The following is a 56384-nucleotide window of genomic DNA, read 5'->3' on the forward strand; positions in this document are numbered from 1 at the left end:
GATAATGTGGCAATAATAATCGCATTACGAATTGCTTCGCGTTGTTCGTTGTTAACCTGATCGAACTTGCTTGCAATTTTATCAGCTCTTTCTTTCACGATATTTTCAATTGTATGGATTGTATCTGTTGCATTTAGTTGTAAGCAATTCCCTTGATTGAGTTCTTCAAATAGAGAAGAGTATGCTCCATATAAATGAACAGGATTGATTAAGTCATCACTTCGATCGGCTGGGTCATTTACGATAAGGCGTAATAGCTTACGAATGGATTCAAAATCAAGTGCTGTTTTTAAATCTTCAACAATGAATAGTAAGGCTGCTTGTTCAATTGAATATTTTTTTCCTTTTTGAGGAGAGCCAATCATTTCTTTAATATCTCGTTTCACCCAGTTTTGCATGGCCGTTACTGAGAAACTTGTATTTTCAATCTGATTTCCAAGCGCAACTATTTCATTTAATGAAAAACCGACGTCTGTATCATCAATTTTAATCAGTTTTTCAAAAATAGGTGAAAGTGCGGTAGTAATAAAAGCAGTTACGCTTTGTCCGCTTTCAATATCTTTTTTATGTGACTTTGCCCACGCTTCTTGTAAAATACCGAGAGGCTTTTTCGTATTCCATCCTCTTAAAGATAGAAGAAGGGTAGCCATTTCGTTTCGTGTGAGATGAAATGTTTCCATCTTTTCACCTCCAAAAATAATAAAAAGTTCTTATGAACCTATAATATGTTTTGTTTCATTTAAAGTCAATTCTGTTTTGCTTAATTTTTCCTTTGTCACCAAACTGTCGTAAGTAAATAATGCTTGCATATTTCGACAAAAGTTCATATAATGAGTTCATAAGAACCTTTAAAATGTTTTTAAAAACAAATCTATCATTCTGAATTTACTAGAAAGGTAGATTTCACATATATCTATATAAAAGGAGAATGGATATAATATGTTGAAAAAACTTGTAGCAGTCATGACAGCATTCATGGTTATCTTTGGAGCTAGTAGCTTCATGTTTGTAGATCACGCAGCAGCGAAGGGTTACAAATCTGGTAAAAAATCATACACACCAAGTTCTGGTCAAAAGTCAAAAGTTGATTTGAACAAAAAAGATAATAACGTAAACTCACAAAAAACAACAACAGATTCAAAAACAAAGGCAACAAACACAGCACCAAAGAGTAATAAAGGAAGCTTTATGAAAGGTTTATTACTAGGTGGTCTTGGTGGTTTACTAATGGGTAGCCTATTTGCAAATATGGGAGCTCTTGGTTCTGTATTAGCGTTTATGGTAAATATGTTAGTAATGGCTGGTATCGTAATGTTAGCAGTTCGTGCATTTAAATACTTCAAAGATCAACGTAAGAAAAAGGAAGATGAAGTAGCATGGAAACAATAAAAATTTCTGAACAAGAACTTATCAATGCGCTTTGTGTATATATCGCTGAAAAAAGACAAGTTGGTCCAGAAGAAGTTTTAGTTGAGCTAATGTATGATGATGAATATGGTTTCTCTGCAGAAGTAGAGGTAAATGGCCGTCAACAAATATTAATTCAAGCAAACTTAATTGAAGCACTACGCTTGTTACTTGACAGAGAATATAATGTCAATTCATTCGCAGCAAGACTACAACTTGAATTAGATGATGAAGAAGGCATTTACGCATTAGCGAAATTTAATAACTCAGATGAGTAGCGAAAAGAGCTGTTGAGAGTAATCTCAGCAGCTCTTTTTAGTATGTGCATATGCTAGGGAATAATCACGCCAAATTTCATTCATTTTCCGTCTACCGACATCAATCATCGGGTTAAATTGAATGGCAGCTTGTTGTCGTACGGTATGTACATGTTGGATCGCCTGTTGCAAGTGTTGTTCAACCGACTGGGATTTTGTATTTGCTTGTTTTACGATTGAATATCCAGCAACAGTTCCTTGTGCCATCGCGATTTTTCCGCTTTCAATGCCAGTTATATTGCCGGCTACAAATAAACCGGGAAGAGGGGTTTCCATTGTTTCGGAATGGAGAGGAACATGGCCGCCTAATTCCGGAATGTAACGGAAAGGACAGCCAGCTACAGCAGCAAGCTCAGCAAGAGGGTATAAGCCACCGGCAATACAAACGAAGTCTGCCTCATATATTTGTTCCGATCCAGTTATGATGTTTCCTTTCGTATCAATAGTAGCAACCCGTACACCTTCAACTTGATCTGTACCGATAATTTCAAGAGCTGCTTTTCGAAGGTGAAGTGGTGTGCCATTTATTTTCATACCGTTATTTGGATAGAAGTTTAATCCAGCTTGTTTCACCCAATTATATTTCATCAATCGACTACCTATACGTAATAAAGGTGACGGGGCAAGGTGGGCAGCGTGTAAGAGAGAGTTTAAAACTTCTTCGGGTTCTCCAGCCTTTTGACTTAATTCACTTTTTTCAGGAAGTACGATATGTTCCACTTTAATGCCCGCTAATTGTAATTCATTTAAGATAGCGAATGACAAAATGTTAGCACCAATAATTACTCCTTTTCGCCCAACTTGAACGCGATGAACATTTGTCATAACTTGAGCTGCTCCGATTGACATCACCCCAGGAAGTGTCCAACCAGGAAGGGGAATGGAGTACTCAGCAGCGCCAGTAGCAAGTAAAACGAACGGTGCTTCTAACGTACCGATATTCGTATGTACGAACCAAGAACTTTCATCTTTATCTAAATTATAGACAGAAATGCCACATCGAATATTAACTGAAAGTGATTTTGCTTCTTCGTGAAGTCGTTTTGATTCTTCTATTCCGTTCCACCATTCTCCAGTAGGTTCTTGATGTAATTGTCCGAGCAACCTTCCGCCAGGCTTCATAAATTCATCAATAACAAGTACATTTAGTCCAAAACGAGCACAAGAGATGGAGGCTGATAAACCTGCTGGTCCAGCTCCGATAATAATGACATCGTTCATCGCTTTTTCACCATCTCTCTCACGATATTTGGATGCTGTTTACCACTATCAACTACCATATCTTTTTCTAGAACAGTTAAGCATGCTCGTACGTTCGTTTGATTGTTTACTGTCACGCGGCATTCAGAACAATGCCCGATATTACAGTAAATACCTCGCGGCGTTCCACTATCTTCATGTACTCTTAATGTTCGTATTCCGTTTGCAAGTAAAGCCGCCGCAATGGTTTCATGTTCATAGGCTTCATATTGTTGCCCGTTAAATTGGAAAGTGATGCGCTTACTACTATTTAAACTTCCTAAAATAGGGTGATGTGTAATTCTATTCATTGATTTTCACCTACCGCTCCAAAGGTAATTGCGCGAACTGGTGGTTGATATTTTAATGGCATTTCATTAGTGTTTACGTCGGGATTTGCACTTTCAATCATTCGATCTATCATCATTCTACATGTGCGGCCACCACAAAATCCCATGCCAGCACGTGTTCTTAGTTTTAATTCTCTTGCCGAGCATTTATATTCAGCAATTGTCGATTGAAGTTGTCCGTATGTAACTTCTTCACATCGACAAACAATTAAGTGATCTTTATTCGTCATATGTATTCCTCCTCTAGTTCGGTTTGCACAAATTATTATGCAAAAACTATGCCATAGTAGAGAAGGAATGTTTATTGTAACCCGAGTTTTTTTAGGCGGTTATATAAAGTGGCCCTCGTAACACCAAGCTGTTTCGCGCATTCTAATTTATTCCCATTTAAAATGCGTAAAGCCCTCTCGATGACTTTTTTCTCATGTTCATCCATCTCTTCTTGCAAAGAGAGGATTGTATTATTATTGCTGAGTAATAGGGAATGTGCCGTATGGTTGTCTAACGTTTCATTTGTATGAAATGGTAAATATTCTTGTTTTATAATACCGTCAGTCGCAAATACGACAAGTCTCTCAACAACGTTACGGAGTTCGCGAATATTACCTGGCCAATTGTAATGAAGTAGTTCATGCATAATGCTTGAAGGTAAGTCACGAATTGGTCTGTTATAGTTGATTGAAAAATCATTTAAGAAAGAGTATGTTAATTCGATAATATCTTCTCGTCTTTCGCGAAGCGGTGGAATATGCAAACTAACTACATTTAAACGATAGTATAAATCTTCTCGGAACGTGCCTTTTCTCATTTCTTCTTGTAAATCACGATTTGTAGCAGCGATAATGCGGAAATCAATATGAATCTCTTTTTCTCCACCAACACGGTAATACTTTCGTTCTTGTAGTACACGCAAAAGTTTTACCTGCATATCAAGCGGCATTTCTCCTATTTCATCAAGGAATAATGTACCGCCTTGCGCGAGCTCTATTTTACCTTTTTTTCCTTTACTATTTGCACCAGAAAAAGCCCCACGCTCATACCCGAATAATTCGCTTTCAAATAACGCCTCGGGAATTGCACCGCAGTTAATTGAAATGAAAGGTGCCTTAGTAGCTTCACTTGCTTCATGAATTGCTTTTGCAAATACTTCTTTTCCAACACCACTTTCGCCGAGTATTAAAACAGTTGATTTCACCGAACAAACCTTTCTAGCTAATTGTATTGTTCTTTGAATAACAGGGCTCTTTCCATTCATCGCAAGGAAAGGATCTGATTCATCTTTGTACTTTGCGACCTCTTGTTCTAAACGGTGCATTTCATGTGACATATTGAATAGTTTTTCGTTTAAAGCGACTTGATTTGTTACATCAGTTTCTGAAACGACAGCTCCGATAATTTCATCGTTACAATACACTGGATTTGAATTAATTAATACGAACAAATCTGGACGAGGCTGATGGAACTGAGCGATTATGCTTTTTCCGTCATGTAATGATTGCAAGATTTCCAAATCTTTATAGTCAAAAAAACGAGTGATAGGTTGTCCAATAATTTCAGTATGGTTGACCGAAAAAATCTTTTCGGCGCCATCTGTCCAAGTGCGAACACATTCTTTATCATCGATAACTGTAACAGAAGAATCCGTTGTTTGTATTACGGTGTTATAAAAAGATTGTAGTTCATTGTAAGTCTTAACAAGAAACGGAATGATTTGCTGAGCTGTTATACAGCATATAGGCACTTTATTTTCATTCATTATGATGACAACTATTTCATTGGAAAACATGTCAATTAAAGTGGTGAATGAGTCATCTTCATATATAACAGCGCAGTTATATTCTTCAGTAGTAGAAGGGCGGTAATAAAATTTTTCTCCAACTTGCTCAATAGGTTGCATGCTGTATGTATGATCAATGGATAAAGTTTTTAGAAATTCGTTTATTGTGGGAAATGAGAATGCCATATTGTCCTCCTGTTATGTATAAAAATTTTGACAGTGATAAAAAAATAATACACCTATTTACGATAAATTTAAAATATTTTTACAAATAAAAATATTTTTTATAAAAAGTGTATATATGTAGAGTTGGCACGTCAATTGCATAAAAGAAAGTGAGGGAGTAAAAAGAAAGGAGGGGTGCTAAGTGAGGCACTGTGACGTTTTAATAATAGGCGGTGGTATTATTGGCTGTTCTATCGCTTATTACACATCAAAATACGGTAGAGACGTAACAATCATTGAAAAAGGAGAATTTGTCAGTGGGACGTCTTCACGGTGTGACGGGAATATTTTGGCTATTGATAAAGACCCAGGGTTTGATAGTCAAATGTCGTTAGTAAGTCAAAAATTAGTAACAGAATTAAGTGAAGAGTTAGAGCATTCATTTGAATATAGAGCACCAGGAAGTATTCTCGTATGTGAGTCGGACGAAGAAATGGAAGCAGCGCAGCAATGGGTGAATCGTCAAAAGGAAGCTGGATTACCGTTTCGAATGCTTGATAGACACGATATAAGAGAAGAATCGTCATTTTTTGCAGATGATTTATTAGGCGGGTTAGAATGCGCAACGGATTCAACTGTAAATCCATATCTTCTTGCTTTCTCACTTCTTGCAGAATCGAAGAAATTTGGTACGAAAGCTTTTAATCATACGGAAGTAAAAGAAATGAAAAGAGATATAGACGGATCCTTTATTGTAGAAACGACAAATGAGACGTTTACTGCGAAGCAAGTGGTGAACGCAGCCGGTGTATGGGCTCCAAAAATCGGACAAATGTTGGATATAAATGTCCCAATTGAACCGAGAAAAGGGCATATTATTGTAGCTTCAAGGCAACAACACGTTGGCTGTCGTAAAGTAATGGAATTTGGTTATTTAATTTCTAAATTTGGCGGAAAACGAAAAGTGGATGCTTTAACTGAAAAATATGGGGTAGCTCTTGTATTTGAGCCGACAGAAAGTCAAAATTTTTTAATTGGTAGTAGTAGAGAGTTTGTAGGGATGCATACGAGGATAAATAACGAGGTTATTAAATGTATTGCGAATAGAGCAATTCGCTTTTATCCGAAAATGGCGGATATGATGGTGATTCGTTCATATGCTGGATTACGCCCGTGGACAGAAGACCATTTACCGATCATTTCACGTGTGGAACATATCCCGAATTACTTTATAGCGGCAGGGCATGAAGGAGATGGCATTAGCCTTGCAGCTGTTACTGGGAAAGTGATTGAAGAATTATTAAATGAAAAAGAAACAATTATTCCTATTGAACCACTTCGTTTGAGTCGTTTTACAGAAAGGGTGTTAAACGGATGAGGTCACAAAGAGTCTTTACGACGATTGATACACATACGGGCGGGAATCCAACGAGAACATTGATTAGTGGACTTCCTAAGTTAATTGGAGAGACGATGGCAGAGAAGATGTTACATATGAAAAAGGAGTATGACTGGATTCGCAAATTGTTAATGAATGAACCACGTGGTCATGATGTAATGTCAGGAGCACTATTAACAGATCCATGTCATCCTGAAGCAAATATTGGTGTTATTTACATAGAAACAGGTGGGTATTTACCGATGTGTGGTCACGATACAATTGGTGTATGTACAGCTTTAATTGAATCAGGTTTAATTCCGGTAGTTGAACCGATTACTTCGTTAAAGTTAGACACGCCAGCCGGCTTAGTTGAAGTGGATATCTTTGTTCAAGATGGAAAAGCGAAAGAAGTCTCTTTCTGTAACATACCAGCTTTTTTACTGAAACATATTACTGTACAAGTCGAAGGGATTGGAACTGTAGAAGCAGATATTGCGTATGGAGGGAATTTTTATGCCATTATCGATGCGAAGTCAGTAGGTTTAGAGTTAGTACCGGAAAATGCATCTACAATTATCGATAAGGCAATTCATATTAGAAATATCATTAATGAGGAATTTGAAATCATTCATCCGCAGTATTCGTTTATTAGAGGGTTAACCCATATTGAATTTTATACAGATCCTACTCATGAAAGTGCTCATATGAAAAATACAGTTGTCGTTCCGCCAGGAGGAATTGATCGTTCTCCATGTGGTACAGGAACATCAGCGAAGTTAGCTGTATTATACGCAAATCAAAAAATTGAAGTGGATGAAGAGTTTATTCATGAGAGTATCGTTGGCTCTTTATTTAAAGGGTGCGTCATAAATACAACATCTGTAGAAAATATTGAAGCTGTCGTAACGAAAATTACAGGTTCAGCTTGGCTTATGGGGATGCATAGATTTTTTTATAATGAAAAGGACCCACTTAAAGAAGGCTTTTTGCTAATTCCGCCGATGGAACATGAAACGGAGGATGTAAAATGAACATTCAAAAAATGTATACAGCAGTAGACGTACATGTAAATGGTGAAGCATTTCGTGTAATGAAAGATGTACCATGCAAATACTACTACAGTTTAGAGCAATTAAACGAACAATTTTCAGGTGAATTAGCAGAAGAAATGAAGCTTTTATTAAATGAACCACGTGGTTTTATCGGATTAAATGGATGTATTGTCGTTCCTTCTATTCATATGGAAGTCGATGCAGCTGTATTATTTTTTAATCATGAAGGATCCATTCCGCTTCATTATGGGGGGATTGTCGCAGTCATAACGATGTTACTAGAAAGCGGGTATTTAAAAAAGAGAGAGACGAACCAATACAAAATCGAAACGCTATCTGGTATATTTTCAATCCATGCGTATGTAGAGAATGATGAAGTTGTATCTGTTTCGTTTGAAAGTAAACTATGTTATATGATTGAGAAAAATTTACAAGTTGGTAATATAAGTTACTCTCTCATTCAGGCAGATAAAGTATATGCAGTTGTAGAAAAGGATGCATATTCACCAGAAATCAGTATTGAAAATATCTCTAAATTAAAAAAATGGAGTGAAGTTACACTTCAAGCTATACAAAAACAGTCATTAATAAAAAGACTTATTTTAGTAGAATCTATGCAAACAGAAAAGAACCAAATAAAGTCGATTACATTTCATGAAGATAACTTTATCGTACGTTCGCCTGGTTTTGTTTCTACTATTGTATCTTATGTTCATACATTATTTAAAAATGATTATATAGCGGATAAACCTTTTAAAAATGAAAGTATATTTAATAGCTTTATAACAGTGGAACAAGTGAAGAAAGAAGAACAAGGATACATTTTTCGCTTTGAAAGTAGAGGGTTTATTACAGGAATGCAGACGTTTCTATTAGACCCTACAGATCCGTTTCCGACAGGATTTTTATTAAAATAAAATAGTAAAGGGAGAGATAAATATGAAAAAAATTAAAGGGGCATTTCCAGTATTGATTACACCGATGGATGAGTTTCAAGAAATTAATTGGAACGGTGTAAAACAAAACGTTAACTATTTTATCGATCAAAAGGTAGCTGGCATTATTATTAATGGAAGTACAGGGGAGTTTGTTAGTTTATCAAAAGAAGAACGATTTAAAATGGTAGAAACAGTATTAAAAGAAGTTGATGGCCGTATTCCAGTTATTGTAGGAACTGCAGCAGAAACGACGAAAGAAACGATTGAATATACGAAACATGCAGAAGCACACGGAGCGGATTGCGCATTAATTATTAACTCGTACTATTGTAAGCCGAAAGAAGAGGAAATTTATTTTCATTTTAAAGAAATCTCAAACGCTGTAAATATACCAATTATGTTATACAATAATCCGTTTACATCTGGTGTTGATATGAGTACAGAGCTCATGCTACGTATTGGAAAAGAATGTGAAAATGTTACACATATTAAAGAATCTAGCGGAGATATTCGTAAAGCAAGAGATTTAGTACGACAAAGCGAAGGTGCTTTTCAAGTCTTCTGTGGATCTGAAGATTTAGTTATGGAGTCTTATTTAGTAGGTGCAACGGGATGGGTTTCAGTAGCAGGAAATATCGTACCGGGACTTGTTACGAAAATGTATGAGCATTTCCAGAATGGTGAATTAGAAAAAGCTTGGGAAATAAACGATGCTATTTTACCTCTTTGCGAGTTTCTTGAAGGATCAGGAAAATATGTACAAATCGTTAAACGCTCAATGGAATTATACGGGCAAGCTGGGGGACCTTCTCGTTATCCGAGACTCGGATTAACTGAAGAAGAAGATCAAAAACTTCAAACGATTATTTCAAAAATTGCAGCTCATGCAGCTGTTTAAATAAGGAGGAGAGCATATATGTTAACGAAAAACATTGAGCTGAGACCAAAAGTGAAAGCGTTTTTAAATGAAGAAATTAAAATGTTTATTAATGGTGAATTTGTACCTTCCATTAGCGGGAAGACATTTGAGACATACAATCCAGCAACAGAAGATGTTTTAGCTGTCGTATGCGAAGCGCGAGAAGAGGATATTGATGTAGCGGTAAAAGCTGCAAGATCTGCATTTGAATCAGGACCTTGGGTAGAAATGACTACCGCTGAAAGAGCGCACCTTATTTATAAATTAGCAGACTTAATTGAAGAGCATGGAGAAGAATTAGCGCAGTTAGAAGCTTTAGATAATGGAAAACCATATCAAGTAGCACTGGATGATGATATTGCAGCGACTGTAGAAAATTATCGTTATTATGCGGGATGGGCTACGAAAATTATTGGGCAAACGATTCCGATTTCAAAAGATTACTTAAATTACACACGCCATGAACCTGTTGGCGTTGTAGGTCAAATTATTCCTTGGAATTTTCCACTCGTTATGTCTTCTTGGAAAATGGGAGCTGCACTAGCAACAGGTTGTACAATCGTATTAAAACCAGCAGAGCAAACGCCTTTATCGTTATTATATACAGCGAAGCTCTTTAAAGAAGCAGGTTTTCCAAACGGTGTTGTAAACTTTGTTCCAGGTTTTGGCCCTGAAGCAGGAGCTGCAATCGTAAACCATCATGATATTGATAAAGTAGCCTTCACAGGTTCAACAGTTACAGGGAAATATATTATGCGTCAATCTGCAGAAACAATTAAACATGTAACGTTAGAACTTGGTGGTAAATCACCAAATATTATTTTAGAAGATGCTGATTTAGAAGAAGCGATTAACGGTGCATTCCAAGGCATTATGTATAATCACGGCCAAAATTGTAGTGCCGGTTCTCGCGTGTTCGTTCACCGAAAACATTACGAAACAGTCGTAAATGAACTAGTGGAAATGGCGAATAACGTGAAACTTGGAGCAGGTATGGAGAAGGAAACAGAAATGGGACCGCTCGTATCTAAAAAACAACAAGAGCGTGTGCTACATTACATTGAACAAGGAAAAGCTGAAGGCGCTACTGTTGCTGCTGGTGGTGAACGGGCATTTGAAAAAGGATATTTTGTACAGCCAACTGTATTCACAAATGTTACTGATGATATGACAATTGTGAAAGAAGAAATTTTTGGACCAGTTGTCGTTGTACTTCCATTTGATTCAACAGAAGAGGTCATCGAAAGAGCAAATCGCTCTTCATACGGACTCGCTGCGGGCGTATGGACACAAAATATTAAAACAGGACATCAAGTTGCCAATAAATTAAAGGCAGGAACAGTATGGATTAATGATTATAATTTAGAAAATGCAGCTGCACCATTTGGTGGGTTTAAACAATCTGGTATTGGTCGTGAGTTAGGTTCATATGCGCTTGATAATTACACAGAAGTGAAAAGTGTTTGGGTCAATATAAAGTAATAGAGAATCTAACTGTTAATAAATAGAGGGATGAAATAATGAGAGATACGGACAACTATAAGGTTTAATAATAGTTGTCCGTTTTCTTATATATAAAATAGTTTTCAAAAGAATGTTAAGGGGGATTTGGATGGAGCAATTAGTAGAGTGGTTAGTAGGGCAAGTATGGAGTATTGGCTTAGTTGTTTTTGCATTAGGAGCAGGTGTGTATTTTACAATTGCAACTCGTTTTCTACAAATTCGTTATTTTAAAGAGATGATTAAATTATTATTTGAAGGGAAGAGCTCGGAGACGGGAATTTCATCCTTTCAAGCATTTTGTTTAGCCTTATCAGGTAGGGTTGGAATAGGTAATATCGCAGGAGTCGCGACAGCAATCGCTTTTGGCGGACCGGGAGCTGTGTTTTGGATGTGGGTAATGGCTCTTTTAGGAGCAGCGAGTGCATTTGTTGAATCAACATTATCTCAAGTGTATAAAAGTAAAGTTGGGAATGAATACCGAGGTGGTACACCATATTTCATTGAAAAAGGCCTGAAAATGAAATGGTTTGCAGTCATTGTAGCGGTTGTTGTAACACTTTCATATGGCGTTTTATTACCAGGTATTCAGTCTAGTAGTATCGCAGTTGGATTTGAAAACTCTAATGGCATTAGCAAATATATAACTGGAATATTATTAGTTATATTATTAGCATCAATCATTTTTGGTGGCGTAAAGAGAATTGCGGGCGTTTCGCAAATGCTTGTTCCATTTATGGCAATAGGTTATGTAATTGTTACATGTATCGTATTAATTGCGAATGTAACAGAAATTCCAAGTATGTTCGCTTTAATTTTCTCTAGTGCTTTTGGTGTAAATGAAATGTTTGGCGGAATCGTCGGTGCAGCAATTGCATGGGGAGTAAAGCGTGCTGTATTTTCAAATGTTGCTGGTGTTGGAGAAGCGACGTATAGCTCCGCTGCTGCTGAAGTATCCCATCCTGCAAAACAAGGGCTAGTTCAAGCATTTTCTGTATATATCGATACAATTGTTGTATGTACAGCGACAGCTCTTATGATTTTAATAACAGGTATGTATAATGTTATACCTGAAGGAAAAAGCGCCATTGTAAAGAATATAGGGAATGTTGATGCAGGTCCAATCTATACACAACAAGCAGTTGAAACTGTTATGACAGGGTTTGGTCCAATATTTATTTCATTCGCAATCTTCTTCTTCGCGTTTACAACTTTACTTGCTTACTACTATATCGCTGAAACGACACTTACTTATTTAGATCGTGAGCTTAAACATAGCTGGTTAAAACCAGTTTTAAAAATTGGATTTTTAATTATGGTATACATCGGTAGCGTAGAATCGGCGTCACTTTTATGGAATCTTGGAGATTTAGGAATTGGTAGTATGGCATGGTTAAATCTAATCGCGATTCTACTATTAAGTAAAATTGCATTAAAAGTGTTAAAAGATTATGAATCACAGAAAAAAGAAGGGAAAGATCCAGTGTTTGATCCTAAAAATGTGGGAATTGAAGGTTTAACATTTTGGGAAGAGAGGAGTAAAGAGATTGAAAGGAAAAACTATAAAGAACAATCAGTAGTGGATGATAGTCTGAAATTGTAGTTATAATAAACTGAATATTCATTCTATTTAATGAGGTATATTACCTTCTTTTCATCACATACTACAATAGGTACACATAATTTGAATGGGGGTAATAATAAGATGGAACACGAACAACATAGTTCAGTAAATGACGTTCTACATCATTATAAAGAAGGTATCGGTAGTTTTACAAACCAAATTCCTGAAATTGCAGAAACATATAATGCATTCACGCAAGCTTGTTTTCAAGAGGGCGCTTTAACAAAAAGGGAAAAACAACTTATCGCATTCGGAATTAGTCTAGCAACGCAAGATGAATATTGTACCGTTTATCATACAAAAGGTTGTCTTGATCAAGGGTGTTCAGATAAAGAAATTCTGGAAGCGTGTGGTGTATCAGCAGCATTTGCTGGTGGAGCTGCAATGAGTCAAGCGGTAACTTTAGTACAGGAATGTTTAACAGAACTGAAAAATCAAAAGCATTGAATAAAAAAACGTTTTAAACATAAAGTTTAAAACGTTTTTTATGTGAGATTAAATTTTTATTCACTTTAATATTCTATATCTTCATAAATCGAATTCTCTACATCAGGAAGAACTGTGTATATGCTTTTACCGATTAAAGCTTCTAATTCTTTCTTAATTGCATAAAACCCTTTCCAATGTAATGATGTATGAGACGTTGTACCATGACGTAAACCAACGGAAATCAATCTTCTTTCCAGCGTAGTAAAACCATCCGCGTCAGCAAGAGCATCACAAAGAGTAATTACTTTATTGTATAAATCGTAGTTACAATGTTCATTCAATATTTCAACTAACTGGATTCTCATATGGTCAGGAACGAGACTCCACTCCGCTGCTATATCTAAATGCTCATTTTTACACGGGAATGAATGTGTCACGCAAATAATCGCGTTTCCTGTATACCCTAAATTATTCAAATACATATAACCATCATAGGAATGAATAACAGATTTAGTAAACCCTTTATATCTTCCTATATCATGCAGGAGGGCAGCATTATATGCTATGTCAGCATCTAGGTCGTACCCATTATTAATAAGTTCTACAACTATCTTTTCAGTTGCAAGGGCAACATTACATGAATGTTCGAACCACGGACCTGGGTTTTGTTCATATGCCCACTTGAGAAGTTCTCTTGCGTATGTCCTATCTAATATATACTTCATATAAGTATCCTTTCTCAAAAAAATGTACCTTAAATAATTTCATCTTAGTTATCCGTTATTCCTTCTTTAAAAATTGGTACAATGAAACAAAAGGGGGATTAGTAAATGCAAAATGTAGTAATTGAAGAGATTAAGCAAATAGAAGATGATGTGGAAGAGCTTTCTAAACTTTTGAAAATGGTTGTAGATGATGGGGCGTCAATTGGTTTTTTACCTCCACTGGAACAAAAAGAATCAGCGAAGTATTGGGAAACTGTATTAGCACCAGAAGTGATCTTGTATGTTGCTAAAATAAATAATGAAGTGGCAGGGAGTATTCAATTACATTTAGTTACAAAGCCTAATGGGATTCATAGAGCTGAAATTTGTAAGTTAATGACTCATCCAAACTTCAGACGTAATGGCATTGGACATTTGCTTATGCAAAAAGCAGAGGAAAGAGCAAAGCAAGAAAATAGGTCTCTTATAGTGCTAGATACGAGAGAAGGAGACCCTTCTAATAGATTGTATAAATCATTAGACTATAAAGAAGTTGGAAAAATACCAGAATACGCAATATCTCCAAATGGTAATTTAGATGCAACGGTTATTTATTATAAAATGATTTAGTATTTTTATTTAAAAAGAGGGATATTTTTAAACGAAAAATCTGTTATTAGGTCTGAGTATTGATTTGTAAAAAGATTGATCCCCCCTGTATAATAGGGGTTTTCTTTTCATTCATTAACTTCATATTGAATGTTCAATTTGAGGGCCAATTTGTATAAGGTTTTAACAGTTGTATAAGAGGTATTACTTAAATAGGAATTTTGAAGTCCTTTGGTGAATATTAAATGTCAATCTAAAAGATGGAGGTTGCTGTGATGTTGAAACTGTTTCAATATAACTGGCAAGTTCGTGATGATTGGTTTACATGGTGCGAAGACATATCGGCCGAAGAACTGGTAAAGAAACGGGTTGGTGGATTCGGCAGTATACTACATACCCTATTTCATATTGTAGATGTGGAATATATGTGGATCTTAGGGTTGTGTGGTGAATCAGTGCCTGAGGAGCCATTGTTTGAAGAGTATGCCAGCTTACAAAAAGTGAAAAATCTTTCAGCTCAATACCACGGGAAAGTGAAGCCATTTGTGACCTCTTGGACAAATGAAATGGATTCTCGGAAACTTTCAAAAGCTGACTTCAATGAAGAGCCGATTAGCTCAAGAGACGCACCAATTAGGCGCCGAGTCATTGAATGTACACACGGAGAGTTAATACGTCATGTCATTGTCCACGAAATCCACCATATCGGCCAGTTATCTATATGGGCACGTGAAATCGGAAAGGAGCCAGTTTCCGCAAATCTGAGAGGGAGAGGGCTATTTGATAACTAGACTAACTTTGCCAATTTCGTAATTTATTTATAAACGAATAGTTTAATTGAGTATATTTAACACCGTCTATATTTCTCTAGCGGTGTTATTTGAATGTATTAATAAAATTTATTTAATGTACTAATTGAATTTGAGAAAGTTTTTAGAGGGTTATGTTTGTATAGTTTCTCATCTTATAATGAATGTAGAGGAGATGACTAGGCAACTATAGTTGTTTTCGCTTTATTATGCGAAAGGGGATGTCGGGATGAAAACGAAAGGTTTACAGAAAGTGAAGAAAGTTATGTTAAGTGGTAGCATATTACTTACGGGATTGTTAACTTTCGGTTTTTCAGAAAAAGCTTCAGCTCATGGATATGTTGAATCACCAGCGAGCCGTTCTTATTTATGTAAGCAAGGGGTAAATGTGAATTGCGGACCGATTCAATATGAGCCACAAAGTGTAGAAGGAATAGGTGGATTCCCGCAATTAGGACCTTCTGATGGACAAATTGCCGGAGCTGGTCATTTTCCTGCTTTAGACGTTCAAACAGTTGATAGGTGGAAGAAAGTTACGTTAAACGGAGGGACGAATACATTCAAGTGGAAACTAACGGCACCTCATAGTACGAAAGAATGGAAATACTATATTACGAAAAAAGATTGGAATCCAAATAAACCATTATCACGATCTGATTTAGATTTAGTACCGTTTTATGTGAAAAATGACGGAGGAGCTAGACCAGGAACTTCCGTGACACATGAAGCAAATGTACCTACAGATAGAAATGGATATCACCTTATTTTAGCTGTTTGGGAAATTGCAGATACTGGGAATGCATTTTATCAAGTTATAGATGTTAACCTTGTAAATAACGGTTTAGCATCAAATTTCGCGTTAAATCATGTAGTGCAGGCTCCTACCTTATTTTAAATAAAATATACGTTTCGATCATCTAATTCATTTTAGATGATCTTTTTTACGAAAAACGATGAAAAATATAGAAGAAAGTGCAATTATTTATAAAAAAATGGGCTTTAAATATTGTCATATTTGCTTCTTTAAGATATCCTTTTCATGAAGAGGTGGAAAACATGGAAAAAGTACTAGTTTTCGGGCATAAAAACCCAGATACAGATGCAATTTGTTCTGCAATTGCTTATGCAGAATTGAAAAAAGAATTAGGAATGAATGCTGAGCCTGTACGTTTAGGCGAAATCAGCGGTGAAACTCAATTTGCGTTAGACTATTTTAAAGTAGAAGGACCGCGTTTTGTTGAGACAGTAGCAAGCGAAGTGAACAACGTTATTTTAGTTGATCATAACGAGCGTCAACAAAGTGCTAACGATATCGAATCTGTTCGTGTGTTAGAAGTTATTGACCATCACCGTATTGCTAACTTTGAAACAAGCGATCCTATTTACTACCGTTGTGAGCCAGTTGGATGTACAGCTACAATCTTAAACAAAATGTACAAAGAAAATGGCGTTACAATTCGTAAAGAAGTTGCAGGTTTAATGTTATCTGCAATCATTTCAGATTCTTTACTATTCAAATCTCCAACTTGCACAGAGCAAGACGTAGCAGCAGCTCGTGAATTAGCGGAAATCGCTGGTGTAGATGCTGATAGCTACGGCTTAGAAATGTTAAAAGCTGGTGCTGACTTAAGCGGAAAAACAATGGAGCAATTAATCTCTCTTGACGCTAAAGAATTCCAAATGGGTAATGCGAAAGTTGAAATCGCACAAGTAAACGCTGTTGATACAAACGACGTTCTTGTACACCAAGCGGAACTTGAAAAAGTTATCTCTGCAGTAGTAGAAGAAAAAGGTTTAGACCTATTCTTATTCGTTGTAACTGATATCTTAACTAACGATTCTGTCGGTCTTGCGATCGGTAAAGCAGCAAACGTTGTTGAGAAAGCATACAACGTATCTCTAGAAAACAACACTGCTACTTTAAAAGGTGTTGTATCTCGTAAAAAACAAATCGTACCAGTATTAACAGAAGCATTCCAAGCTTAATAGTATTGAGTATGGTTTAACAAAAAAGGACAAGTAGCCAATCTGACTACTTGTCCTTTTTTATCTCTAAAAAACAGAAAATTTAAAATGGGGGGATTGTGTATGCTTAATGATTTAGAAAGTAAATTACAGTCACTTTTAGTGCGAAATATTACTTCTGTTTCAGAATTAGAGCGTTGGCTTTTGGAGGAATTGCGTGTAAACGCTGAAGTAGAAGAGGAGATAACAAGTAGTTTAATCGCCATGTATAGAGATACAAATGACAGAAATATACGTGATTTACATATGTATAATCAAAGTACAATTCAGCCACTTTTAAAAAGATACAATGCAAAATTTGACCAGAAATTTAGAGAGTGTCCATTTTCAAATTTATTAGATGAGCAGAAATATGGATTTACGAAAAAAGCAAGAGTAGTAAAAAGTAAAATGTTTAATGAAAAGAACATTGCTCTTTCCATTAAAGAGCAAGAACTTATTACGAAATATAGAGAAATAATGTCTAACATATCTATTAATTGGGAAGGTGAGCAAAAGACGTATGCATACGTAAAAGCAAAGCTAGATAACCCCAATAGGGCTATTCGCAAAAAAGCTTGGTACGCTTTATGTGAAGCAAGAAGTGCAGTGAAAATAGAAATAGATTGTATTATGAATGAACTCGTACAATTGCGGAATGAGATAGCTTTACATGCAGGATTTAATAATTATAGTGAATATGCTTTTAAACAAAAAAATAGAGACTATAGTATCGAAGAGTGTTATAAACTTCATGAATCTATAGAAAAGTATGTTGTACCAATTTGGAAACAGTTAGGAAGTCTTTCTAAAAAGAATCTCGGTGTAAAAACGTATCGTCCTTGGGATTTAACGCCTTGTAATTTACCAAAAGCCCCATTTCAAAATACCGTTGATTTATTGGATGGGGTGGAAGAAATGTTTCGGAAGACTGATTTATATTTTTATGAGAAATTTATTCATATAAGGAAAGCTGGATTCATTGACGTAGAAGAACGTGAAAATAAAGCGCCAGGAGCCGCTTGTTTTACCTTGCCTCATAGTAAAGAGGTTTTTGTGTATTCTAATTTTAGTCCATCATTTTATGCAATTAATGCACTCATACATGAGGTAGGGCATGCCTTTCATTTTTATAAACAATTTAACAATGATAGTAGTATGCAAGAAAAATATCTTCGCGAAGAAGTGGCTGAGCTTTATTCTCTCAGTCTTGAGTTGCTAGTAATGGATAAGCTGGATATCTTTTATAAGCAAGAGGATGAATATAAAGAAGTACAGCGCGTACAATTATATCGTGCTTTCTCACTGTTAATGTCGTCAATTGCAGGAGATGTATTTCAGCACTGGCTGTATTCAAATCCAAACCATACTCCAAAAGAACGTGATAAGAAATATATGGAACTATGTGAAAGGTATCAATATTCATCAGTCGATATTGCTGGATTAGAAGATGAAATTAGTTCAAGTTGGTTAGACTCATTTCATTTTATTCAGTTTCCTTTTTATAAAATTGAATATGCAATTGCACAAATAGGAGCAATGCAATTGTTTCAAATTTATCGGGAAGATCCAGAAAAAGCGATTGCTTTCTTTAAAGAGGGAGCTAGTTCAGATTGGAACCTACCTATACAAGAAATATATGAAAAAACAGGTGTTACGTTTGATTTTTCGGAAGGAAGGATAGAAAGTACAACAAGGGTTATTTTGGATCTGATTAGCGAATTAAAATAAGGATAGCATTAGCTATCCTTATAACTGTTTATTCGTAGATTTCTTCTTGTTTATATAAAATGTAATAATAGCCGCAATGATGAAAATAGGTATGGCATACGCTTGCCCAACAAACAACTTCCAGCCAACGTGATTATAGCCTTCAGATGCTGGAGCAATCATAGCGATTATGCAAACAATAATATAGAGTACTAGTGCAGGGAGAAGATTCTTCATATGTTCACCTCCTTTTAATAACATCAATACACATATATTTATATAATACAGTATAGGTTGAGATAAGGGATATGTTTTTTACAGTTATTTAAATAAAAGGGTTATTTTTAAGTGGAGTAGAAGTGATGTATGTAGAATGATATAGGTGGGGATATAATGGACAATATATTAAATAAAATAAAGCAAGATATAAATATGGATCTATTGTATGAACTATGGCCTGGTTTTATGGGGGCTGCATTCGCATTATATAATGATGAACATGTGTATGTATTTCATCATCCTCTATTTTTGAAAGATGATGATAACTATGAGTATACCGTATTAAAGTGGGATGAACAATTTAAAGCTGATACATTTATACTATTCAAAGATTATCCGACTGCTATTGTGAATATGAATAGATATAAAGATTATGAAACTTTACTTGCGGTTGTGGTGCATGAACTTTTTCATTGTTATCAATATTTGAATAAAGAAAGGAGATTTCCAAATGAATCTATAGGATTTCAATATCCTATAACAGAAGAAAATATAGAATTGCGAAATAAAGAACGAATTTGTTTATATGATGCTGTTCATTGTAAGTCACAAGCTGAGAGAATTAATTATATTAAGCGATTTATTGAACTAAGAGAGCGTAGAGCTAGTTTTATGAAAGAAGAGTTTATAACATATGAATGTATGGTTGAAAGCATAGAGGGGCCTGCTTGGTATGTTGAAATGAATGCATACAATTCAGTATGCAAAAAGGATGAAAGCGAAACATTACGAAAATATAGCGGACTTATTTTAGATGCATATGAAGCTAATTGTAACATTAGAAAGAGCTGCTATAGCCCAGGAATGCTTTTATGTTTATTATTAGATGAAATCCTTCCTGAATGGAAAACGAGCTTCTTTAATAGTGATACATCGTTATATGCCTTTTTAAAACAAAATATAAATGTGGATTTGAGTTTAAATAATGAAATTGCAATAAGTAAAGAAACAAAGCAAATTCTTCATTTTGTTCAAAACGAAAGAGACAAGGATTTCATGCAATTTTATAAAGAAGAAGGGTATCATCTGTATATTGTAGGGAATATAAAATTAAATTCGTTTAATCCAATGAATGTAAAGTTAAACGGAAATAAAGCATTACATAAAACTTTTTTAAGTGTAAGTATACATAATAAAACATATATGATAAATCAACCTGTTTTAGCATCTTTTGAAGAAGATTTTAAAAATATGACACAAGTTCATATCATAATGAATGAAAAACCGATAGAAACAAATAATGGTTGGAACGTAGTGGGAATTGGAGATATAGAAGCTGCGTATGAAGAAGTAGAGAGTTCTATATTTTTATATTTAAAAAGTTAGAAGTGAGGTAAGAAATAAAGATGAAAAGGTTATGCATAATTCCATGCGGAAAGAAGAAAATTTGGGATAAGTATTCAGATTACGGGCCGATGGAGGCAAAAGATGTATATATTAGCCCATTCGGAAAAGCATGTCAGGCGTATGCAACTATGTTTTTCGAGAATTGGGTTATCTTATCTGCGAAGCATGGATTTTTAAGACCAAATGATATTGTATTAGAAAACTATGATCTTGCGTTTGATTCAAAGAGTGATGAGATTATTAGTATGGAACGATTAAAACAACAGATGATTGAAAAGGACTTGCTTCAGTTTGATGAAATCGTTTTACTTGCAGGAAAGAAACATAAGAAAGTAGTGACACAATTATATCCAGAAGAAATCATTACGTATCCGTTAGCTGGGTGTAAAGGGATTGGGTATATGTTGCAGAGGTTGAAGGAGGCTGTGGGGGAAGGGAGGGAGCTATAGGGAAATTATAGTCAGCTTTTCGGTTTACATAAGCTTGGTTGATATAACAAATGTTTTACAATGTATATAGGTAACCAATGTATAATTAAGGTATGAAGATGGAGGTGATTAAGAGTGAAAAAAGTTTTCAAAAGTAATGTATCTAGCTTTGTTTGTATAGGTCTTGTGTTATTATTAATTGATTTTAATAACTTATCAATATTAGAATACATATTCTTAACAACGAGCACCCTTGCTTTTGTTGCATCTTTAGTGAACTTAGCAGTTACATACTATTGTGAGAGAGAAGAAAGAAAATATACATGAATGTAAAGCCCAAATATTGGGCTTTTTTCTATGTTGTATTTCCGTTGAATATGTAAGGAAGAATTATTAAGGATGCTAAAATAACTTTTATAAAACGTAGAATATAGACTAGTAAACAAGCCGTTTTATACTTTCAAACATAGAATATGATGAATGCTATTGAAGGGAGAGTCATATTCATGGGAAACAATTGTCGTTGTAGACAATTCCAGGATTGTAATAGATTTTGGGATGATCTAATGTTTGGAAGATGTAGACGTAGAGATTGTGATGATTGTGGTTGTAAACGTAAACGTCATTGTGATTGTGATGATTGCCGTTGCAATCGTAAGCGTGATGATGATGACGATAAGTGCCGCAAGTGGTAAAATTTTTTGAAAGAGTACTTAAAAGTAAGTACTCTTTTTGTATATGAAGCTTTTACATTCCATCTTGAAGTAATTTTCTTTCAATTTCCCATGTATCTCGTTTTTTAATTTTTATAGCTACATTAGTTCCGGTAGATTCCTTATAAAAGATATATCCATTGTTTTCGTCCACATATGTCAATGGTTCACTTATGCAATCTCGCGAACAAGATGTATTAATTAGCTCTATTAATGATAGTTCGCTCGGATCGGTTTTACTTGCATCTATAATAGTATCAACGTCTATTTTACGGTAACCTTGTAAGTTTACATGGAAACTTTGTTCAATTTCACCTGTAATGCTAGTATTCATTACTTCAACAGAATTTTTCTTTTCTTGAAGAAATCCATTCTCATAAAGTAATTTTGTATATCCAAGCCATCCAATTAAAACTAGCATAATAAACATACTAAATATTTTAAGTGTTCGAAGCCGTTTACTAACAATCGTTTCTGAGTATTTCATTCAGTTAAATCCTCCATTGTTTTTAATTAAAAGTATGTCTAGATACATACTTTTAGAAGAAGGATAGAACTTAACGAGTTCTATTCTAGATTCAAAAAAGAAAGCATCCGAAGTTAGATGCTTTCTTTTTTAAGTATTTTTCGCTATCTGTTCGTTACTTGTTTCATAAGTGGTCTAATTTCTTTAACAGGTGGTTTCTTATCATAAGCATCAACGTATGAGAAATAGTAATTTAAATTTCTGAGAAGACCTTTTCCTATTTTAGCGCTCAAGAACGGAAATACTTGCCCAGTATAATCATCGAGAGATTTACAGTAATATTTTTCATCTAAATATATACTGTATTTACATGTTAGTTCAACTAGTAAGTTACCGTCATCATCAATTACTTCCTTAGAATCAATAATGTCTATTAATGCGAATTTTTCATTTAGATAAACTTTCTTTTTTTTCTCGTGTTTATTTGTGAGTATAAATACGAGACCAATGGCGTTAATCAAAAGATTTCCTCCTATAAAAAACGGATATTAATAAAATATATCGATATACGTTAAATGTAAAGGGGAGAGGTGAAATTTCATTGATACAAAGTTTAATAAGCCGATTTGTGTTTTCAAATCGGCTTATTATTATTGAAACACTTGCGGAAATTGCTTTACGATTGCGTTTGTTATCATGTCTGCCATTTCTAATGCTTCTTTTTCAATTTTATCGTATAGTTTTACGCTTGCTTCAAAATCTTTATTTAGGAAGGCAAGTGCTTCAGCTTTTGTTAATGCTAAATGTTCATAAAACATTTTTCGAAATTCTTCTTTTTCTATATATGGGTTGATGCTAGTAAGAAACGCCACAATTTCATCACCATTAGCGTACCATTTTTTCTCTATAGCGGCAGCTGTATTTTGATCACCAGCTTTTGCGGCTTTAACTAGATCCGCTGCAATGACTAAGTGGTCTTTAATTAGTGCACTATATTTTTTTACAGCATCCTCACCATAGAATGGTTCAAGAGATAGTCCCATATGTGTTGCATTTTGAAGAAGACGCCCAACTGTAACGTTAACGTCTGGTAAATTAAAGACAATACTTATAATAGCTAATCTCGTCCAAGCGACATGTTGTTCCCATAAAGAACGCATATAACCTTTTAAAAAGTTCTCGTTTTTACTAATTCGGTAATTACGTACAGATGTATCAAAGTGTACATAAGGGTTATGATAGGGGGAGTAATACGATTGCCAATAAGAATACATAAACGGTAACACTCCTTTGAACATGTATAACTCAAAGTATGATGGGAATTTATTTTTAGTTACGTGTCCTAGATTAATTTCAGAAATTGATATGGAAAAAGATGAAGAATTTTATTGTGGTATATATAAATAAAATGAATACGATAATAAACAAGGCTCTGCAAGGGAAGTTGCAGAGCCTCAAAAGGGTATTGCCGAGATGTCGGACTCGACTAAGTAATGTTATCATAAAATTCTATTAAAAAAACCTGGTAAATGTGTCCAAATGAAAATAGATCTTTAATAAAGTCAAAGGGATCCGCTTCCCGCAGCAGATCCCTTTGACTAGATAATGTTGATGAGCAAAAACTCATCTGGAGTACTTTTATAGTAACAAGTGAAATTCGTTTTGTGTATTGAGAAAAAAAGAATTACTTCATTAAATCTTAAGAACTTATATTTTACTTCTTGTTATTATCATCATTTGTTGTGAGTGGCGTATGGTTATAAAATGGAGAAAAGACATGTAAACATATATAATTGTACTGAATTAAATAATAATCAAAAAAGACCTGCTGAAATAGGCAGGTCAACTTAAGGGGTTTATCCAACAGAATATTTCATATGATAACAGTTGTATTATAGTAAGTCTATCAGGTATATATTGAGAAAATTATTATGGATAATATATCACACACACGTATTAACGTTTAAAAAGTTGAGAAAGAAAATGAAAAAGCTTTTTATAAGAAAATAATGGCTGGTATTTATAATACGATTCATATTTCCACGCATCATGATTCGAGAATTGGAGTTGGTTCGGTACTGTTTTCTGCTTGATGGAACTAATATTCTGCTGCTTCATATAGTAACCTCCTGAATTCATATGTATAAGATTAGTAGTATTCAAGGAAGAGTAATAAAATGTATATTTATTTTGTAATTCATTTTAAATGTGCTTTATTTATGTTTTAAAATTTATAAACATAAATAGCCATTAAAACACCGTTGCTAAACAACCTTTAAAACGTAGAGAAGCATAAAATAATGAAAAAGCAAGCTGTTAGTCATGTATTGATTACTTTCAAGTCACATAAGTGATGATATAATAGGGATAGATGAAAGATAAAGAAAAGCAGGTGACTCTTTTTTGTTTACAAAAGCACAAGAACTTTTAGCGTCTTATTTCGGTTATTCGTCATTCCGAAGAGGACAAGATGAAACAATTAAAAATGTATTAGATGGGAAAGATACAGTCTGTATTATGCCTACGGGTGGTGGTAAGTCAATTTGTTATCAAATTCCCGCATTAGTATTCGAAGGAACGACGTTAGTTATATCACCTTTAATATCACTTATGAAGGACCAAGTAGATACATTAGTGCAAAACGGTATTTCAGCTACTTATATTAATAGTTCTATTTCTATTACAGAAGCGAATCAACGAATTCAATTGGCAAAACAAGGACATTATAAGTTACTTTATGTGGCGCCGGAGCGTCTTGATTCAATGGAGTTTGTTGATCAACTTATGGATATGAAAATTCCGATGATTGCAATTGATGAGGCACACTGTATTTCGCAGTGGGGACATGATTTCCGTCCGAGTTATTTACATATACATCGCATATTAGATTATCTTCCAGAAAAGCCGCTCGTACTAGCATTAACTGCGACGGCGACACCACAAGTTCGTGAAGATATTTGCAACACGCTTGGAATTAATCAAGAAAATACGATTATGACAACGTTTGAGCGCGAAAACTTATCATTTTCTGTTATTAAAGGACAAGATCGTAATGCATATTTAGCGGATTATATTCGTCAAAATCAAAAAGAATCTGGGATTATATATGCAGCTACTAGAAAAGTAGTTGATCAATTGTATGAGGATTTAATGAAAGCGGGAGTATCTGTATCAAAATACCATGCTGGTATGAGTGATACCGATCGAAATGAGCAGCAAGAACTCTTTTTACGTGATGAAGTGAGTGTAATGGTAGCGACATCTGCATTCGGTATGGGGATTGATAAATCGAATATTCGTTACGTTATCCATTATCAACTGCCAAAAAATATGGAAAGTTATTACCAAGAAGCAGGACGTGCTGGCCGTGACGGATTAGATAGTGCATGTATATTGCTATATTCTTCTCAAGATGTGCAAGTACAGCGCTTTTTAATTGATCAATCGACAGGTGAATCTCGATTTTCAAATGAACTTGAAAAACTGCAAAATATGACTGATTACTGTCATACAGAACAATGTTTACAATCATTTATTTTGCAATACTTTGGAGAAGAACCGAAAGAAGATTGTGGCCGCTGCGAAAATTGTACGGACGACCGCGAAAGTATCGATGTGACGAGAGAATCACAAATGGTTCTATCTTGCATGATTAGAACGAACCAACGATTTGGAAAACAAATGATTGCACAAGTTTTAACTGGTTCGAAAAATAAGAAAGTGATTGAATTCAATTTTCATACTTTACCAACATACGGGTTACTATCAAATCGTAGCGTAAAAGAAGTTAGTGAATTTATTGAGTTTCTAATTTCAGATGAGTTAATTGCAGTTGAACATGGTACGTATCCAACATTAAAAGTAACAGAAAAAGGGAAAGAAGTATTATTAGGTAAAGAGACTGTTTTACGTAAAGAACGAGTAGAGACAAGACAAATTGTTCAAGATCATCCTTTATTTGAAGTGCTTCGCGAAGTACGTAAAGAAATTGCGCAAGGAGAAGGTGTACCTCCATTCGTTATTTTCTCTGATCAAACTTTGAAAGATATGTGTGCAAAAATGCCGCAAAGTGACTCTGAACTTTTAACAGTGAAAGGGATTGGTGAACATAAACTTGTGAAGTATGGTTCTCACTTCTTACAAGCAGTTCAGCACTTTATTGAGGAAAACCCAAACTATGCTGAAACTATTAAAACAGAAGTGGTGTCAGAGCGGAAGAAGTCAGGGAAAGCTTCAGCAAATTCTCATTTGGAAACGTATGAAATGTATAAACAAGGCATTGATCTAGATGAAATTGCGAAAGAACGTGGATTATCAAGACAAACGATTGAAAATCATTTAATTCGTTGTTTTGAAGATGGAATGGAAGTAGACTGGAACAGTTTTGTTCCTGCAGAATATGAACAACTGATTGAAACTGCTGTGCAAAATGCTGATGGTGGTTTGAAATCTATAAAGGAACAACTTCCGAATGAAGTGAGTTACTTTATGATTCGTGCTTATTTACAAATTAGAAAGTAGTGACATGTAAAGGGGATAGGGATTTATGCATCACGTTTTTGTGTATGGCACGTTAAGAAAAGAGCAAACGAATGCTCATTTTATGCAAGGTGCAATATGCATCGCAGACGGAGCGTGGACGTATGGCAAATTATTTGATACAAACGAAGGCTATCCGGCGATGATTTATTCAAATGAAGAAAAGGTCTATGGTGAAGTTTATGAAGTAAATGATGAGATATTGCGTAAGTTAGATGAACTAGAAGAATATACAGGTAATGCGGAGAATGATTTATATGATCGAATCAAGCAAACAGTATATGCTGCTGATAGGGAAATAGAGGCATATGTATATATCGCTCAAGATAAAAAGATGATATTGAAAGTGATTGATTCTGGAGATTGGGTGGAGTATCAAAAAGAAAAATAAGAGTAACTAAAGAGTAGATAGTGGAATAATCCATTATCTATTTTTTATATTTAGACTTTTAAATTTCTTATTATTTTGATAAATTGTAAATATAGGGGAATAAAAAGGAGGGTTTTTCATGGGTGTCAGAAATTTAGTTTCTCACCTGTAGTAGAAAAATAACGTACAGGAGGAGAATAATAATGAACGAATTAAATGTAAAAGAATTTTATAAAAAACAATTTGAATTACTAAGCCATGATATAAATAATGAAAATTGGTTACAGGAAGTTGCTGAAGAAATTAAAGAGCAAGTGGGATATCCATTTCAGACGATGTTAGAACTAGGTGCTGGAAATGGCGGGTTTGCAAGAGCGATGTCTAATTTGGATATAAAAATGACTACGGTTGAGCTTGTACCAGAGTTAGTTATGTTTGCTAAAGAACATTCTACTAACGACATTGTGATTCATTGTGCTGACTTTTATAAAATTAACTTTGAAGAAAAGTTTGATGTTGTTAGTTATTTAGACGGATTTGGTGTGGGAACAGATGAAGAACAATTGGTTTTATTAAAGCGAATCCATAATTGGTTGAAAGATGATGGGTGTGCACTTATTGATATTTATCAACCATTATATTGGGAAAAAGCAAATGGACAAGAAATGCCGATTTATTCTGCAATGCGAAAATATGAATATGATAGTGAAAATGCTAGGATGCTGGACCACTGGTGGGAAACAGATTCTTCAAATGATATCGTGACACAATCTTTACGTTGCTATACGATAGATGAGATTAGTAATTTATGTGCAGAGGCTCATTTCAGTATAGTTGGAATTTTCCCAGGAGGAGCGTATGACTTTGAAGAGGGAAAATATAAAGAGCAAGCGTCATTAAATGAATGTTTATCATATCGTATAAAAGTAAAAAAGAGTAAGGATTAATTCCTTACTCTTTTTTACTTTTATAGTGTGAATAATTGACTGTCTTTCGTATTTAATTGTCGTTCTTTTTTATCCTTATAGATCTTAGTACAATCCCGATGCCAAGAAATAAAGAAGTAGCAACGACACCATTAATAGGATTTAACCAAAAATCACTACTATTTGTAAGCGTAATAATACCGGTTATAGTTATTAAAACAGTAGGTACGGCGTCTTCAAGTGCATGCATGAACACACATGGCCACACAGATTTTGTAAGTCTATATATTTCGACATACATAATAGACCAACAAACCATAAGTATACAGCCTGATAAAAGCATATTTAATCTTGAAATGGATTCGAAATATTCATTTGGTAAAAAGACTATATAATAAGCAGCATGCCAAAGAGCCCAAATAAAACCAGAAACTAAATAAATTAGCCAATCGTTTAACTTTAATTCAATAAGCTTTGGGGTTAAATAACCGCGCCAAGAGAACTCTTCGAAAATATTTTTAATAAAATTACCTATAGTAGACATGAGTATGAGTGAACATAATGAGGATATCTCAAAGTTAGATATGTTAACGACTCCGAAAAATAGAGCTAAGCTTATAGTTATAAGTGTAACGAATGGATAAATAAGTATTGCTACGAAATACCATTTAAAGCTTCCTTTTAAATTTGGTTTAATACCAAAATCATGCCAATCTCGGCTAAGAACTCTAAGTAATATGCTGACGAAGAAAGGAAGTATAAGCCATAAGCCCATGCCTAAAGAATTTCCTTCAGGCTGATCTGTTAGAAGAGAATCAAGAAATACACCGATCCAACCACTTGCTAGCACAATTAACACAAAAATAATTAAGTGTAACTTTACATGCTTTCTATTGGTTGTAGTCATTTCGAATAAACTCCTTTTTTATTTTTGGTATTTACCTATTGACACTTCTCATTATTTTACAAGTGAAAGGGGGAAATCGATAGAAAGGTAGATGAGAGTTTAGTAAGTTAGTGTATAAATCGTTATTATTAATAGAAAGTAATAGTATTTATATGCATTATTTTATTATATGTAAAGTGTTGTAACTTAGATGTTTTATATTCTTATAATGTAAAAATAACGATAAGATTTCAAAATTAGAAAGATGAAAAGTGAGTTTTTTCGGAAAATTTAAATTGAAACTATTGACTTTATAAATGGATTTTTAATACAATTATATTTCGACTGAAAAATTAGAACGGACAGGAGGGAATCATCAAATGAACAACATTTTTGAAGAAGAGTTACAAAAAATGAAAGATACATTACGTACGATGGATGATCAATTAGAACAGCTTGAAAAAATTCCAGTTTATTATGGAGATGATTTTAAAGAACAAATTCTTGAAAGTATGAGAGAATCTAATAGGCAAAACTTACGTATCGGTGTACAAGAGCCGTACTTTGGAAGATTAGATTTTCAGGAGGATGGAAAGGAAGACGTTATGCCGATTTATATCGGTAAAGTAGGTGTTTCACATAAAGATACGATGAAACCAATTGTAATTGATTGGCGGGCACCTGTCGCAAGTATGTTTTATTCATTTACCGGCGGTGAAGAATTAGCGTTTTATCAATCACCGGATGGATTAGTAGAAGGTGATGTTTATTTAAAGCGAAATATCTCTATTCGAAAAAGAGAATTAGAACGTGTTGTTGATACATATGTAAAAGGAAATGAAGATGTATCGCATGCCGATGATTTTCTTCTATATCGATTAGGTGAGAATAAAGATAATAAACTAAAGGATATTGTTTCAACGATACAATCGGAGCAAAACGATATTATTCGTGCGGAAAGAAACTTACCATTATTAATTCAAGGGGTTGCAGGGAGCGGAAAAACAACAATCGCTTTACATCGCCTTGCTTTTTTAATTTATGAATATCGTGAGCAGCTGGAAGCTGAGAGAATGATTGTATTCGCTCCGAATAGTCTGTTTTTGGACTATATTTCGAGTGTACTTCCTGAATTAGGTGTCGGGAATATTAGTCAAACAACATTTCCGGATTGGGCATTACGCATGTTAGATGATTCGGTGAAACTGAAGCAGACAGAAGAAAAATTGAAAGAAGCATTTTCTATTAATCGTGATGAAGAAAAGGTTATGCTCGGTAAATTGAAAGGCACGCTGGAATTTAAGTCCTTTATTGAAGAGAGAATGGTTCAATTTGAAAAAGAATTAATACCAACAAGTGATTTTGAGGCATGGGACAAAGCTATTATTCCAGTAGAAGACATAAAAAAATGGATGCAAGTTGAATATAAACACTATCCATTAAAGAAAAGAAGAGAAAGATTAGTCGGCCGAATGAAGCGCTGGATTGAAATTGAACTGAAAAAGTATGGAGAAACAAACGAGAAGAAATTATTAAAAAAAGAAGCGACAAAGAGATTGAACACCTATATGAAGTTTTGGCCGAAAATGAGTGCACTTTCACTATATAGTTCAATATTGAAAAGTAAAGAAATACTCGAAATATTGCCTGAAGAACTTGTAAAAGAAACTGAAAAGAATTGTCGTAAAAAAGAAGTGTATGTAGAAGATTTACCAGCTTTAATTTACATACATCACCGCATAACAGGTATTGAAATCGGACAGAAATTCCATCACGTTGTTATTGATGAAGCACAAGATTTCTCACCATTCCAAGTGTATGTATTAAAAGAAATTACACTAGGTAATTCTTTCACTATATTAGGTGATTTATCTCAAGCAATTTATGATTATCAAGGGATTGAAGATTGGAGTGCTTTTAAGGAAGTATTTCAAGAAACAGGTTATTATGAATTAACGAGAAGTTATCGTTCTACAAAAGAAATTATAGAATTTGCGAACGAAATAATTAAAAATGCAGAGATTCCAGTTGGACTCGCAACACCAGTTTTTCGTAGTGGTGAAGAGGTTAAAGTAATCCATGCAGAAGATCAATTTAATGAGATTATGAAGACGTTAAAACATCTACAAAACGAAGATGTGAAAACAATTGCGGTAATAGGAAGAACAGATGATGAATGCCGCGATATATATGAGAAATTAACAAATGCCGGACTGGCTGTAAACGTCATTGAAGCAGATCAAAGTAAATATGAAGGTGGTATTTCAGTAGTGCCTGTATACTTGGCGAAAGGGCTAGAATTTGATGCCGTTCTACTAATCGATGTTGACGAAGAACATTATAAAAATACAAAACACGATGCGAAGTTATTGTATGTCGGATGTACAAGATCGCTCCATGATTTATGGATTTTCCATAGCGGAGAAGCATCGTCTTTAATAAAAGGATTAAAATAAATATGAAAAACAAGAGGGTTTTCTAGTAACAAAAAGAAAAACCTCTTGTTTTTCTATATAAAGACTTGGAGAGAAACTAACTATGATTACAAAGGTAATAACAAAAAGAAATTGGGAAATCGCAAAGGTAGATGGAGAAGTTAATGAAGCTTCACTTAAAGACGGGGGATTTATTCATTGTTCATTTTTACAGCAAGCTTTAAAAGTTGCTGAAAAATATTTTAATCATGAAGAAGATGTTTTATTACTGACAATCGATCCATCCTTAATAAAAGCAGAAATAAAATACGAACTTGCTTCTAACGGTCAAGAATATCCGCATGTATATGGAGTAATTAATATTGAGGCAATTGTAGGTGTTACCCCATTTACTAAAGAAAAAGGAGAGTTTATATTACACGAGGTACAAAATTAAGATTGTAATAGCCGTTTAAATTAACAAGAAAAGCACAAATTATATAGTTTGTGCTTTTCTTGTTATCTATTTTTTGTAAATACGTATTGTTTTTATCACACTAATACTGTACGATACATAGTATAAAACACATACTGTATGACATATAGTAATGAAAATGAGGTGAGTGAATGGATGCTTTATTAAATTCGTTAATTACTGAACTAAGAAGAGGTACATTAACATTAGCGGTTTTAAGCCAGTTAAGAACACCGCAGTATGGGTATTCACTTGTCCAATTATTGGAACAATCAGGGGTTATAATCGATCAAAGTACTTTATATCCACTACTTCGCCGATTAGAAAAGCAGGAGCTAGTAACAAGTAGTTGGGATAAAACGGAGAGTAGACCTCGTAAGTATTACGTTTTAAGTGAATACGGATTAGAGATATTTTTGCAGCTGAAGAAAGAATGGATAAAGGATTCGAAAGAGCTTTATAACTTATTAAAAGAGGAGGACAAAAATGAATTTGATTGATATTTATGTAGAAGAAGTAGCGAAGAGATTACCTGAAAAAAATCGTGAAGATATTATTCTTGAATTACGGTCAACAATCGAGGATATGTTACCTGATGATTATAGTGAAAACGACGAAAAAAGAGTTCTTGAAAAATTAGGAAGTCCCGTTTCATTGGCTAATGGATATTTGGATAGACCGATGCATTTAATTGGACCACGTTATTTTGATGTATATACGACGTTATTAAAAATGATTATACCAATTGCAACTGTTATCGCACTCATTGCAATGGTTGCAGAAAATTTTGTAGGATATAATGGTGAGCAAGCGGTATTAAACGTTATTTTAAATTTGATAGGTAAAGGAATTGGGGAAATTATCGAAGTAGTCCTCCATGTGTTTTTCTGGTTGACACTTGTATTTGCAATTTTAGAAAGAACAGATAAAGACAAAGGTACCCAACCGTTGACGACAAGTTTAAAAAAATGGACGCCTGATGATTTGAAAAATACTTCGTATGTTCCAAAGAAAAAGTCGATCTCAAAGTTCGAAGTATTTGGCGGGTTAATGTGGACGGCAATATGGGCAACACTTTATTTTTATGCGAATCATCTTGTAGGTGTATATCATGGTACAGAAAACGGACTGAAGTTTGTCGCGCCAACTTTTAATCAAGATGTGTTACTTCAGTATTGGCCAATCGTTGTAATTATGATTGTTTTTGAAATAGGTATATCTCTTTATAAGTTAGTACAGGGACAATGGACGAAAAAGTTGGCAATTGGGAATGCTTTTCTTCAAATAGCTGGAACAATAGTATTCATTGTAATTGTAGTAAATCCGCATTTATTTAACGAAGGATTTATTACGTTTGTGGCAAATGTGTTTACTACTTCTCCAGAGGAATTTAAAACGTGGTTAATAGGTGGAGGTATTATCATTTACATTATATCTGCTGCATTAAATATATTTGATGGTTTTCGAAAAGCTCGTATTCGTATGTAGTAGTGAAAAGAAAGAAGATAAACTTTAGGAAAGGAAGAAAACGATGATAAGGGAAGCAAGGAAACAAGATGTAACATACATGTTAGATATTTATAATGATGCCATACTGTATACAACAGCCGTATATACGTATAAACCTGTAACCCTTGAAAATAGAATAGACTGGTATGAAACAAAAAAGGCTGAAGGTTATCCAATTTTAGTATACGAATTAGATAATAAAGTAGTAGGGTTTGCGACATTCGGGCCGTTTAGAGCTTGGCCTGCCTATAAATATTCAATTGAGCATTCTGTGTATGTTCATAAGGAATATAGAAAAAATAGGATAGGAGCTTCTTTAATGAAAGCATTGATCACAGTTGCAAAAGAAAGGGAATATATGACCTTAATTGCTGGAATTGATGCAGAAAATGAGAAAAGCATTGCCTTACATGAAAACTATGGATTTGTTCATGCGGGGACAATTAAGAAGGCTGGTTATAAGTTTAACAGGTGGTTAGATTTAGCTTTTTATCAATTGGAGCTTAAAGGTCCTAAAAAACCTACGGAAGAATAGATTATTGAGTTTTGCTTAATATTTAATTTAGAAAGATAGCATGGGAAAGTTTCATGCTATCTTTTTTATTGTATGCATACATATCAAGTAACAAAAAAGGTTTTATACATTCTATATCGAAATTTAAGAATGTAATAAAACAATATAAAAAGAGGTGCGAATATGCAAACTGTCATTGAAAGAATGAAAGAAATACAATCTGGTCAAGTTGGAGTGATTGTGTCTTCTACAAAATCTGAAGATATAATTGCCTCCTATAATAATGAACTATATGTTCCTTTAGCATCAGCAGCAAAAGTGGCAATTGGATTTGCAGTAGCAAACATGGTAAAAAATAAACAAATTAGTTGGAATGATATGCTTCACCAAATTAAATTTAATCCAAAAGAAGATAGTGCACAATTATATCCACATTTGCAAGGAAGAGATACAATATCACTCAGTAAAGCTGTTGAAGTGATGATAGCGTGTCATGACAGTTATATTGCAAAGGCGATTGTATTGCACTGCGGAGGATGGGATACTGTTAGAAAGTATGTTTCAACGTACTTCCCTAACATACATGTTCAAGAAAACCCTAGAGATGAACAAAATGTTGGAGAGTTAAATGGAATACATTCACTTTTAGTGCAAATTTTTCGAGGGTATAAAACTGAGCCGGAATTATGGGAACCAATAATAAATGGAATGGTAAGGCAGCAAGGAGAATATGAGGGGATACCGCATAATCATTTAGCACATATGACAGGTGGATTGCCAAAAGCTATAATAAATATTGGTATACTAGGAGTGTTTAATGAATTTCCGCTTCTTTATGTTATTGGAGGAAAAGATTTGTCTAATCGATTTGAAAATAAAGAAGCCGATGAAACTATTGCATCAGCTTTGAAGTACATATACGACATATATATAGTGAAAGCATTCTAGGGGGCAAGTAATTGAATAGAAACTTAAAAACTTCAACAATTATCATATTAATTTTAACAATTATCGCTATTGAAGTTGGAATCGCGATTTATGATCATAATCTGTCATTGGATACGATTTACTTTGCAGCAATCCTCATTTGTATTGTATTGCTTTTTGGCACACGTGTTTCTGAAGAGAAAGCAAGTACATCGAAACAGAGACGAAGAAAAACAGCACTTATATTTTGGCCATCTATTTTATTGTCTATCGTTAGTTTTGCTGTTATAAGTTATATAACAATAGGCTATGTCTCTGTACCAGGGATAATTGGTTTTTCATGTTTTGTTACTTATGGTGGATTCGTATTTATTAGTATTATAAAAAGGAAAAGTAAAAATTAAAGGTAGCTTACTAAGTTGAAAGGAAGAAATATATGAAACATATAGAAAGTGGTACTCGAACTGAAGGAGAATACATAAAAAATAAAGTAATTCAATATAACATGTCGATTTTAAGAGATGAAGAAAAACAGCCGATGGAGCAAGTAAGTTTCGTAGTAAAAGATGAGGATGGAAAAATATTTGGTGGGGTAACAGGAACGATGTATTTTTATCATCTTCATATAGATTTTTTATGGGTTGATGAAACAGTTCGTCATGATGGTTATGGCAGTCAACTGTTACATAAAATCGAAGACATCGCGAAGAAAAAAGGGTGTAGATTAATATTATTAGATTCATTTAGTTTTCAAGCGCCAGATTTTTATAAAAAGCACGGCTACCGAGAATATGGTGTTGTTGAAGATCATCCTAAAGGATATAGTCAACACTTTTTAGAGAAGCGGTTATAGTGATTGGATTCGTGCTCTAGAAGAAAAATTGATTTTAAAAGCATCACCAAACAAGGTGATGCTATTTTAATTTTAAAGCAACTACTCAACCTGATGTAATTATGGGGACAAATAGTACGATTCGTATAGCTATGATTTTCTTTTTTAATGGAAATGAGTTACTGTCTTTGTTGAAGACACTTGTCGTATTTACTATATATACTAGCAAATACTATTGAATTTTTAGGAGTGGAAGAGCAATAAGACGAGCTCTGAATATAATACTAATAAAGGAGGTGTTAAGCAATCGGTTATATTGTAGATATTTCGAAATGGAACGGTAACATTAACTGGGATGTAGCAGCTCCACAACTAGATTTCGTAATCGCTAGGGTACAAGATGGATCAAATTATGTAGATCCTTTATATAAAAACTATGTCCAAGCAATGAAAACTAGAAATATTCCATTTGGTAACTATGCATTCTGTCGCTTTATTTCAATTGCTGATGCGAAGAAGGAAGCGCAAGATTTTTGGAATCGCGGTGATAAGAGTGCTACAGTTTGGGCTGCTGACGTAGAAGTGAAAACAATAGATGATATGAGAGCTGGTACACAAGCTTTTATCGACGAGTTACGCCGATTAGGTGCTAAGAAAGTTGGCTTATATGTTGGGCATCATGTATATGAGCCTTTCGGTATGGCGAACGTAAAAAGTGATTTTTTATGGATTCCTAGGTATGGCGGTAATAAACCAGCATATCCTTGTGATATTTGGCAATACACCGAGACAGGTAATGTACCAGGTATCGGCAAATGTGATTTAAATCAATTAATAGGAAATAAACCACTTTCCTGGTTTACTGAATCAGTACCAAAACAAGAGAATGTACAAGCACAAGTTTCTAAACAAAACATCATTCAATCAGGTGCTTTTTCACCATATGAGGCTCCTGAAGCTATGAAAGCATTAACATCAGTTAAAATGACCGCTACCTTCATTTTACAATCGGATGGCTTAACGTATTTTATTTCGGATCCAACTAGCGATGCGCAATTAAACGGTATGAAGGGTTGGCTTGATCGAAAAGGTTGGTGGTATGAAGTTAAATGAAGATAAAAGCCGTCCTATTGGGCGGTTTTTATCATTAGTCAACTTAATATATTATGTGCTATTTTTAATATAGAAGAAATAGGAAAGGATGAGAGAGGGACTGTTTATATTGCAATTGTAATATCTATATTATAAATTAATTTTATAAAGGGTTTAATAACAGGTTGGATTCTATAGCTTATATTGAAGGAAGTAAAGTAAGACAAAATAAATATAATGAGTAATTTGATGGGAGAAAGAAAATGTACACGTATAAATTACAACATGAACAACCAATCTGCGTAGGAAAAATAAAAAAACTTTATGACTCTGTCGGTTGGTGGCCAGAAAGAAAAGAAATCGATATTCAAAAAATGTTAAAGCATAGTATAGCAATTGGGGTATGGGAAGAAAATGAATTAATCGGATTTGCTAGAGTTGTTTCTGATGGTGTTTTTCGAGCGTACATAGAAGATGTTGTTGTGCATGAGATTGTAAGAAATAAAGGGATTGGGGAGAAGATGCTTACAATGTTACTTCAAGAGATTTCTCATGTTCATATTGTTAGTCTATTTTGTGGAGAGAAATTAATAAAGTTTTATGGTGAACACCAATTTCAAGCGACGAAACAAATTGTAATGCATCGAAATCAAATAGTGAAAGAATAAGAGGTGCCAATGAAAATGAATGCAACAAGAACATATTGTTTATCAAAAAGAAAAGCGACTGAAGATTCTCCTGATGGTTGGAATGCAACATGTATGAGGCTTAATAATAAAATATTTGCGATAATAAACCATGAAGAAGGAGAAAAAGCTGCGATTACTTTAAAATGTGATCCAGAACTTGCATTAAGATTAAGAGAAGAGTATCCAGAAGCAATCATTCCGGGGTATCATATGAATAAAAAGCATTGGAATACAGTGTATATACATAAAGATGTAGAGCAAGAGCAAACTAATAAGATGATTGATTGGTCATATGATTTAGTTCTACAATCATTTTCAAAGAAAAAGCAGCAAGAGTTATTAGATTAATATGTATAAGGGGTGGAAGTAATGAAAGACACGATCAAAGATACATATGATAAATTAGCGAGTACATATAAAGAAAATCTAGACTTGGCAAATCCATATAACAGTTATTATGAAAGACCAGCGATGATGGAGATGATTCCAAAGAATTTAGAAGGGAAGAGTATATTAGATGCTGGATGTGCAGCTGGGTGGTATACTACTCAATTTGTAGAAGGGGGAGCAAATGTTACTGCAATTGACGTAAGTTCTGAAATGGTAAAAGCTGCAAAGGAAAGTACGGGTAATAAAGCAACGTTTCTTTGTCATGATTTGCAAGAAGTATTACCATTTGAAGATAATACTTTTGATGTTATTGTAAGTTCGTTAACGCTTCATTACTTAGAAAATTGGAATAAAGTATTTCAGGAGTTTCATCGAGTATTGAAGCCAGGTGGCGAATTTATATACTCCATTCATCATCCTTTTATGGATTTTACAAAGTTTCCTTGTAAAAATTATTTTGAAAAACAATTATTAGTAGATACGTGGACTAAACCAAATATTACAATAGAAGTTAGCTTTTTTAGAAGATCACTCCAAGATATAATTAATGAAACAACAAATTATTTTGTGTTAGATAAAATGGAGGAACCGAGGCCGGTTGAAAAAATGAGAGAAGTAAACGAAAAATCATATCATTATCTAAATACAAACCCACATTTTCTTATTATGAAAGCCATTAAAAATAGCTAGTAAAATAATTATATTTTACTAGCTATTTACAGTTTTAAATTACATATTAGGGGATATTGAGATGAATATGAAAAGAAATAGATTATTATATGCATTGTTTACTATAGTTGTAATTATTTTAGGTCTATGTTCCAGAAAATTTGCATTTACGTTACCTCATCTATTAAATGACTACTTAGGAGATGCTTTATGGGCATGTATGATTTTTACTGGATTCGGATTTTTATTTCCTAAAATGGAAACGAAGAAATTGGCTTTTATAAGTTTGCTGTTTTGTTACGGGATTGAATTGAGCCAATTGTACCATGCCGAATGGATAGATAGCATTCGTGCAACAACCTTAGGTGGACTCGTATTAGGTTACGGATTTTTGTGGAGTGATTTAGTTGCTTATACAATTGGTGTTGGGATTGGAATGTTTTGTGAGTTTATGTTACGGAAGAAATAAAAGATGTAAGAAGGGGTATTTATGAAAAAAATAATATTAATAGGTTCTGGTGGTTCAGGAAAATCTACATTAGCAAAACAGTTAGGGAATAAATTAAATATTAAAGTACATCATCTTGATGCGTTATTTTGGAAACCGAATTGGGAAGGTGTACCGAAAGAGGAGCAAAGAACGGTTCAAAATGAATTAGTTAAAGGGGAAAATTGGATTATTGATGGGAATTATGGCGGGACAATGGACATAAGAATTAACGCAGCTGATACAATTATCTTTCTTGATATTCATAGAACAATATGTGTTTATCGTGCTTTTAAAAGGGTTGTACAATATCGGAATAAAACAAGACCGGATATGGGTGCTGGATGTGAAGAAAGGTTTGATTTGCAATTTTTCAAATGGATATGGCAATATCCTAAAACGAAACGACCTTCAATTTTAAAGAGGCTAAATCAATTGAGTAAAGATAAAGAAGTTATTATTTTAAAATCCTCAAATGAAGTAAGACTATTTTTAGAGAAGTACGATACCATAAATAGTTAGATTATAAAAAGAAGTAAAATGGGGGGATAGGATTGAATAGATTCATTGGCCCGGTTGATTCTAATATGGTGAAAATTCCAGAAGGAAAAGTAGTATTAAGAGATGATCGAATTAAAAAAGAATGGCAAGTCCAAGTTAAACCATTTCTTCTAGCAAAGTACGTTGTAACGATGGAATTATATGATGCGATTGCGAATAATAAACCAAATTTATTCAAAGATAAAAATAAACCAGTTGTAAATATTTCATGGAATGATGCCATTATATTTTGTAATTTACTTTCCAAAAAAGCGGGATTAAAAGAATATTATTCTATTAGTGAAGATGGTCTAATTGTTAGTTGTAATTTAGATTCAAATGGCTACCGATTACCTTTTGAAGCAGAGTGGCAATATGCGTGTAAGGCAGGAACTACGGGATACATATATGGAGAACTGAAAGAGATTGCTTGGTATAATGAAAATTCAGATGGACGTATTCATGAAATCGGTAAAAAAAAGCCGAATGCATGGGGTTTGTATGATATGTTAGGAAACGTTTGGGAATGGTGCTTTGATTTGTATGATGAAAAGGTATATGGATCGTACCGAATTTTCCGAGGTGGTAGCTGGGCTGAAGCAGCTAGAGGTTGCGGTGCGACTTGTCGTCGCCGTAGTCATCCTACATTTCATATAGATGACCTTGGGTTTAGGCTTGCTAGGTCCATTTAGAAGAATAAGACAAAATACCTATAATTCTAATAACAACTTAGAAAAAGATTTAAATTAAGGAGTGTTTAAAGTGGCACGTGTTTTATTCGTTAATACTGGATCAGAAGGACATATAAATCCAACATTGCAAGTTGTAGAAGAATTAGTTTCACGCGGGGAAGAGGTAGTTTATTTTTCAATTGAATCTTTTAGAGATCGTATTGAAAAGACAGGTGCTACTGTACGAACAATTGACGAGCAAAAGTTTTTAAAAGCTTTTCTTTCTGGTGGTCGAAATTATTTATCAGAGAGAATAAATGGTCTTTTACATACGGCAGATGTTATTATACCAAATGTTCTTGAACAAATTGAAGGGGAACATTTTGATTACATCATTCATGATTCAATGTTTGGTTGTGGACATATAATTGCTCAAATTCTAAAGCTTCCAGCAATAAATTCCTGTACATCGTTTGCACAGGATGAAAAATCATTTGAACAAATGTTAGACCACTTGTCTAAAAATATCCCCGTGGAAGTTCAGGATAAGATACATAATGATTTCGAAAGCTTAACGAAGGGAATTGCAGAAAAATATGGTGTTGAAATAAACTCACAGTATGAAGTTTTCTGTAATCCAGCGCCACTTACTATTGTGTATACAATAAAGGAATTCAAACCTTTTGGAGATATGTTTGATGAAACATTTAAATTTGTAGGTCCATCCATCTCTACACAAATAAAAAATAAGGAGTTTGATATTACTACACTTGAAGAAAAAAGCCCGATTTACATTTCATTAGGTACTGTTTTCAATGAAGCGCTTGATTTTTATAAACTTTGTATGAAGGCGTTCGAGAATAGTGATCATACAATTGTGATGTCTATTGGTAATAAAACGAAAATAAGTGATTTAGGTAATATTCCTAAAAACTTCATTGTGAAAAACTATGTACCACAAACGAAACTACTCGCATATGCAAAGCTATTTATTACACATGGCGGAATGAACAGTACACATGAAGGATTATATAACGGGATTCCACTCATTGTAATTCCGCAAAGTGCAGATCAACCAGTAATCGCAAAGCAAGTGGAGAATCTCGGAGCTGGGATTAAGTTGTCTATGAAGGAATTAACTGAGGAACAACTACGTGAAAGTGTAGAAATCGTATTAAATAATCCTTCATTTAAAGAAGCAGCTTTGAATTTGAAGGAGTCTTTCCGAAAAGCAGGTGGATATAAGCAAGCTGTTGATGAAATTACTACATTTGCAGGCCAGTAATAATTAGAAAATTATACATGAGAAGAGTGTCTATATGAAAGGATATAGGCACTCTTCTGTTATATGAAGCGAAGAATCGATTGTTTTGAAAGGTTAAATATCTGCATTATAAATTTAGGCGATAGTTTTACGTGTTAGTAATGCTTTCACAGTTTCTGCGCAACTTCTGCACATATTTTAGTGATTTCTATGTCATGATATATTCATTAAGTGAAATATTTCACAAGAAACGAAATATATTCTCACTATGGTGTATGAATAAATAACACATACATCGATACAAGATTGTCTCTTGTTATTCTTTTACATCGAAGCCCACATTACACTACAAAGTATAACAAGAAGGGGACAGGAACATGAATAATCGATTTTTAAAACAACTACAAAACATGAAAATGAACAAAAAAAGTCTAGGAGCTGTTGCATTAACAGCCGGAATTATTGGCACGACACTTATTCCTCAAAACGCATACGCACACGGTTTTGTTGAAAAGCCTGGTAGTCGATCTGCTTTATGTAGTCCAACTTATGGTGCACTAAATGTAAACTGCGGAAGTGTTATGTATGAACCACAAAGTTTGGAAGCTCCAAAAGGGTTCCCGCAAGCTGGCCCAGTTGATGGCCAAATCGCTTCTGCAGGTGGTAAATTTGGTGGTGTTTTAGATCAACAAATAGCTGATCGTTGGTTTAAAAATATAATCACAGGCGGGGAAAATACTTTTACTTGGAAATATACAGCGCCTCACTTAACGAGCAAATGGCATTACTATATTACAAAAAAAGGATGGAATCCAAATAAAGCGCTCACAAGAGCAGATTTTGAACCAATTGGAACTGTACTACATGATGGTTCTGCAGCCTCAAATCATTTAACTCACAAAATCAATGTACCTACTGATCGAAGTGGATATCATGTGATTTTAGCAGTATGGGATGTAGCTGATACAGCAAATGCATTCTATAATGTAATTGATATTAATCTTATCAATGATGTGAAACCAGATATAGAAGCTCCAAGTACTCCAAATGGAATTCAGACACAAAACGTAACAGCGAATAGTATAGAACTAACGTGGAACGCTTCTACGGATAATGTAGGGGTAAAAGGGTATCAAATCTTCCGTAACGGAGAGATGATTGATACAGTACCAGGAACTCATTTTATTGATAAAAAATTACAACCAAGTACAAAATACTCTTATACTGTAAAAGCTATTGACGCAGCTGGAAATGTCTCGAAAGAAAGTGCAATGCTTACAGTAAAAACAACAGTTGAGGCTCCTGATACAGAAGCACCAACACAACCAAAAGGATTACATAGTATGGGAACGACAGCGTCAAGCGTAGATTTAATGTGGAGTCCATCTGACGATAATATTGGTGTAGACCATTACGATATTTATAGAGAAACAGAAGGATTAATGAAAAAGATTGCAACATCTAATACGACTGCTTATATGGATAAAAATTTACTCTCTAATACGACTTATAAATATGTAGTGAAAGCTGTTGATGTAGCTGGAAATGAATCTGTACAGAGTGATATATTCACAATTACTACAAAAACTGAAAGCGCTTCATATGAAGGTTGGGATGCAAAGAAAGCATATGAAAAGGGAGATAGAGTTCTACACGAAGGAAAAGTATATGAAGCAGTCCAGAGCTATCAAGGAAATGGGGATCCAAACTGGATTTATGCCTTATCATTATGGAAAACAGTGTAAGCTTTACCTAGGTATGAACTAAGAGATAATGGGCTTTGATGCAAAAAGAAATCTTGAGAATTCACTTTTCTATTAATATAAAAGGGTAGTATATGAATACATAAAGTAGTTTCATATACTACCCTTTTTATTATGATAATACTTTCATCATAATAACGTGTGGAATACCATCTTCCATAAATACATCAGAAGAAGTTTGATAACCTAGTTTTTTATAAAATCCTTCAGCTTGTGTTTGACCGTGTAGTTTTACTTTCGTAGCTTCTTTGTCACGAGCAATCTCTTCTAACGATTGTATAATTACTTTTCCTAATCCATATTTACGATAGTCTTTTAAAATACAAATGCGTTCTAATTTTCCTGCGCCGTCAATAAATCGTATACGACCTGTACCTACAGGAAGCTCGTTATAATAAACTAAAATATGTTTACATTCCTCACCGATTTCATCGAATGTATCGAATTCATCTTCAAGAGGGACATTTTGTTCTTTTACAAATACTTCTTTTCGAATATGAAAGACAGTTTCTAAATCTGTAAGTTCTGTTATGACTTTGGAGTGCAAATTGTTCAGCCCTTTCTATTGTGGTGTGCTTTTGTTTTCATAGTATATCATAATGATACGCCATTAAGAGAAAATATAAAAAGCTGACTGTAAGAGTCAGCTTTCATTATAGTTCCTTTATCCCGTTTTTTGTTCCAATAATCGCCTTACTAGTCATATTAACAAACAACCCTGTTTCAACTACACCTGTAATCATTTTTAATTGAGTGTGTAAATTGGTAGGATTAGTTATGTTATAAGAGAATATACAATCGATAATCATGTTATTGTTATCGGTAATAAATGTTTCATTATTTTTTAAACGTAACGTTGTTTGACAACCTAAAGATTGAATTTTCCTTTCGGTTTGTTTCCATGAAAACGGTATAATTTCAACAGGTAATGGGAAAGTACCTAAATGTGTTACAAGTTTCGATTCATCAGCAATAATAATTAGTTCTTTAGAGGAAGTGGCAACAATTTTCTCGCGAAGTAATGCGCCACCACCACCTTTTATAAGCTGTAAATTAGCATCAATTTCATCCGCTCCATCAATTGTAAGATCAAGACTTTGTACGTCGTCGTTTAACGAAATTAGAGAGATATTTAGTTGTTTAGCTAATACTTCCGTTTCTTTTGACGTTGGTACAGCTTGAAATGATAAGCCTTCTTTTACACGCTCACCTAATTTTTGTATCGTCCAATATACAGTAGAACCTGTACCAAGTCCAACTTTCATCCCATCTTTGACAAGGTTAGCAGCATATTCACCAGCGAGCTGTTTGAAATTTAGCATATCATTCTGCTGGACGTGGGCCTGCATCTAGACCTGAATTTTCCACTGTAAGTATAGGACGAACGACTATATCTTTATGTACGTGCATTTGGCATGATAAACGTAAGTGATCTTCAATTCCTTTTTCCGTAATTGCATTTTTTTCATTAGAACTTGCTTCACAAAACTCACCTGCTATAATTTCTACTCTACAAGTTGTGCAGCGTGCTTTCCCACCGCAGCGATGGAGAATGTGTACACCGTTATCTTCGATCGCTAATACTAACTTTGTGCCTTCTTTTACATCAAAAGTTCCCGCACCTTCAATTGTTAATTTTGGCAAATTTGTTCCTCCTCACGTAAAATTGTACATAACATATTTATGACCGCAAATTATTGAACATAAACATAATTTTTTTATATGCCCCGTAACTTTTTTATTTGTTTAATCGTTAATTAAGTAAGCGCTGAAAAGGAGTGGTTATTTTGTGCACAAAAGTAACTCAGATTTTAAAGAATCATATCGATATGAATCATTCAAATATAAACTTTTTAATTGAGCAATATGGAGAATTGAAAAGGTACTGTACATTTTTAACGAAAAACAAATGGGACGGCGAAGATCTTGCCCAAGAAACAGTTTGTAAAGTTCTTCAAAAATATAGTAATAAAGATATTTGTATGACGCTTGTATATAAAATAGCTAGAAATCGTTGGTTAGACCAGATAAAATCAAAATCAGTTTATGAAAAAATAAAGGAACAAATTACTTTTGAAGACCCACAAGAGAACATTGCAGATTTGCATGAAATGGTAGGGAAAGTATTATCGTCATTAAATGTACAACAATCCACAATTTTTTTATTAAAGGATGTTTTTCAATATAGTATCGCTGATATTGCTAAAGTATGTTCCGTATCAGAAGGTGCAGTGAAAGCTTCTTTATTTCGGAGTAGAAATAGACTGAAAACTGTAAGTGAAGAAGGGATTGAGATAGTCGAATTCACAGATGACATTGAAGTTGTAGTAACTTCTATTCGGGAGGAAAAGCCGGAATTATTAACAAAACTTCTTCCTATAATAGATTTTACTAAGTTACCATCTAAACAGCCAGTCTTACAATTTAATGCGAAAAAACCTTCTTCCTACAGTTGTATGCTTTATGCGGCATAACAATTATTGGAGGGATTTAAAATGAATGCAATTCCATATGTAGTAGAACAAACGAAATTAGGAGAACGTTCCTATGATATATATTCAAGGTTATTAAAAGATCGCATTATTATTATCGGTTCAGAAATAAATGATCAAGTAGCGAGTAGTGTTGTAGCTCAATTATTATTTTTAGAAGCGGAAGATGCAGAGAAAGATATTTATTTATACATCAATAGCCCAGGTGGTTCAACAACAGCGGGTTTTGCCATATTAGATACGATGAATCTCATTAAACCAGATGTACAAACGCTATGCATGGGATTTGCAGCATCATTTGGTGCATTGTTATTATTATCAGGTGCAAAAGGAAAACGGTTTGCGCTCCCTAACAGTGAAATTATGATTCATCAGCCACTTGGTGGTGCGCAAGGCCAGGCAACAGAAATTGAAATAACAGCGAAAAGAATACTAAAGTTAAAGCGTGATATTAATAAAATGATTGCAGAAAAAACAGGGCAATCGATTGAAAGAGTAGCACATGATACAGAAAGAGATTATTTTATGACTGCTGAAGAAGCGAAAGAATATGGGATTGTAGATGATGTTGTTACGAAAAAATAAGATAAAAACAGGCTAGAGGATATGCGAACCCTCTAGCCTGTTTTTATTAATCTTTTACCCATTCATCAACTAGCGCTTGATTCTTCTTAATCCATTTTCGCGCCGCTTCTTCGGGATCTTTCGTTTTATTTAACTCGACCATTAATGTACCAAGCTGTTCATCGTTCATTTTCCATTTGTCAAAGTATTTTACAATATCCGGATGATCTTTTTCGAAACCTTTACGAACAGAGTAATAAATGTCATCTTTTTCACCATATACTTTCTTAGGGTCTTTTAAATATTTTAAGTCAAATTCTGAAAACCCCCAATGCGGATTCCAAAGCGTAACAGCGATTGGTTTCTTTTTCTTATATGCTTTCTTTAATTCACTCATCATCGCAGCTTCAGAAGATTGGACAAGTTTTAATTTAATATCATATTCCTTCATCGCTTTATTTGTTAAATTCATAAGACTACTACCGGGTTCGATACCGACAATTTTGTTATCTAGTTCATCTTTATGAGCATTTAAATCCTCAATACTGTTAATGTTTTTCACATAAGAAGGGACGACAAGGCCAAGGCCAGTACCTTCATACCATTTTGATTTTAAGACAATATCATCTTTATAACGAGCATTTAGCGGTTTATCCGTAACGGGTAGCCATACTTCTAAATTAGCATCAACATCACCACGAGCAACGCCAGTCCAAATTGCAGCTTTTTCTAAGTACATGAGCTCAACTTTGTAACCTTTTTGTTCTAATAAAACTTTCCACATGTTTGCCGTTGCAATGTTTTCTTTCCAACTTGTTACACCAAGTTTAATTTTTCCTTTCGAATTTGCATTTGTTGCATTACATGAAGAGAAAATCATAGTAATAAATAATGCAAGGCATATAAGCCATATTTTCTTTTTCATCGAAACCCTCCTAAGAAACGTTTGCCTTTTTAAATAAATGTATAAGTAAGCATTCTTATTATGAACGGAAACGCGAATTTTAAAGAAATCTTATGAATGTCATTTTTATGTAATATTTCTTTGTAAAATCGCAACACTATATGAATAGATGGGTAGAAAAGGAGTAGTGACATGGATAATACAAAGGTGCGTGTTGAAAACGTAACAAAAGTATTTGGGAAACACCCGCAAAGAGCGCTGTCTTTATTAAAAGAAGGAAAAAGCAAATCGGAAATTTTGAAAGAGACAGGAATGAACGTTGGTGTAAAAAAGGCAACCTTTGAAGTATATACTGGAGAGATTTTTGTTATTATGGGTTTGTCTGGTAGCGGGAAATCTACGTTAGTTCGGATGTTAAACCAATTAATTAAACCAACAGCGGGGCATATATACATAGATGGTGAAGATATCGCAACGATGGGAAAAGAAGAGTTGCGAAGAGTGAGAAGAACGAAGATGAGTATGGTGTTTCAAAAGTTCGCTTTATTTCCACATCGTACAGTGATACAAAATGTTGCGTACGGGTTAGAAATTCAAGGAGTTCCAGTAGAGGAACGGGAGAATAAAGCATTAGAATCGCTACAGTTAGTAGGACTTGATCATCATAAAGATAATTATCCTAGTCAACTTAGTGGCGGTATGCAGCAGCGTGTTGGAATCGCAAGGGCATTAACAAATAATCCAGATGTATTGTTAATGGATGAGTCATTTAGTGCTTTAGATCCACTGATTCGCAAAGAAATGCAAGATGAATTGTTAGAGCTACAAGATAAAATGGAGAAAACAATTATATTTATTACGCATGATTTAGATGAAGCGCTTCGAATTGGTGATCGGATTGCGTTAATGAAAGATGGAGAGATTGTTCAAATTGGAACGCCGGAAGAAATTATGATGAGCCCTGCCAATGAATTTGTTGAGAAGTTTGTTGCGGACGTAAATTTAGGAAAAGTAATTATGGCGGAATCTATATTAAAACGACCAGAGACTTTATTAATTGATCGTGGACCGCGTGTAGCACTTCAAATTATGAGGAATGCAGGTGTTTCAACTGTATATGTTGTAAATAAAAAATATGAATTTTTAGGTATATTAACCGCGGATGATGCGAGTAAAGCCGTTCAAAAACAATGGCCAATTGCTGATTTATTACTTAACGATATTCCGCACGTGTATTTAGATACTTTACTGGAAGAAACATATGCAAAAATGGCGGAGATGAAATATCCGTTACCCGTAATTGATGAGAAGAAAAGGCTAAGAGGAATTATTAAACGCGAAAGTGTCATTCAAGCTCTTGCAGGTAACATTGAGGAAGAGGTGAAAGACGATGAATAGTATACCCCGTATTCCATTAGGGGAATGGGTCGACTCATTTGTTGCAAGTTTATATGAGCACCTTGAAGGCTTATTCCGAGGATTCTCTTATATTATCGGTGGATTCGTTGATTTACTCACTAATTTTTTAACAATAATACCAGCCATATTGATGATTATTATCCTTTGTTTCCTCATTTGGTACACAACGAGAAAAGTATCTTTAATTATTTTTACACTGATCGGTTTATTATTTATTTTAAATATTAACTACTGGGCACAGACGATGCAAACATTAGCACTTGTACTTACGTCTGTTATTATTTCAATTATTGTAGGAATCCCAATCGGAATTTTAGCATCTCAAAATGAACGCTTCTCAAAATTTTTAAAACCGACATTAGATTTTATGCAAACAATGCCGGCATTCGTATATCTCATTCCTGCGATTACATTTTTTGGAGTAGGTGTTGTACCTGGGATTATCGCATCAGTAATCTTTGCAATGCCACCGACAATTCGTTTTACTGACTTAGGAATTAGACAAGTTCCAGAAGATTTAATTGAAGCAGCGAATGCGTTTGGCTCTACCGCATCACAAAAATTATTTAAAGTACAATTGCCACTTGCAACTGGAACGATCATGGCTGGTGTGAACCAAAGCATTATGCTTTCTTTATCGATGGTAGTAACAGCATCTCTTGTAGGAGCACCAGGTCTTGGAGTTGATGTATACCGCTCTGTAACACAAGTTAATATCGGAATGGGATTTGAAGCCGGACTAGCTATTGTTGTCATTGCGATTATATTAGACCGCATTACACAAGGATTTCATCAAAAAAGAAGATAAAAGGAAAAACACACTTTATTATACAAAGTGTGTTTTTTTGTTCAAAAAATTACATACGAACGATAACAGAACCGCCAGCTGGCGCACAAACTTGGTTTTGTTGTTGTTCCATTGATTTAATTAATTGATTATTTTCTTCGATTAATGAGATTAGTTTCGCTAATTGACTTTCAAGACTTGCGATACGCTGCATCATATATTGTGAATCATGATGCAGTTTATTTCTTACGGGATGGGGGGAATACACATATTGTTGATTTATATTTGGATTCCAGTGAGGATGCATTTAAATCTTTCCTCCTTCAATAAATTACGAAGCTTTCTTATAGTAAATGCCTATGTATAATTAATGGTCACTTGAAATTTTATTGTGATAAAAGGATTATGTACAGAAAATGAAAAATATTATATATGAAGTTAAAGTATATTTTGGGGAAATATTCAAGTGAGATAGTGAATATATTAATACATTCAAGTAAGTGTATGTTATTTAGGGAGAAACGATGGGAGGCGATGCAATTTTGACTAAAAATAAAAATAGAAATGATGCAATGGCGATAGGTGTCGGTATAGGGGTTGTAATCGGTGTGTTTCAAGGGTTTTTTACTAATAATTTAGTAATCGGAATTGTGATTGGAATCGTAATTGGGATTGCGTTTTTGAAGAAATAATGAGTTGTAAATTTATTTAAAAAATCGCATCATTAAAAGAATGAATTTTCGGAATATAAATCCTGTTTTTCCTTTTTTTATGATATTATATATGGAAAGGTTGGTGATGGAAATGTATACAACAAATAATAGACAATGTTCATGGGTTGGAAATAAGAAGATGTGTTTAGACGAAGTTTTAGTAAAACAATATGGTGACATTGTGCTCGGTACATATGGTGGAAATATAAGCGCCGGAGCAAAAAAGAATGAAGATGGTGCGTTAGTTTGGTCAAATGGTGATTGGGAATTTGCAGCTATTTTAGATGGACATAATAGTGCGGAAAGTGTTGATTTAGTAGTAAATACAATCCAAAAGGAATATGAAAATATAAAAGTAATGATGAATGAATCGATTGATACAGTATTTCGATCTGTTGAAAATCATCTACTTACAATCTTTCAATCCTCTTCATTTAAGGAAAAGTGCCAAAGTATTAAAGGTGAAACAGCTTGCTTAATATGTGTAAGAAAAGAAAATTATATATGGTGGTTGTCTATTGGCGATTGCCTCATTTATGTATTTCATGAAGAGTTACATAAGTTAGGACAATATGCATTAAATCAACGTCATTTTTACGAATGGATTGGAAATGTAAACACTTTTGATTTAACCGTTCCTTGCTATTCAACAGGAATTCGTGAATTACGTGCTGGAAAGAATCGAATTGTCATGGTCACAGATGGGGTATTAGAATGTGGGGAACGTCATTATGAAACACCATTGAATCTGTATAATGATATGAATAGAAATAATATAGAACTTGAAGAAAGTGTTCATCATGTATTAGAGCACGTTCATCATCAATTCGGACGAGATAGTGCGACAATTATTAGTTGGGACGTTGAAAACAAAGAGAATGCTACATATCCGAGTGATCAACCAGATAAAAGGTAAAGGAGGAGACATCACTGCTTTTAGTTAAAGGGATTTTATTAGTATTATGGATCATATTATTAGTTATTTTGGAAAAAGTAGTGAGAAAAAAATTAAATATACCGAAACAAACTGACTGGAATAGTAAATATGTAAACAACGCTCATAAATGGGGCACTAGGGCTCTTATCATTTCTTATATAATTGTAACGATGATATGTGCCACTTTAAATCCTATTTATATTAGTAATTTACCCATTTTATTTTTAATAATTTTATACTGCTTTCAATCATATATGGAGTGGAAATATGATAAAGAATCGAGGGAATATGTCATTTCTTTAGGAACAGTTCCATTATTAATAATAACAGGAATTATGATTAATCTTTTCTTTTATAACTATTGGATTTAATCATATGTGGAATGAATGGGGAGACAAATGAAAAATCCTAAATTACGTGCTGAAGTAATGATTTTAAATGAAGATCATTCTAAAGTGCTTGTTCAATGTGATGAGAATGAATCATTTTACCGTTTTCCAGGCGGTTCTATTGAATTTGGTGAAACAGCAAAAGAAGCAATAATGCGGGAGTTGATGGAAGAATATGATTTGAAAGTTGATGTTCAAAAGTTAGCAATTATAAGTGAGCATATTTTTGAGTGGAAGAATGAAAAAGGACATCACTGTACATTGCTACATTGGGGAACTGTTGAAGAGATAATTACCAATGAAATAAGACATAAAGAACATGCGGATATTATATTAATATGGAAAAGCATAGAAGAATTAAAAACGAAGCCAACATATCCTGAAGCGATTGTAAGTTATTTAGAAAAGGATAACCATAAAATAGTCCACTTTATTTCTAAAAATAAATAAAGTAATAGGAGGTGGAGTAATGGGAACTTCTACTTTTTGGATTATAAGTATTATTTTTTGTATAATTGTTTATTTTTTGGATAAGTATTTAAGAAAAAAATTGAATATGCCAAAGAGTGGTTTTGGGGGATATAAAAAACATGTAAATAGTTTACACAAAAAATTAGAAATAGGACTAATGTTTATTTATTTAATAACTAGTTTTATTTTTATCGTTAAATTCGAAAGCGTTAATATTGCTTATGTCATTTTTACTTATTTAGGGGGAACGTTGATATTAAGAGCATTGATGGAATGGAAATTTGATAGAGAATCGAAAGAATATATATTCTCGATGATCGGAGTATTTACATTTGCTGTTATGACTTCAATGCTTTTTTACTTCTCTCCATCTGCCGCATAAAAAAATGATTGTTGGTGGTATAAATAATGAGATAACTTGAAGGGAAGGTAAGTTATTCACCAAAGGATGACTGTCATGTAATCCACTTTATTTTAAATAATGCAACGTAGTAATAGGAGGGGATTGAACATGTGGAATTCTTCTGTTTGGATAATAATTATAGGAATTGCTATAGGCGGATATTTTTTAGAACAATTTTTAAGAAGAAAGTTGAATATGGAGAAGAGGGGTTTCTTTGGATATAAGTATGTAAATAGCTTGCATGTAAAATTGGAAATTGTATTGTTTATTATTTATTTTGTAAGTAGTATGATTTATGTTAATAGAGATGAAAATGCAAACATAGGGTATGCCTTTTTCATTTTTTTTGCAACGTTATGGACGTTACGTGCATGGATGGAGTGGAAATTTGATAGAGAATCGAAAGAATACATCCTTTCAACAATCGGTTTACTTGCATTTGTAGTTATGATTTCATTGCTACTTTACTTCGATCCGATTTCAGCGTAAAAGTAAGTCTATAGATATAAAACGAGGGGATGAAATAGTTTGGGGTTAAATAAAATATTAGAACAAATTCGAGTGAAGTCTGTAGAGCAATCACTACTAATAATAGGTATTGATGGTTGTGGCGGCGCAGGAAAAAGTACGTTAGCTAATAAAATAAAAAGTAAGTTTTCAACTGTAACAATTGTTCATATGGATGATTTTTATTTACCATCTGCACAAATCGTAAATGAACATCCTACGAATAAGTCAGTTGGTGCAGATTTTGATTGGAAACGCCTTTTACAAGAAGTTTTAGATTCGATTAGTAAAGGCGTTGAAGGATGTTATAAACGTTACGATTGGGAAACGGATTCTTTAGCAGAAACTCATAATGTCCCTGCAATCGGAATTGTTATTATAGAAGGTGTATATGCAACACGTCAGGAACTGGCGGAAATGTATGATTTGAAAATATGGGTGAATTGTCCTCGTGAAACACGTATAAAAAGAGGGATTGCTAGAGATGGCGAAATAGCACGTGATATGTGGGAAAACAATTGGATGGTTGCTGAAGATATGTATGTAGAAAGTCATAAACCACATGAATTTGCAGATTATATAATTGATGGTACAAATCAAGAGTTAACTAATAGATAAGAAACCATTGAGTAGTAAATGGTTTCTTATTTAAATTTATCATTTATTTTAGCTATAATAGATGTAACGAAATTTGTTTTATCCTCTGCATATTGATGTTTATCATTAGGGTTAGCTTGTGAAAGTTGAATCTTTAACTGTTCATACTGTATACGAGAAGTTTTGTTGTCAATTAAGTAATCTCTGAATTGTAATTGTTCTATTAAATATGTATTGCCTTGTTCATACATATGAATTTGATGAGTTCGTGGTTCTCCTTTATTAAAATAATATCGTTCAGGCAGTACATCTTTTTTGTATTTATAGTTTAGTAGTTCTAACTTTTTTATACATTTTAAACCGTCCGTATAATTTTCTAGTTCGATTGCAATATCAATAATTGGCTTTGCACTTAAATGTGGAATAGAGGTACTACCAATATGGTGTATCGCTAAAATATGTTTGCCCATTTGTTCCTCAATGATTTGTTTTTCTTTCATAAACTCAATTTGCCATTCTTCAGTCCATGGAACTAAAAACACTTTTCCAAACGGTAAACCTAACATTTGATTAGCACCTCTTTCAAAATGTTTATCAAAAAAGTAAACTACATTTTCTTAAAGCTTCTCAAAACAAGGTATTCCCACAATCTCCAAGGAAGAATCTTCTTCGCAAAGATCATAAATTTTACACCTTTTCCAATCGGATATCGTAATTTCGTACGCTTAGATTCAGCAACCTCTACAATTTTATTAGCAACATCTATCGGATTACCCAATGTATCACTGCCGCTATTAATATGTTTTTGTATTTTATCCATATATTCTTTGTAAGGAGAAGGTGTATCAGATTGGTTTGTAGCTAGTTGTTTACCCACTTCCCAAATATTTGTGTTATAAGAACCAGGTTCAATTAAAGCAACATCTATTCCGAACGGTTTTACTTCTAAACGAAGTGATTCACTCCAGCCTTCTAACGCATATTTTGAAGAAACGTAAGGGGATAGGCCAGGGAATCCAACTTGACCACTAATGCTGCTTATATTTATGATTTTTCCACTTTTTTGTTCTCTCATATAAGGTAAAACAAGCTGAGTGATTGATATTGCCCCAAAAAGATTCGTTTCAAATTGTTTACGGTATTCCTCTACTGGAATTTCTTCTACAAAGCCCCCATGTGCATATCCTGCATTATTAATGAGAAGGTCTACTCTGTTTATTTCTTTTAAGTATAATTGAAAGTTATGTATTGAGTTTTGATCGGTTACATCTAATTCTTGAACAGTTATGTTTTTCTGCAAGTTGAGTTGAGTAGCTTGAGATATTAAGTTCACTTGTTTTTCAAGGTTTCGCATTGTAGCTATGACTAAATAGTCTTTTTTCGCAAGCTCAAGTGTTGTTAAAAGACCGAAACCACTTGAAGCCCCGGTTATAACTGCGATTTTTTTATCCATTTTTCGCCAGCTTTCTTTTTCTTTTATCATAACGAGTTATGAAAAGAAAATCTATTATTCTTACATTCGTTTTGAGAGCAATACCTGTTAATTCTATATTCTATGGGATTTTTAAAAAAGGGAATTATAAAGACTCAGCGTATATAGAGAAGTGAGTATGAATATGTTAATGAAATGAGGGAAAAAAATGGCCCATGTGAAAGATGTTTTAGCAGATCAATTATTAGCAAATGCAAACGACCCTAGTTGGTATATTCCATTTTCAGATGCAGTGAAAGATCTACCTGAGAGAGAAGCTTTCTGGAAACCGAATGAAGAGAGTAATAGTATAGCTGAAATTGTACAACATTTACTGTATTGGAATTCAACGTGGCAAACTAGGTACAAAGAATCGAATGTGAATGCCGTGCCGGCTATTGGTGATAATAACAAAAGTTTTATGCTTTCAAATAATCAAACCTTCGATGAGTTGAGAGAAAAACTACTAGAGAAACTGTTACAATGGCAAAAGCTTATAAATGAAGAGAAGGTTGAAAGTGATGTAGTTGGATTTCCTGTTTCTGCAAAATGGTGGGAAATATTAGCGAATGTAACAACTCATAACGCTTATCATATTGGTCAAATTATTTACATCCGGAAGTTACAGAAGAGTTTTGAGAATGAATAAGATAATAATTCTCAAATTAGGTGAACAAAAGTGGACAAAACGAGACATATGTCTCATTTTGTCCACTTTTTTATTATGAAAGAAAAGAGAAAACCTATGAAATCAGGGATTAGAATTTGGCACAGTACTTGCAATATAAAAGATGAACAAGAAAATAGGAGGGCTGAACATGTTAAAAACAACTGAAAGTAAAGGGAATGAAATTACGAAAGAACAAGCTCGTTGGATGTATGAAAAAATGTTAGAAATTCGTAAGTTTGAAGATAAGGTGCATGAATTATTCGCGCAAGGCGTTCTGCCAGGTTTCGTTCATTTATACGCAGGTGAAGAAGCAGTAGCAGTTGGTGTATGTGCCCACTTAACGGATTGTGACAGTATTACAAGTACGCATAGAGGACATGGACATTGTATCGCAAAAGGCTGTGATTTAAACGGGATGATGGCCGAACTTTTCGGGAAAGTGACAGGGTTATGTAAAGGTAAAGGCGGTTCCATGCATATTGCCGACTTAAATAAAGGAATGCTTGGTGCAAATGGGATTGTAGGCGGAGGTTTTCCACTTGCTTGCGGCTCAGCATTAACTGCTAAATATAAAGGAACGAAAGATGTGAGTGTTTGCTTCTTCGGTGACGGAGCAAATAATGAAGGGACATTTCACGAAGGGGTTAACTTAGCAGCGATTTGGAAGTTACCAGTTATTTTTATCGCCGAAAATAACGGTTACGGTGAAGCAACGACATTTGAATATGCGTCAAGTTGTGATTCCATTGCAGATCGAGCAAAAGCTTACAATATTCCAGGTGTTCAAGTGGATGGAAAAGATTTACTTGCAGTATATAAAGCCGCGGAAGAAGCAGTAGAACGTGCGCGTAATGGTGGTGGTCCAACAATAATTGAATGTATGACATATCGCAATTACGGTCATTTCGAAGGTGAAACACAAACGTATAAAACTTC

70 protein-coding genes (2 of these 70 only partly in view) are annotated in these 56384 nt (G+C 34.0%); 51 read left to right on the top strand and 19 right to left on the bottom strand.

Annotation, left to right across the window (positions count from 1 at the left end):
- Nucleotides 1-680, bottom strand: the 5' portion of a protein-coding gene (locus QEP67_RS13680; protein ID WP_000447225.1) for a DUF1836 domain-containing protein. Its footprint begins 85 nt before the window's first position; the window shows 680 of its 765 coding nt (coding positions 1-680); it begins with the start codon at nt 678-680; its stop codon lies beyond the left edge, outside the window.
- 259 nt (nt 681-939) lie between these two features.
- On the opposite strand from QEP67_RS13680, the gene QEP67_RS13685 reads away from it, so the two are divergent.
- Both QEP67_RS13685 and QEP67_RS13690 read left to right on the top strand, forming a co-directional pair.
- Complete coding sequence (locus tag QEP67_RS13685) at nt 940-1389, top strand: hypothetical protein (protein ID WP_000914471.1); 450 nt, start codon at nt 940-942, stop codon at nt 1387-1389.
- Entirely contained in the window at nt 1377-1685 is a 309-nt protein-coding gene (locus tag QEP67_RS13690; protein WP_000447764.1) for a YxcD family protein, read from the top strand. Before QEP67_RS13685 ends, QEP67_RS13690 begins: the two co-directional genes overlap by 13 nt.
- A 24-nt stretch (nt 1686-1709) precedes the next feature.
- Here QEP67_RS13690 and QEP67_RS13695 read toward each other — a convergent pair whose 3' ends face one another.
- The 4 genes from QEP67_RS13695 to QEP67_RS13710 form a co-directional block, all read right to left on the bottom strand.
- Nucleotides 1710-2945 (bottom strand): NAD(P)/FAD-dependent oxidoreductase, encoded by a 1236-nt coding sequence (locus tag QEP67_RS13695; RefSeq protein ID WP_001000594.1) that lies wholly within the window; start codon nt 2943-2945, stop codon nt 1710-1712.
- Nucleotides 2942-3274 (bottom strand): (2Fe-2S)-binding protein, encoded by a 333-nt coding sequence (locus QEP67_RS13700; RefSeq protein WP_001080016.1) that lies wholly within the window; start codon nt 3272-3274, stop codon nt 2942-2944. The genes QEP67_RS13695 and QEP67_RS13700 overlap by 4 nt, the downstream gene beginning before the upstream one ends.
- Complete coding sequence (locus QEP67_RS13705; protein WP_000182239.1) at nt 3271-3543, bottom strand: (2Fe-2S)-binding protein; 273 nt, start codon at nt 3541-3543, stop codon at nt 3271-3273. Before QEP67_RS13705 ends, QEP67_RS13700 begins: the two co-directional genes overlap by 4 nt.
- Nucleotides 3544-3614: 71 nt before the next feature.
- The gene (locus QEP67_RS13710; RefSeq protein WP_000885728.1) at nt 3615-5276 is read right to left on the bottom strand and encodes a sigma 54-interacting transcriptional regulator; all 1662 of its coding nucleotides are present in this window, start codon (nt 5274-5276) and stop codon (nt 3615-3617) included.
- 181 nt (nt 5277-5457) lie between these two features.
- On the opposite strand from QEP67_RS13710, the gene QEP67_RS13715 reads away from it, so the two are divergent.
- The 7 genes from QEP67_RS13715 to QEP67_RS13745 all read left to right on the top strand — a co-directional run bounded on the left by QEP67_RS13715 (nt 5458) and on the right by QEP67_RS13745 (nt 13116).
- On the top strand, nt 5458-6633 hold the full coding sequence (locus QEP67_RS13715; protein WP_001215277.1) for an FAD-dependent oxidoreductase: 1176 nt from the start codon (nt 5458-5460) through the stop codon (nt 6631-6633).
- Complete coding sequence (locus QEP67_RS13720; RefSeq protein WP_001257546.1) at nt 6630-7667, top strand: proline racemase family protein; 1038 nt, start codon at nt 6630-6632, stop codon at nt 7665-7667. Before QEP67_RS13715 ends, QEP67_RS13720 begins: the two co-directional genes overlap by 4 nt.
- Nucleotides 7664-8605 carry a proline racemase family protein gene (locus QEP67_RS13725; RefSeq protein WP_001025554.1) on the top strand — a complete coding sequence of 314 codons (942 nt, stop codon included), beginning with the start codon at nt 7664-7666 and terminating at the stop codon, nt 8603-8605. Before QEP67_RS13720 ends, QEP67_RS13725 begins: the two co-directional genes overlap by 4 nt.
- A 22-nt stretch (nt 8606-8627) precedes the next feature.
- Complete coding sequence (dapA, locus tag QEP67_RS13730) at nt 8628-9524, top strand: 4-hydroxy-tetrahydrodipicolinate synthase (protein ID WP_000721279.1); 897 nt, start codon at nt 8628-8630, stop codon at nt 9522-9524.
- Between the two features lie 18 nt (nt 9525-9542).
- Complete coding sequence (locus tag QEP67_RS13735) at nt 9543-11027, top strand: aldehyde dehydrogenase family protein (protein ID WP_000956385.1); 1485 nt, start codon at nt 9543-9545, stop codon at nt 11025-11027.
- A gap of 130 nt (nt 11028-11157) precedes the next feature.
- The gene (locus QEP67_RS13740) at nt 11158-12648 is read left to right on the top strand and encodes an alanine/glycine:cation symporter family protein (protein WP_000437007.1); all 1491 of its coding nucleotides are present in this window, start codon (nt 11158-11160) and stop codon (nt 12646-12648) included.
- Between the two features lie 30 nt (nt 12649-12678).
- Nucleotides 12679-13116, top strand: a complete 438-nt coding sequence (locus QEP67_RS13745) for a carboxymuconolactone decarboxylase family protein (RefSeq protein ID WP_151035442.1) — start codon at nt 12679-12681, stop codon at nt 13114-13116.
- A gap of 65 nt (nt 13117-13181) precedes the next feature.
- Here QEP67_RS13745 and QEP67_RS13750 read toward each other — a convergent pair whose 3' ends face one another.
- Nucleotides 13182-13823: an HD domain-containing protein gene (locus tag QEP67_RS13750; RefSeq protein WP_000875121.1), complete on the bottom strand. Its 642-nt coding sequence runs from the start codon at nt 13821-13823 to the stop codon at nt 13182-13184.
- 105 nt (nt 13824-13928) lie between these two features.
- On the opposite strand from QEP67_RS13750, the gene QEP67_RS13755 reads away from it, so the two are divergent.
- The 5 genes from QEP67_RS13755 (at nt 13929) to QEP67_RS13775 (ending at nt 18955) form a co-directional block, all read left to right on the top strand.
- On the top strand, nt 13929-14432 hold the full coding sequence (locus tag QEP67_RS13755) for a GNAT family N-acetyltransferase (protein ID WP_001181844.1): 504 nt from the start codon (nt 13929-13931) through the stop codon (nt 14430-14432).
- Nucleotides 14433-14686: 254 nt separating this feature from the next.
- Nucleotides 14687-15202 carry a DinB family protein gene (locus tag QEP67_RS13760; RefSeq protein ID WP_000915555.1) on the top strand — a complete coding sequence of 172 codons (516 nt, stop codon included), beginning with the start codon at nt 14687-14689 and terminating at the stop codon, nt 15200-15202.
- A 247-nt stretch (nt 15203-15449) separates the two neighbouring features.
- The gene (locus QEP67_RS13765; RefSeq protein ID WP_000850069.1) at nt 15450-16115 is read left to right on the top strand and encodes a lytic polysaccharide monooxygenase; all 666 of its coding nucleotides are present in this window, start codon (nt 15450-15452) and stop codon (nt 16113-16115) included.
- A gap of 161 nt (nt 16116-16276) precedes the next feature.
- A complete protein-coding gene (gene ppaC, locus QEP67_RS13770; protein WP_000416875.1) occupies nt 16277-17206 on the top strand; it encodes a manganese-dependent inorganic pyrophosphatase in 930 nt (309 codons plus the stop codon).
- A gap of 102 nt (nt 17207-17308) precedes the next feature.
- Nucleotides 17309-18955, top strand: a complete 1647-nt coding sequence (locus QEP67_RS13775) for a M3 family oligoendopeptidase (RefSeq protein ID WP_000930876.1) — start codon at nt 17309-17311, stop codon at nt 18953-18955.
- An 18-nt stretch (nt 18956-18973) separates the two neighbouring features.
- Here the strand turns inward: QEP67_RS13775 and QEP67_RS13780 are convergent, their stop codons facing one another.
- The gene (locus QEP67_RS13780; protein WP_000793387.1) at nt 18974-19171 is read right to left on the bottom strand and encodes a DUF4017 family protein; all 198 of its coding nucleotides are present in this window, start codon (nt 19169-19171) and stop codon (nt 18974-18976) included.
- 156 nt (nt 19172-19327) lie between these two features.
- On the opposite strand from QEP67_RS13780, the gene QEP67_RS13785 reads away from it, so the two are divergent.
- From QEP67_RS13785 to QEP67_RS13800, 4 genes are all read left to right on the top strand, one after another.
- The gene (locus QEP67_RS13785; RefSeq protein ID WP_000368802.1) at nt 19328-20539 is read left to right on the top strand and encodes a hypothetical protein; all 1212 of its coding nucleotides are present in this window, start codon (nt 19328-19330) and stop codon (nt 20537-20539) included.
- Nucleotides 20540-20559: 20 nt separating this feature from the next.
- Entirely contained in the window at nt 20560-21009 is a 450-nt protein-coding gene (locus tag QEP67_RS13790) for a DUF6884 domain-containing protein (RefSeq protein WP_000824891.1), read from the top strand.
- A 114-nt stretch (nt 21010-21123) separates the two neighbouring features.
- Nucleotides 21124-21315 (top strand): hypothetical protein, encoded by a 192-nt coding sequence (locus QEP67_RS13795; RefSeq protein ID WP_000755155.1) that lies wholly within the window; start codon nt 21124-21126, stop codon nt 21313-21315.
- Nucleotides 21316-21494: 179 nt separating this feature from the next.
- Nucleotides 21495-21683 carry a hypothetical protein gene (locus tag QEP67_RS13800; RefSeq protein WP_071742436.1) on the top strand — a complete coding sequence of 63 codons (189 nt, stop codon included), beginning with the start codon at nt 21495-21497 and terminating at the stop codon, nt 21681-21683.
- A 52-nt stretch (nt 21684-21735) separates the two neighbouring features.
- On the opposite strand, the gene QEP67_RS13805 is transcribed toward QEP67_RS13800, so the two are convergent.
- The 4 genes from QEP67_RS13805 to QEP67_RS13820 form a co-directional block, all read right to left on the bottom strand.
- Nucleotides 21736-22188, bottom strand: a complete 453-nt coding sequence (locus tag QEP67_RS13805; protein ID WP_000877593.1) for a hypothetical protein — start codon at nt 22186-22188, stop codon at nt 21736-21738.
- A 143-nt stretch (nt 22189-22331) separates the two neighbouring features.
- Nucleotides 22332-22688: a hypothetical protein gene (locus QEP67_RS13810; protein WP_000606235.1), complete on the bottom strand. Its 357-nt coding sequence runs from the start codon at nt 22686-22688 to the stop codon at nt 22332-22334.
- Between the two features lie 129 nt (nt 22689-22817).
- Nucleotides 22818-23441: a hypothetical protein gene (locus QEP67_RS13815; RefSeq protein ID WP_000287709.1), complete on the bottom strand. Its 624-nt coding sequence runs from the start codon at nt 23439-23441 to the stop codon at nt 22818-22820.
- Nucleotides 23442-24123: 682 nt separating this feature from the next.
- Nucleotides 24124-24285 (bottom strand): hypothetical protein, encoded by a 162-nt coding sequence (locus QEP67_RS13820; protein WP_000813317.1) that lies wholly within the window; start codon nt 24283-24285, stop codon nt 24124-24126.
- 285 nt (nt 24286-24570) lie between these two features.
- Between QEP67_RS13820 and recQ the strand changes: the two genes are divergently transcribed.
- From recQ to QEP67_RS13835, 3 genes are all read left to right on the top strand, one after another.
- Nucleotides 24571-26688, top strand: coding sequence for a DNA helicase RecQ (gene recQ, locus QEP67_RS13825; protein WP_000494296.1), 2118 nt, complete (start codon nt 24571-24573; stop codon nt 26686-26688).
- Nucleotides 26689-26713: 25 nt separating this feature from the next.
- Nucleotides 26714-27097, top strand: a complete 384-nt coding sequence (locus QEP67_RS13830) for a gamma-glutamylcyclotransferase family protein (RefSeq protein WP_000546569.1) — start codon at nt 26714-26716, stop codon at nt 27095-27097.
- A gap of 182 nt (nt 27098-27279) precedes the next feature.
- Nucleotides 27280-28023 (top strand): class I SAM-dependent methyltransferase, encoded by a 744-nt coding sequence (locus QEP67_RS13835; protein ID WP_001004296.1) that lies wholly within the window; start codon nt 27280-27282, stop codon nt 28021-28023.
- 52 nt (nt 28024-28075) lie between these two features.
- Here the strand turns inward: QEP67_RS13835 and QEP67_RS13840 are convergent, their stop codons facing one another.
- On the bottom strand, nt 28076-28909 hold the full coding sequence (locus QEP67_RS13840) for a type II CAAX endopeptidase family protein (RefSeq protein WP_002108163.1): 834 nt from the start codon (nt 28907-28909) through the stop codon (nt 28076-28078).
- A gap of 359 nt (nt 28910-29268) precedes the next feature.
- Between QEP67_RS13840 and QEP67_RS13845 the strand changes: the two genes are divergently transcribed.
- From QEP67_RS13845 to QEP67_RS13925, 17 genes are all read left to right on the top strand, one after another.
- Entirely contained in the window at nt 29269-31344 is a 2076-nt protein-coding gene (locus tag QEP67_RS13845) for a 3'-5' exonuclease (RefSeq protein WP_001059501.1), read from the top strand.
- Between the two features lie 82 nt (nt 31345-31426).
- Nucleotides 31427-31759 (top strand): DUF952 domain-containing protein, encoded by a 333-nt coding sequence (locus QEP67_RS13850; RefSeq protein WP_000629074.1) that lies wholly within the window; start codon nt 31427-31429, stop codon nt 31757-31759.
- Between the two features lie 170 nt (nt 31760-31929).
- Nucleotides 31930-32277, top strand: coding sequence for a PadR family transcriptional regulator (locus QEP67_RS13855; protein WP_000339355.1), 348 nt, complete (start codon nt 31930-31932; stop codon nt 32275-32277).
- Nucleotides 32264-33265 carry a membrane protein gene (locus QEP67_RS13860; RefSeq protein ID WP_001048854.1) on the top strand — a complete coding sequence of 334 codons (1002 nt, stop codon included), beginning with the start codon at nt 32264-32266 and terminating at the stop codon, nt 33263-33265. Before QEP67_RS13855 ends, QEP67_RS13860 begins: the two co-directional genes overlap by 14 nt.
- Nucleotides 33266-33308: 43 nt before the next feature.
- A complete protein-coding gene (locus QEP67_RS13865) occupies nt 33309-33821 on the top strand; it encodes a GNAT family N-acetyltransferase (RefSeq protein WP_000617498.1) in 513 nt (170 codons plus the stop codon).
- 162 nt (nt 33822-33983) lie between these two features.
- A complete protein-coding gene (locus QEP67_RS13870; RefSeq protein WP_001195220.1) occupies nt 33984-34748 on the top strand; it encodes a serine hydrolase in 765 nt (254 codons plus the stop codon).
- An 11-nt stretch (nt 34749-34759) separates the two neighbouring features.
- Nucleotides 34760-35131 (top strand): hypothetical protein, encoded by a 372-nt coding sequence (locus QEP67_RS13875; RefSeq protein ID WP_048566251.1) that lies wholly within the window; start codon nt 34760-34762, stop codon nt 35129-35131.
- 32 nt (nt 35132-35163) lie between these two features.
- A complete protein-coding gene (locus tag QEP67_RS13880) occupies nt 35164-35580 on the top strand; it encodes a GNAT family N-acetyltransferase (RefSeq protein ID WP_000680429.1) in 417 nt (138 codons plus the stop codon).
- A 285-nt stretch (nt 35581-35865) separates the two neighbouring features.
- Entirely contained in the window at nt 35866-36672 is an 807-nt protein-coding gene (locus QEP67_RS13885; RefSeq protein ID WP_033658753.1) for a GH25 family lysozyme, read from the top strand.
- A gap of 242 nt (nt 36673-36914) precedes the next feature.
- Nucleotides 36915-37319, top strand: a complete 405-nt coding sequence (locus QEP67_RS13890) for a GNAT family N-acetyltransferase (RefSeq protein WP_000288955.1) — start codon at nt 36915-36917, stop codon at nt 37317-37319.
- A gap of 15 nt (nt 37320-37334) precedes the next feature.
- Nucleotides 37335-37688, top strand: a complete 354-nt coding sequence (locus QEP67_RS13895; RefSeq protein ID WP_033658841.1) for an MmcQ/YjbR family DNA-binding protein — start codon at nt 37335-37337, stop codon at nt 37686-37688.
- A 21-nt stretch (nt 37689-37709) separates the two neighbouring features.
- Nucleotides 37710-38420, top strand: coding sequence for a class I SAM-dependent methyltransferase (locus QEP67_RS13900; RefSeq protein WP_000655481.1), 711 nt, complete (start codon nt 37710-37712; stop codon nt 38418-38420).
- A 61-nt stretch (nt 38421-38481) separates the two neighbouring features.
- A complete protein-coding gene (locus QEP67_RS13905) occupies nt 38482-38868 on the top strand; it encodes a DUF2809 domain-containing protein (RefSeq protein WP_001056435.1) in 387 nt (128 codons plus the stop codon).
- Nucleotides 38869-38889: 21 nt separating this feature from the next.
- Nucleotides 38890-39408 carry a DNA topology modulation protein gene (locus tag QEP67_RS13910; RefSeq protein ID WP_000720540.1) on the top strand — a complete coding sequence of 173 codons (519 nt, stop codon included), beginning with the start codon at nt 38890-38892 and terminating at the stop codon, nt 39406-39408.
- 32 nt (nt 39409-39440) lie between these two features.
- Nucleotides 39441-40118 (top strand): SUMF1/EgtB/PvdO family nonheme iron enzyme, encoded by a 678-nt coding sequence (locus QEP67_RS13915; protein ID WP_001078764.1) that lies wholly within the window; start codon nt 39441-39443, stop codon nt 40116-40118.
- Between the two features lie 70 nt (nt 40119-40188).
- Nucleotides 40189-41382 (top strand): macrolide family glycosyltransferase, encoded by a 1194-nt coding sequence (locus QEP67_RS13920; RefSeq protein ID WP_000124916.1) that lies wholly within the window; start codon nt 40189-40191, stop codon nt 41380-41382.
- A gap of 356 nt (nt 41383-41738) precedes the next feature.
- The gene (locus tag QEP67_RS13925) at nt 41739-43106 is read left to right on the top strand and encodes a lytic polysaccharide monooxygenase (RefSeq protein ID WP_048566256.1); all 1368 of its coding nucleotides are present in this window, start codon (nt 41739-41741) and stop codon (nt 43104-43106) included.
- A 130-nt stretch (nt 43107-43236) separates the two neighbouring features.
- On the opposite strand, the gene QEP67_RS13930 is transcribed toward QEP67_RS13925, so the two are convergent.
- The 3 genes from QEP67_RS13930 to QEP67_RS13940 all read right to left on the bottom strand — a co-directional run bounded on the left by QEP67_RS13930 (nt 43237) and on the right by QEP67_RS13940 (nt 44768).
- On the bottom strand, nt 43237-43671 hold the full coding sequence (locus tag QEP67_RS13930; protein WP_000555786.1) for a GNAT family N-acetyltransferase: 435 nt from the start codon (nt 43669-43671) through the stop codon (nt 43237-43239).
- 106 nt (nt 43672-43777) lie between these two features.
- Nucleotides 43778-44446, bottom strand: a complete 669-nt coding sequence (gene rpiA / locus QEP67_RS13935) for a ribose 5-phosphate isomerase A (protein WP_000931539.1) — start codon at nt 44444-44446, stop codon at nt 43778-43780.
- Between the two features lies 1 nt (nt 44447).
- Nucleotides 44448-44768 carry a 2Fe-2S iron-sulfur cluster-binding protein gene (locus tag QEP67_RS13940; protein ID WP_001125375.1) on the bottom strand — a complete coding sequence of 107 codons (321 nt, stop codon included), beginning with the start codon at nt 44766-44768 and terminating at the stop codon, nt 44448-44450.
- Between the two features lie 143 nt (nt 44769-44911).
- On the opposite strand from QEP67_RS13940, the gene QEP67_RS13945 reads away from it, so the two are divergent.
- Both QEP67_RS13945 and clpP read left to right on the top strand, forming a co-directional pair.
- Nucleotides 44912-45598, top strand: a complete 687-nt coding sequence (locus QEP67_RS13945; RefSeq protein ID WP_000337525.1) for an RNA polymerase subunit sigma-70 — start codon at nt 44912-44914, stop codon at nt 45596-45598.
- Nucleotides 45599-45619: 21 nt separating this feature from the next.
- Nucleotides 45620-46201: an ATP-dependent Clp endopeptidase proteolytic subunit ClpP gene (gene clpP, locus QEP67_RS13950; protein WP_000991621.1), complete on the top strand. Its 582-nt coding sequence runs from the start codon at nt 45620-45622 to the stop codon at nt 46199-46201.
- Between the two features lie 46 nt (nt 46202-46247).
- Here the strand turns inward: clpP and QEP67_RS13955 are convergent, their stop codons facing one another.
- Nucleotides 46248-47105 (bottom strand): glycine betaine ABC transporter substrate-binding protein, encoded by an 858-nt coding sequence (locus QEP67_RS13955; protein WP_000727302.1) that lies wholly within the window; start codon nt 47103-47105, stop codon nt 46248-46250.
- A gap of 171 nt (nt 47106-47276) precedes the next feature.
- Here QEP67_RS13955 and QEP67_RS13960 point away from each other — a divergent pair, with 171 nt between their 5' ends.
- Both QEP67_RS13960 and QEP67_RS13965 read left to right on the top strand, forming a co-directional pair.
- Nucleotides 47277-48482, top strand: coding sequence for a glycine betaine/L-proline ABC transporter ATP-binding protein (locus QEP67_RS13960; protein WP_000370613.1), 1206 nt, complete (start codon nt 47277-47279; stop codon nt 48480-48482).
- Nucleotides 48475-49311: a proline/glycine betaine ABC transporter permease gene (locus tag QEP67_RS13965; protein ID WP_001084768.1), complete on the top strand. Its 837-nt coding sequence runs from the start codon at nt 48475-48477 to the stop codon at nt 49309-49311. Before QEP67_RS13960 ends, QEP67_RS13965 begins: the two co-directional genes overlap by 8 nt.
- A 49-nt stretch (nt 49312-49360) precedes the next feature.
- On the opposite strand, the gene QEP67_RS13970 is transcribed toward QEP67_RS13965, so the two are convergent.
- Nucleotides 49361-49597 (bottom strand): hypothetical protein, encoded by a 237-nt coding sequence (locus tag QEP67_RS13970; protein ID WP_000553344.1) that lies wholly within the window; start codon nt 49595-49597, stop codon nt 49361-49363.
- Between the two features lie 217 nt (nt 49598-49814).
- Between QEP67_RS13970 and QEP67_RS13975 the strand changes: the two genes are divergently transcribed.
- From QEP67_RS13975 to QEP67_RS14005, 7 genes are all read left to right on the top strand, one after another.
- A complete protein-coding gene (locus tag QEP67_RS13975) occupies nt 49815-49982 on the top strand; it encodes a hypothetical protein (protein WP_000508408.1) in 168 nt (55 codons plus the stop codon).
- A gap of 112 nt (nt 49983-50094) precedes the next feature.
- The gene (locus tag QEP67_RS13980; protein WP_074650819.1) at nt 50095-50919 is read left to right on the top strand and encodes a PP2C family serine/threonine-protein phosphatase; all 825 of its coding nucleotides are present in this window, start codon (nt 50095-50097) and stop codon (nt 50917-50919) included.
- Nucleotides 50920-50999: 80 nt separating this feature from the next.
- Nucleotides 51000-51311, top strand: a complete 312-nt coding sequence (locus QEP67_RS13985) for a DUF4181 domain-containing protein (protein WP_002108179.1) — start codon at nt 51000-51002, stop codon at nt 51309-51311.
- Nucleotides 51312-51338: 27 nt separating this feature from the next.
- Entirely contained in the window at nt 51339-51779 is a 441-nt protein-coding gene (locus QEP67_RS13990; RefSeq protein WP_000795354.1) for an NUDIX domain-containing protein, read from the top strand.
- A gap of 19 nt (nt 51780-51798) precedes the next feature.
- On the top strand, nt 51799-52182 hold the full coding sequence (locus QEP67_RS13995) for a DUF4181 domain-containing protein (protein ID WP_000537334.1): 384 nt from the start codon (nt 51799-51801) through the stop codon (nt 52180-52182).
- Nucleotides 52183-52311: 129 nt separating this feature from the next.
- The gene (locus tag QEP67_RS14000) at nt 52312-52692 is read left to right on the top strand and encodes a DUF4181 domain-containing protein (protein ID WP_000267362.1); all 381 of its coding nucleotides are present in this window, start codon (nt 52312-52314) and stop codon (nt 52690-52692) included.
- A 39-nt stretch (nt 52693-52731) separates the two neighbouring features.
- Nucleotides 52732-53328: an AAA family ATPase gene (locus QEP67_RS14005; protein WP_000523946.1), complete on the top strand. Its 597-nt coding sequence runs from the start codon at nt 52732-52734 to the stop codon at nt 53326-53328.
- 26 nt (nt 53329-53354) lie between these two features.
- Here the strand turns inward: QEP67_RS14005 and QEP67_RS14010 are convergent, their stop codons facing one another.
- Both QEP67_RS14010 and QEP67_RS14015 read right to left on the bottom strand, forming a co-directional pair.
- Nucleotides 53355-53873: a GrpB family protein gene (locus tag QEP67_RS14010; protein WP_000901168.1), complete on the bottom strand. Its 519-nt coding sequence runs from the start codon at nt 53871-53873 to the stop codon at nt 53355-53357.
- Nucleotides 53874-53914: 41 nt separating this feature from the next.
- Nucleotides 53915-54760 (bottom strand): oxidoreductase, encoded by an 846-nt coding sequence (locus tag QEP67_RS14015; RefSeq protein WP_000358340.1) that lies wholly within the window; start codon nt 54758-54760, stop codon nt 53915-53917.
- Between the two features lie 187 nt (nt 54761-54947).
- On the opposite strand from QEP67_RS14015, the gene QEP67_RS14020 reads away from it, so the two are divergent.
- Nucleotides 54948-55427 (top strand): DinB family protein, encoded by a 480-nt coding sequence (locus QEP67_RS14020; protein ID WP_000951599.1) that lies wholly within the window; start codon nt 54948-54950, stop codon nt 55425-55427.
- Between the two features lie 169 nt (nt 55428-55596).
- A protein-coding gene (gene acoA, locus QEP67_RS14025; RefSeq protein WP_000921266.1) for an acetoin:2,6-dichlorophenolindophenol oxidoreductase subunit alpha crosses the window boundary here: on the top strand, nt 55597-56384 show its 5' portion. The gene runs 211 nt beyond the window's last position; 788 of the gene's 999 nt are visible here — the first part of the coding sequence; its start codon is at nt 55597-55599; the stop codon falls past the right edge of the window.

Source organism: Bacillus cereus group sp. MS39 (assembly GCF_040448665.1).
GTDB classification, from domain to species: Bacteria; Bacillota; Bacilli; order Bacillales; family Bacillaceae_G; genus Bacillus_A; species Bacillus_A wiedmannii.

Coding starts and splice junctions, on each gene's coding strand:
- QEP67_RS13820 (WP_000813317.1), bottom strand. CDS start 24,285: ATGAAGCAGCAGAATATTAGTTCCATCAAGCAGAAAACAGTACCGAAC.
- QEP67_RS13975 (WP_000508408.1), top strand. CDS start 49,815: ATGGGAGGCGATGCAATTTTGACTAAAAATAAAAATAGAAATGATGCA.
- QEP67_RS13995 (WP_000537334.1), top strand. CDS start 51,799: ATGGGAACTTCTACTTTTTGGATTATAAGTATTATTTTTTGTATAATT.
- QEP67_RS13890 (WP_000288955.1), top strand. CDS start 36,915: ATGTACACGTATAAATTACAACATGAACAACCAATCTGCGTAGGAAAA.
- QEP67_RS13880 (WP_000680429.1), top strand. CDS start 35,164: ATGAAACATATAGAAAGTGGTACTCGAACTGAAGGAGAATACATAAAA.
- QEP67_RS13805 (WP_000877593.1), bottom strand. CDS start 22,188: ATGAAATACTCAGAAACGATTGTTAGTAAACGGCTTCGAACACTTAAA.
- QEP67_RS13955 (WP_000727302.1), bottom strand. CDS start 47,105: ATGAAAAAGAAAATATGGCTTATATGCCTTGCATTATTTATTACTATG.
- QEP67_RS13690 (WP_000447764.1), top strand. CDS start 1,377: ATGGAAACAATAAAAATTTCTGAACAAGAACTTATCAATGCGCTTTGT.
- QEP67_RS13740 (WP_000437007.1), top strand. CDS start 11,158: ATGGAGCAATTAGTAGAGTGGTTAGTAGGGCAAGTATGGAGTATTGGC.
- QEP67_RS13745 (WP_151035442.1), top strand. CDS start 12,679: ATGAGGTATATTACCTTCTTTTCATCACATACTACAATAGGTACACAT.
- QEP67_RS13765 (WP_000850069.1), top strand. CDS start 15,450: ATGAAAACGAAAGGTTTACAGAAAGTGAAGAAAGTTATGTTAAGTGGT.
- QEP67_RS13990 (WP_000795354.1), top strand. CDS start 51,339: ATGAAAAATCCTAAATTACGTGCTGAAGTAATGATTTTAAATGAAGAT.
- QEP67_RS13960 (WP_000370613.1), top strand. CDS start 47,277: ATGGATAATACAAAGGTGCGTGTTGAAAACGTAACAAAAGTATTTGGG.
- QEP67_RS13725 (WP_001025554.1), top strand. CDS start 7,664: ATGAACATTCAAAAAATGTATACAGCAGTAGACGTACATGTAAATGGT.
- QEP67_RS13855 (WP_000339355.1), top strand. CDS start 31,930: ATGGATGCTTTATTAAATTCGTTAATTACTGAACTAAGAAGAGGTACA.
- rpiA (WP_000931539.1), bottom strand. CDS start 44,446: ATGCTAAATTTCAAACAGCTCGCTGGTGAATATGCTGCTAACCTTGTC.
- QEP67_RS13900 (WP_000655481.1), top strand. CDS start 37,710: ATGAAAGACACGATCAAAGATACATATGATAAATTAGCGAGTACATAT.
- QEP67_RS13830 (WP_000546569.1), top strand. CDS start 26,714: ATGCATCACGTTTTTGTGTATGGCACGTTAAGAAAAGAGCAAACGAAT.
- QEP67_RS13750 (WP_000875121.1), bottom strand. CDS start 13,823: ATGAAGTATATATTAGATAGGACATACGCAAGAGAACTTCTCAAGTGG.
- clpP (WP_000991621.1), top strand. CDS start 45,620: ATGAATGCAATTCCATATGTAGTAGAACAAACGAAATTAGGAGAACGT.
- QEP67_RS13780 (WP_000793387.1), bottom strand. CDS start 19,171: ATGAAGAATCTTCTCCCTGCACTAGTACTCTATATTATTGTTTGCATA.
- QEP67_RS14000 (WP_000267362.1), top strand. CDS start 52,312: ATGTGGAATTCTTCTGTTTGGATAATAATTATAGGAATTGCTATAGGC.
- QEP67_RS13865 (WP_000617498.1), top strand. CDS start 33,309: ATGATAAGGGAAGCAAGGAAACAAGATGTAACATACATGTTAGATATT.
- dapA (WP_000721279.1), top strand. CDS start 8,628: ATGAAAAAAATTAAAGGGGCATTTCCAGTATTGATTACACCGATGGAT.
- QEP67_RS13925 (WP_048566256.1), top strand. CDS start 41,739: ATGAATAATCGATTTTTAAAACAACTACAAAACATGAAAATGAACAAA.
- QEP67_RS13895 (WP_033658841.1), top strand. CDS start 37,335: ATGAATGCAACAAGAACATATTGTTTATCAAAAAGAAAAGCGACTGAA.
- QEP67_RS13695 (WP_001000594.1), bottom strand. CDS start 2,945: ATGAACGATGTCATTATTATCGGAGCTGGACCAGCAGGTTTATCAGCC.
- QEP67_RS13775 (WP_000930876.1), top strand. CDS start 17,309: ATGCTTAATGATTTAGAAAGTAAATTACAGTCACTTTTAGTGCGAAAT.
- QEP67_RS14015 (WP_000358340.1), bottom strand. CDS start 54,760: ATGGATAAAAAAATCGCAGTTATAACCGGGGCTTCAAGTGGTTTCGGT.
- QEP67_RS13815 (WP_000287709.1), bottom strand. CDS start 23,441: ATGTATTCTTATTGGCAATCGTATTACTCCCCCTATCATAACCCTTAT.
- QEP67_RS13905 (WP_001056435.1), top strand. CDS start 38,482: ATGAATATGAAAAGAAATAGATTATTATATGCATTGTTTACTATAGTT.
- QEP67_RS13850 (WP_000629074.1), top strand. CDS start 31,427: ATGATTACAAAGGTAATAACAAAAAGAAATTGGGAAATCGCAAAGGTA.
- QEP67_RS14020 (WP_000951599.1), top strand. CDS start 54,948: ATGGCCCATGTGAAAGATGTTTTAGCAGATCAATTATTAGCAAATGCA.
- QEP67_RS13965 (WP_001084768.1), top strand. CDS start 48,475: ATGAATAGTATACCCCGTATTCCATTAGGGGAATGGGTCGACTCATTT.
- QEP67_RS13685 (WP_000914471.1), top strand. CDS start 940: ATGTTGAAAAAACTTGTAGCAGTCATGACAGCATTCATGGTTATCTTT.
- QEP67_RS13870 (WP_001195220.1), top strand. CDS start 33,984: ATGCAAACTGTCATTGAAAGAATGAAAGAAATACAATCTGGTCAAGTT.
- QEP67_RS13910 (WP_000720540.1), top strand. CDS start 38,890: ATGAAAAAAATAATATTAATAGGTTCTGGTGGTTCAGGAAAATCTACA.
- QEP67_RS13800 (WP_071742436.1), top strand. CDS start 21,495: ATGGGAAACAATTGTCGTTGTAGACAATTCCAGGATTGTAATAGATTT.
- QEP67_RS13700 (WP_001080016.1), bottom strand. CDS start 3,274: ATGAATAGAATTACACATCACCCTATTTTAGGAAGTTTAAATAGTAGT.
- QEP67_RS13735 (WP_000956385.1), top strand. CDS start 9,543: ATGTTAACGAAAAACATTGAGCTGAGACCAAAAGTGAAAGCGTTTTTA.
- QEP67_RS13835 (WP_001004296.1), top strand. CDS start 27,280: ATGAACGAATTAAATGTAAAAGAATTTTATAAAAAACAATTTGAATTA.
- QEP67_RS13860 (WP_001048854.1), top strand. CDS start 32,264: ATGAATTTGATTGATATTTATGTAGAAGAAGTAGCGAAGAGATTACCT.
- QEP67_RS13980 (WP_074650819.1), top strand. CDS start 50,095: ATGTATACAACAAATAATAGACAATGTTCATGGGTTGGAAATAAGAAG.
- QEP67_RS13785 (WP_000368802.1), top strand. CDS start 19,328: ATGGACAATATATTAAATAAAATAAAGCAAGATATAAATATGGATCTA.
- QEP67_RS14010 (WP_000901168.1), bottom strand. CDS start 53,873: ATGTTAGGTTTACCGTTTGGAAAAGTGTTTTTAGTTCCATGGACTGAA.
- QEP67_RS13755 (WP_001181844.1), top strand. CDS start 13,929: ATGCAAAATGTAGTAATTGAAGAGATTAAGCAAATAGAAGATGATGTG.
- QEP67_RS13790 (WP_000824891.1), top strand. CDS start 20,560: ATGAAAAGGTTATGCATAATTCCATGCGGAAAGAAGAAAATTTGGGAT.
- QEP67_RS13760 (WP_000915555.1), top strand. CDS start 14,687: ATGTTGAAACTGTTTCAATATAACTGGCAAGTTCGTGATGATTGGTTT.
- QEP67_RS13970 (WP_000553344.1), bottom strand. CDS start 49,597: ATGCATCCTCACTGGAATCCAAATATAAATCAACAATATGTGTATTCC.
- QEP67_RS13720 (WP_001257546.1), top strand. CDS start 6,630: ATGAGGTCACAAAGAGTCTTTACGACGATTGATACACATACGGGCGGG.
- QEP67_RS13845 (WP_001059501.1), top strand. CDS start 29,269: ATGAACAACATTTTTGAAGAAGAGTTACAAAAAATGAAAGATACATTA.
- ppaC (WP_000416875.1), top strand. CDS start 16,277: ATGGAAAAAGTACTAGTTTTCGGGCATAAAAACCCAGATACAGATGCA.
- QEP67_RS13705 (WP_000182239.1), bottom strand. CDS start 3,543: ATGACGAATAAAGATCACTTAATTGTTTGTCGATGTGAAGAAGTTACA.
- QEP67_RS13710 (WP_000885728.1), bottom strand. CDS start 5,276: ATGGCATTCTCATTTCCCACAATAAACGAATTTCTAAAAACTTTATCC.
- QEP67_RS13840 (WP_002108163.1), bottom strand. CDS start 28,909: ATGACTACAACCAATAGAAAGCATGTAAAGTTACACTTAATTATTTTT.